The organism is Microbacterium sp. KUDC0406, from assembly GCF_021582875.1.
GTDB lineage: Bacteria > Actinomycetota > Actinomycetes > Actinomycetales > Microbacteriaceae > Microbacterium.
On the sequence record NZ_CP091138.1, the window covers coordinates 3,178,936 to 3,235,366 of the forward strand.

Annotated in this window: 51 protein-coding genes and 4 pseudogenes (2 of these 55 running past the window's edge); 20 read left to right on the plus strand and 35 right to left on the minus strand. The window is 70.1% G+C overall.

The annotated features are described in order from the left end of the window. Positions 1-728, minus strand: partial view of a molybdate ABC transporter substrate-binding protein gene (gene modA, locus L2X99_RS18705; protein WP_442923459.1) — the 5' portion only. 187 nt of this gene lie to the left of the window's left edge; the window shows 728 of its 915 coding nt (coding positions 1-728); the start codon lies at positions 726-728; its stop codon lies off the left edge, out of view. Continuing rightward, positions 725-1,132 (minus strand): TOBE domain-containing protein, encoded by a 408-nt coding sequence (locus L2X99_RS15675; protein WP_236125947.1) that lies wholly within the window; start codon positions 1,130-1,132, stop codon positions 725-727. The genes modA and L2X99_RS15675 overlap by 4 nt, the downstream gene beginning before the upstream one ends. A gap of 241 nt (positions 1,133-1,373) precedes the next feature. Between L2X99_RS15675 and L2X99_RS15680 the strand changes: the two genes are divergently transcribed. Next, positions 1,374-1,886, plus strand: coding sequence for a nucleoside deaminase (locus L2X99_RS15680; protein ID WP_236125946.1), 513 nt, complete (start codon positions 1,374-1,376; stop codon positions 1,884-1,886). Between the two features lie 76 nt (positions 1,887-1,962). Further along, positions 1,963-3,526, plus strand: a pseudogene (locus tag L2X99_RS15685) (NCS2 family permease). Between the two features lie 125 nt (positions 3,527-3,651). Here L2X99_RS15685 and xdhC read toward each other — a convergent pair. The 7 genes from xdhC to L2X99_RS15725 all read right to left on the minus strand — a co-directional run bounded on the left by xdhC (position 3,652) and on the right by L2X99_RS15725 (position 9,976). Next, positions 3,652-4,470: a xanthine dehydrogenase accessory protein XdhC gene (gene xdhC / locus L2X99_RS15690; protein WP_236125944.1), complete on the minus strand. Its 819-nt coding sequence runs from the start codon at positions 4,468-4,470 to the stop codon at positions 3,652-3,654. A gap of 39 nt (positions 4,471-4,509) precedes the next feature. Beyond that, positions 4,510-6,915, minus strand: a complete 2,406-nt coding sequence (xdhB, locus tag L2X99_RS15695; protein ID WP_236125943.1) for a xanthine dehydrogenase molybdopterin binding subunit — start codon at positions 6,913-6,915, stop codon at positions 4,510-4,512. Between the two features lie 43 nt (positions 6,916-6,958). Then, entirely contained in the window at positions 6,959-7,309 is a 351-nt protein-coding gene (locus tag L2X99_RS15700; RefSeq protein ID WP_236135373.1) for a hypothetical protein, read from the minus strand. Between the two features lie 79 nt (positions 7,310-7,388). After that, positions 7,389-7,790, minus strand: a complete 402-nt coding sequence (locus L2X99_RS15710; protein ID WP_236135936.1) for an FAD binding domain-containing protein — start codon at positions 7,788-7,790, stop codon at positions 7,389-7,391. Positions 7,791-7,978: 188 nt separating this feature from the next. Continuing rightward, on the minus strand, positions 7,979-8,470 hold the full coding sequence (locus L2X99_RS15715) for a 2Fe-2S iron-sulfur cluster-binding protein (protein ID WP_236135374.1): 492 nt from the start codon (positions 8,468-8,470) through the stop codon (positions 7,979-7,981). Between the two features lie 354 nt (positions 8,471-8,824). Next, positions 8,825-9,391 carry a TetR family transcriptional regulator C-terminal domain-containing protein gene (locus tag L2X99_RS15720; RefSeq protein ID WP_236125942.1) on the minus strand — a complete coding sequence of 189 codons (567 nt, stop codon included), beginning with the start codon at positions 9,389-9,391 and terminating at the stop codon, positions 8,825-8,827. A gap of 9 nt (positions 9,392-9,400) precedes the next feature. Continuing rightward, complete coding sequence (locus L2X99_RS15725; RefSeq protein WP_236125941.1) at positions 9,401-9,976, minus strand: hypothetical protein; 576 nt, start codon at positions 9,974-9,976, stop codon at positions 9,401-9,403. 138 nt (positions 9,977-10,114) lie between these two features. On the opposite strand from L2X99_RS15725, the gene L2X99_RS15730 reads away from it, so the two are divergent. From L2X99_RS15730 to L2X99_RS15740, 3 genes are all read left to right on the plus strand, one after another. Then, positions 10,115-12,268: an ATP-dependent Clp protease ATP-binding subunit gene (locus tag L2X99_RS15730; RefSeq protein ID WP_236125940.1), complete on the plus strand. Its 2,154-nt coding sequence runs from the start codon at positions 10,115-10,117 to the stop codon at positions 12,266-12,268. A gap of 238 nt (positions 12,269-12,506) precedes the next feature. Continuing rightward, positions 12,507-13,874 (plus strand): 8-oxoguanine deaminase, encoded by a 1,368-nt coding sequence (locus tag L2X99_RS15735; RefSeq protein ID WP_236125939.1) that lies wholly within the window; start codon positions 12,507-12,509, stop codon positions 13,872-13,874. 56 nt (positions 13,875-13,930) lie between these two features. Continuing rightward, entirely contained in the window at positions 13,931-15,397 is a 1,467-nt protein-coding gene (locus L2X99_RS15740) for a nucleobase:cation symporter-2 family protein (protein WP_236125938.1), read from the plus strand. A gap of 104 nt (positions 15,398-15,501) precedes the next feature. Here the strand turns inward: L2X99_RS15740 and L2X99_RS15745 are convergent, their stop codons facing one another. Continuing rightward, the gene (locus tag L2X99_RS15745; protein WP_236125937.1) at positions 15,502-16,884 is read right to left on the minus strand and encodes a glucose-6-phosphate dehydrogenase; all 1,383 of its coding nucleotides are present in this window, start codon (positions 16,882-16,884) and stop codon (positions 15,502-15,504) included. Positions 16,885-16,922: 38 nt separating this feature from the next. On the opposite strand from L2X99_RS15745, the gene L2X99_RS15750 reads away from it, so the two are divergent. Continuing rightward, complete coding sequence (locus L2X99_RS15750) at positions 16,923-18,710, plus strand: glycoside hydrolase family 15 protein (RefSeq protein WP_236135375.1); 1,788 nt, start codon at positions 16,923-16,925, stop codon at positions 18,708-18,710. 125 nt (positions 18,711-18,835) lie between these two features. Here L2X99_RS15750 and L2X99_RS15755 read toward each other — a convergent pair whose 3' ends face one another. The 6 genes and pseudogenes from L2X99_RS15755 to L2X99_RS15780 form a co-directional block, all read right to left on the minus strand. Further along, complete coding sequence (locus L2X99_RS15755; protein WP_236125936.1) at positions 18,836-20,353, minus strand: APC family permease; 1,518 nt, start codon at positions 20,351-20,353, stop codon at positions 18,836-18,838. Between the two features lie 57 nt (positions 20,354-20,410). After that, positions 20,411-21,001, minus strand: coding sequence for a nitroreductase family protein (locus L2X99_RS15760; RefSeq protein ID WP_236125935.1), 591 nt, complete (start codon positions 20,999-21,001; stop codon positions 20,411-20,413). A gap of 161 nt (positions 21,002-21,162) precedes the next feature. Continuing rightward, positions 21,163-22,254, minus strand: coding sequence for an ABC transporter permease (locus tag L2X99_RS15765; RefSeq protein WP_236125934.1), 1,092 nt, complete (start codon positions 22,252-22,254; stop codon positions 21,163-21,165). Beyond that, complete coding sequence (locus L2X99_RS15770; RefSeq protein ID WP_236135376.1) at positions 22,251-23,147, minus strand: ABC transporter ATP-binding protein; 897 nt, start codon at positions 23,145-23,147, stop codon at positions 22,251-22,253. The genes L2X99_RS15765 and L2X99_RS15770 overlap by 4 nt, the downstream gene beginning before the upstream one ends. A 111-nt stretch (positions 23,148-23,258) precedes the next feature. Beyond that, positions 23,259-23,943, minus strand: a pseudogene (locus L2X99_RS15775) (response regulator). Then, positions 23,940-25,187, minus strand: coding sequence for a sensor histidine kinase (locus L2X99_RS15780; RefSeq protein WP_236125931.1), 1,248 nt, complete (start codon positions 25,185-25,187; stop codon positions 23,940-23,942). Before L2X99_RS15780 ends, L2X99_RS15775 begins: the two are co-directional and overlap by 4 nt. A gap of 156 nt (positions 25,188-25,343) precedes the next feature. Between L2X99_RS15780 and L2X99_RS15785 the strand changes: the two genes are divergently transcribed. From L2X99_RS15785 to L2X99_RS15800, 4 genes and pseudogenes are all read left to right on the plus strand, one after another. Beyond that, positions 25,344-25,787, plus strand: a complete 444-nt coding sequence (locus L2X99_RS15785) for a VOC family protein (protein WP_236125930.1) — start codon at positions 25,344-25,346, stop codon at positions 25,785-25,787. Between the two features lies 1 nt (position 25,788). Beyond that, positions 25,789-26,478 (plus strand): winged helix-turn-helix transcriptional regulator, encoded by a 690-nt coding sequence (locus tag L2X99_RS15790; RefSeq protein ID WP_236125929.1) that lies wholly within the window; start codon positions 25,789-25,791, stop codon positions 26,476-26,478. Beyond that, entirely contained in the window at positions 26,475-27,098 is a 624-nt protein-coding gene (locus L2X99_RS15795; protein ID WP_236125928.1) for a dihydrofolate reductase family protein, read from the plus strand. Before L2X99_RS15790 ends, L2X99_RS15795 begins: the two co-directional genes overlap by 4 nt. A gap of 224 nt (positions 27,099-27,322) precedes the next feature. Then, positions 27,323-28,513: pseudogene (locus L2X99_RS15800) on the plus strand (MSCRAMM family protein); the annotation flags it as partial. Between the two features lie 1,111 nt (positions 28,514-29,624). Here L2X99_RS15800 and L2X99_RS15805 read toward each other — a convergent pair. The 5 genes from L2X99_RS15805 to L2X99_RS15825 form a co-directional block, all read right to left on the minus strand. Beyond that, complete coding sequence (locus L2X99_RS15805; protein WP_236125925.1) at positions 29,625-30,434, minus strand: Cof-type HAD-IIB family hydrolase; 810 nt, start codon at positions 30,432-30,434, stop codon at positions 29,625-29,627. A 45-nt stretch (positions 30,435-30,479) separates the two neighbouring features. Then, complete coding sequence (locus tag L2X99_RS15810) at positions 30,480-31,325, minus strand: exodeoxyribonuclease III (protein WP_236135377.1); 846 nt, start codon at positions 31,323-31,325, stop codon at positions 30,480-30,482. 145 nt (positions 31,326-31,470) lie between these two features. Beyond that, positions 31,471-33,666, minus strand: coding sequence for a malate synthase G (locus L2X99_RS15815; RefSeq protein WP_236125924.1), 2,196 nt, complete (start codon positions 33,664-33,666; stop codon positions 31,471-31,473). Then, on the minus strand, positions 33,663-34,094 hold the full coding sequence (locus tag L2X99_RS15820; RefSeq protein ID WP_236125923.1) for a GlcG/HbpS family heme-binding protein: 432 nt from the start codon (positions 34,092-34,094) through the stop codon (positions 33,663-33,665). The genes L2X99_RS15815 and L2X99_RS15820 overlap by 4 nt, the downstream gene beginning before the upstream one ends. Before the next feature lie 187 nt (positions 34,095-34,281). Further along, positions 34,282-34,818, minus strand: a complete 537-nt coding sequence (locus tag L2X99_RS15825) for a YbhB/YbcL family Raf kinase inhibitor-like protein (protein ID WP_236125922.1) — start codon at positions 34,816-34,818, stop codon at positions 34,282-34,284. Between the two features lie 60 nt (positions 34,819-34,878). Between L2X99_RS15825 and pyrE the strand changes: the two genes are divergently transcribed. Both pyrE and L2X99_RS15835 read left to right on the plus strand, forming a co-directional pair. Beyond that, complete coding sequence (pyrE, locus tag L2X99_RS15830) at positions 34,879-35,442, plus strand: orotate phosphoribosyltransferase (protein WP_236125921.1); 564 nt, start codon at positions 34,879-34,881, stop codon at positions 35,440-35,442. Continuing rightward, positions 35,439-36,344: an ROK family protein gene (locus tag L2X99_RS15835; RefSeq protein WP_236125920.1), complete on the plus strand. Its 906-nt coding sequence runs from the start codon at positions 35,439-35,441 to the stop codon at positions 36,342-36,344. The genes pyrE and L2X99_RS15835 overlap by 4 nt, the downstream gene beginning before the upstream one ends. A 6-nt stretch (positions 36,345-36,350) precedes the next feature. Here the strand turns inward: L2X99_RS15835 and L2X99_RS15840 are convergent, their stop codons facing one another. The 4 genes from L2X99_RS15840 to L2X99_RS15855 are packed head-to-tail and all read right to left on the minus strand — an operon-like array spanning position 36,351 to position 40,547. Further along, a complete protein-coding gene (locus L2X99_RS15840; protein WP_236125919.1) occupies positions 36,351-37,532 on the minus strand; it encodes a sugar ABC transporter permease in 1,182 nt (393 codons plus the stop codon). Next, the gene (locus L2X99_RS15845) at positions 37,529-38,293 is read right to left on the minus strand and encodes an ATP-binding cassette domain-containing protein (protein WP_236125918.1); all 765 of its coding nucleotides are present in this window, start codon (positions 38,291-38,293) and stop codon (positions 37,529-37,531) included. The genes L2X99_RS15840 and L2X99_RS15845 overlap by 4 nt, the downstream gene beginning before the upstream one ends. After that, positions 38,290-39,363, minus strand: coding sequence for a substrate-binding domain-containing protein (locus L2X99_RS15850; protein WP_236125917.1), 1,074 nt, complete (start codon positions 39,361-39,363; stop codon positions 38,290-38,292). Before L2X99_RS15850 ends, L2X99_RS15845 begins: the two co-directional genes overlap by 4 nt. 5 nt (positions 39,364-39,368) lie before the next feature. Then, positions 39,369-40,547, minus strand: a complete 1,179-nt coding sequence (locus L2X99_RS15855; RefSeq protein WP_236125916.1) for an ROK family transcriptional regulator — start codon at positions 40,545-40,547, stop codon at positions 39,369-39,371. 181 nt (positions 40,548-40,728) lie between these two features. Here L2X99_RS15855 and L2X99_RS15860 point away from each other — a divergent pair. From L2X99_RS15860 to L2X99_RS15870, 3 genes and pseudogenes are all read left to right on the plus strand, one after another. Next, positions 40,729-42,010 (plus strand): annotated as a pseudogene (locus tag L2X99_RS15860) (ABC transporter substrate-binding protein). Between the two features lie 66 nt (positions 42,011-42,076). After that, complete coding sequence (locus tag L2X99_RS15865) at positions 42,077-42,979, plus strand: carbohydrate ABC transporter permease (protein ID WP_236135378.1); 903 nt, start codon at positions 42,077-42,079, stop codon at positions 42,977-42,979. Continuing rightward, on the plus strand, positions 42,976-43,866 hold the full coding sequence (locus L2X99_RS15870) for a carbohydrate ABC transporter permease (RefSeq protein WP_442923460.1): 891 nt from the start codon (positions 42,976-42,978) through the stop codon (positions 43,864-43,866). The genes L2X99_RS15865 and L2X99_RS15870 overlap by 4 nt, the downstream gene beginning before the upstream one ends. On the opposite strand, the gene L2X99_RS15875 is transcribed toward L2X99_RS15870, so the two are convergent. The 6 genes from L2X99_RS15875 to L2X99_RS15900 are packed head-to-tail and all read right to left on the minus strand — an operon-like array spanning position 43,856 to position 47,793. Continuing rightward, on the minus strand, positions 43,856-44,620 hold the full coding sequence (locus L2X99_RS15875) for a YdeI/OmpD-associated family protein (RefSeq protein WP_236135379.1): 765 nt from the start codon (positions 44,618-44,620) through the stop codon (positions 43,856-43,858). The genes L2X99_RS15870 and L2X99_RS15875 overlap by 11 nt on opposite strands. Then, positions 44,620-45,402 carry an HAD-IIA family hydrolase gene (locus L2X99_RS15880; protein ID WP_236125912.1) on the minus strand — a complete coding sequence of 261 codons (783 nt, stop codon included), beginning with the start codon at positions 45,400-45,402 and terminating at the stop codon, positions 44,620-44,622. The genes L2X99_RS15875 and L2X99_RS15880 overlap by 1 nt, the downstream gene beginning before the upstream one ends. A gap of 26 nt (positions 45,403-45,428) precedes the next feature. Continuing rightward, positions 45,429-46,220, minus strand: coding sequence for an alpha/beta fold hydrolase (locus L2X99_RS15885; protein ID WP_236135380.1), 792 nt, complete (start codon positions 46,218-46,220; stop codon positions 45,429-45,431). A 21-nt stretch (positions 46,221-46,241) separates the two neighbouring features. Next, a complete protein-coding gene (locus L2X99_RS15890) occupies positions 46,242-46,874 on the minus strand; it encodes a metal-dependent transcriptional regulator (protein ID WP_236135381.1) in 633 nt (210 codons plus the stop codon). Next, on the minus strand, positions 46,874-47,185 hold the full coding sequence (locus L2X99_RS15895; protein ID WP_236125909.1) for a hypothetical protein: 312 nt from the start codon (positions 47,183-47,185) through the stop codon (positions 46,874-46,876). Before L2X99_RS15895 ends, L2X99_RS15890 begins: the two co-directional genes overlap by 1 nt. Before the next feature lie 32 nt (positions 47,186-47,217). Next, positions 47,218-47,793, minus strand: coding sequence for a hypothetical protein (locus tag L2X99_RS15900; protein ID WP_236125908.1), 576 nt, complete (start codon positions 47,791-47,793; stop codon positions 47,218-47,220). Positions 47,794-47,843: 50 nt separating this feature from the next. On the opposite strand from L2X99_RS15900, the gene L2X99_RS15905 reads away from it, so the two are divergent. Further along, on the plus strand, positions 47,844-49,250 hold the full coding sequence (locus L2X99_RS15905; protein ID WP_236125907.1) for a glycoside hydrolase family 5 protein: 1,407 nt from the start codon (positions 47,844-47,846) through the stop codon (positions 49,248-49,250). A gap of 46 nt (positions 49,251-49,296) precedes the next feature. On the opposite strand, the gene L2X99_RS15910 is transcribed toward L2X99_RS15905, so the two are convergent. After that, positions 49,297-50,565, minus strand: coding sequence for an Nramp family divalent metal transporter (locus tag L2X99_RS15910; RefSeq protein ID WP_236126800.1), 1,269 nt, complete (start codon positions 50,563-50,565; stop codon positions 49,297-49,299). Between the two features lie 87 nt (positions 50,566-50,652). Between L2X99_RS15910 and L2X99_RS15915 the strand changes: the two genes are divergently transcribed. Further along, complete coding sequence (locus L2X99_RS15915) at positions 50,653-51,294, plus strand: TrmH family RNA methyltransferase (protein WP_236125906.1); 642 nt, start codon at positions 50,653-50,655, stop codon at positions 51,292-51,294. Here the strand turns inward: L2X99_RS15915 and L2X99_RS15920 are convergent, their stop codons facing one another. Continuing rightward, entirely contained in the window at positions 51,295-51,486 is a 192-nt protein-coding gene (locus L2X99_RS15920; RefSeq protein ID WP_236125905.1) for a hypothetical protein, read from the minus strand. Between the two features lie 177 nt (positions 51,487-51,663). Between L2X99_RS15920 and L2X99_RS15925 the strand changes: the two genes are divergently transcribed. The 3 genes from L2X99_RS15925 to L2X99_RS15935 are packed head-to-tail and all read left to right on the plus strand — an operon-like array spanning position 51,664 to position 54,730. Continuing rightward, entirely contained in the window at positions 51,664-52,818 is a 1,155-nt protein-coding gene (locus L2X99_RS15925; RefSeq protein WP_236125904.1) for a sensor histidine kinase, read from the plus strand. Next, a complete protein-coding gene (locus L2X99_RS15930; RefSeq protein ID WP_236135382.1) occupies positions 52,815-53,561 on the plus strand; it encodes a response regulator transcription factor in 747 nt (248 codons plus the stop codon). Before L2X99_RS15925 ends, L2X99_RS15930 begins: the two co-directional genes overlap by 4 nt. Continuing rightward, positions 53,552-54,730 (plus strand): hypothetical protein, encoded by a 1,179-nt coding sequence (locus L2X99_RS15935; protein ID WP_236125902.1) that lies wholly within the window; start codon positions 53,552-53,554, stop codon positions 54,728-54,730. The genes L2X99_RS15930 and L2X99_RS15935 overlap by 10 nt, the downstream gene beginning before the upstream one ends. Positions 54,731-54,750: 20 nt before the next feature. On the opposite strand, the gene L2X99_RS15940 is transcribed toward L2X99_RS15935, so the two are convergent. Next, a complete protein-coding gene (locus L2X99_RS15940) occupies positions 54,751-56,070 on the minus strand; it encodes an MATE family efflux transporter (RefSeq protein WP_236125901.1) in 1,320 nt (439 codons plus the stop codon). 334 nt (positions 56,071-56,404) lie between these two features. Further along, positions 56,405-56,431, minus strand: partial view of an HNH endonuclease signature motif containing protein gene (locus L2X99_RS15945; protein WP_236125900.1) — the 3' portion only. 1,320 nt of this gene lie beyond the right edge of the window; 27 of the gene's 1,347 nt are visible here — the last part of the coding sequence; its start codon lies beyond the right edge, outside the window — the gene reads right to left on this strand; its stop codon occupies positions 56,405-56,407.

Consider the following 56,431-nt stretch of genomic DNA (forward strand, 5'->3'; position numbering starts at 1 on the left):
AGTCCACGAACGCAGCGGCCGCCTCGGGGTTCGGGGCATCCTTCAGCGCAGCGATCGGGTACACGTTCGTCGCGGCATCCGCCCCGTCGATCGGGGTGCCCTGCACCGCCGGAGCCGGCGGCCTTGACGTCGGTCACGTACACGAGCCCGGCATCCGCCTCGCCGCTGGAGACCTTGGTGAGCACGGCGGTGACGTTCTGCTCCTCGCTGGCCGGCGTGAGGGTCACGCCGGCGTTCTTCAGCAGCGTCTGAGAGGCAGTGCCGCAGGGCACCTCGGGTGCGCACAGCACGACCGTGAGGTCCTCCGCCGTCAGCGACGCCAGATCGGTGATCCCCTTCGGGTTGCCCGGCGCCGTCACGATCTGCATGACGTTGGCGGCGAAGTCCACCGGGTCGGCGGCGAGCCCGGCATCCGTGACCTTCGCCATGTTCTTCTCGTCCGCCGAGGCGAAGACGTCGGCCGGCGCCCCGCCGATCAGCTGGGTGGCGAGCACCGACGAGCCGTCGTAGCTGATCGGCTTGACGGTGACGTCGGGGTGCTCCGCGGAGAACTCCTTCGCGAGCTCGTCGAAGGCGCCGGAGAGGGATGCCGCGGCGTAGACCGTCAGGTCGCCGGAGAGCGCATCGGCCGACGAGGACGGCGCCGCGGGCGCCGGGCCGGAGCAGCCTGCGAGCAGCAGGACGGCGGTCACGGCGATGGCGAGGATGCCGCTTCGGCGGGTGTTCACGGGGTCTCCTTGCTGGTGGCTTCGATGATGACGGTGGTGGCCTTGACGATCGCGACGCCGCGATCCCCGACCTCGAGGTGCAGGTCGCGCGCCGCCTCGGATGACATCAGCGACACCACCCGGAACGGTCCGCACTGCAGTTCGACCTGGGCCATCAACCCCTCGATCTCGACGCGGGTGACCAGGCCGACGAACCGGTTGCGGGCGCTGAGCTGCCGATCGCCGTCTTCGCTCACCCCGGCGGCGAGTACCTGCGCGTGCGCGGCCAGTTCGTCGCCCGGCACGACCTGCCGCCCTGCGGCGTCGTGCGACACCGTGAGCAGCCCGTCGCGCACCCAACGCCTCACGGTGTCGTCGCTCACTCCGAGAAGTGTCGCCGCCTCAGCGATCCGAAAATGCGTCATGAGAGCGACTCTATCTCCGCAGATGCGGAAGCGCAAAGACGAATATCGCATCGCGGTATTCGCCTTTCAAAATCGCTGGACGAGAGCGGAAACAATTGTTATGCTCATCACGCCGTCGCGCTCACGAATTGCGCCCGGCGAGAAGCACAACCTAGCGGTTCGACGTATATCTCGTGGAACGATCCGATCCGGATCCGACCCGATAAGCCGTATCACTGCGACGACAGCAAGGGAGCTCTCCGTGCACAGCACCGCTATATCCGATTCCGCCACTCAGGCCACGCCGGCGGAATACCTCGCCGCCGCGGTCCGCATAGCCGTGGACAACGTCCGCAACGAGGGCGGCCCGTTCGGCGCCATAGTCGTCACGGCAGATGGACAGGTCTTCGAAGGCGTCAACCGGGTGACCGCCAACCTCGATCCCTCAGCGCACGCCGAGGTCACCGCGATACGCAACGCCTGCCAGGGGCTCGGCACCTTCGACCTCTCCGGAGCCACGCTCTACACGAGCTGCGAGCCCTGCCCGATGTGCCTCGCGACGTCGCTGTGGGCCCGGATCGACAAGGTCTACTTCGCCGCGAACCGCGACGACGCGGCAGACGCCGGCTTCGACGACGCGGTGTTCTACCGCTACTTCGAGGGCGACGACGCCGACCGCGAGATCATGCCGGTCGCCGACATCGCCCTGCCGGCGGAGGAGCGCGTCGCGCCTTTCACCGAGTGGAGCCTCACCACCACCCGCGTCGAGTACTGACGCGTCACCGCACCACCACAACCACCCGCGTCGAGTACTGACGCGTCATCGAAACGTACTGACCCTGGAGCCGAAGATGTCTTCACAACGCCCTGCTTCCGCACGCCCATCCGCCCCCGACACGTCATCGAACGCCGTAGCCGCAGGCGGCGCGACGGGCCTGTTCACCCGCAGCGATGAGGAGCTGCCGCCCCTCTCGACAGGGGCGACCACGACCGTCGAGGGGGAGCCGAAGAACGCCTTCGACCGCTTCTTCGAGATCACCCGCCGCGGCTCCACGCTGGGGCGTGAGATCCGCCGGTGGCATCGTCACCTTCGTGACGATGGCCTACATCGTGATCCTCAACCCGCTGATCCTCGGCGGCGTCGACGACGTCGCCGGGAACGCGCTCGACGCGGCGCAGATCGGCGCGGCGACCGGCCTCACCGCCGGCGTCATGACGATCCTGTTCGGCGTCATCGCCCGACTGCCGTTCGCGCTCGCCGCCGGCCTCGGCATCAACTCCTTCCTGGCCGTGTCCGTCGTCGGACAGGTCACCTGGCAGGAGGCCATGGGCCTGGTGGTGATCAACGGCATCCTGATCGTGATCTTCGGTGCCACCGGCATCCGGACCGCGATCTTCAAGGCCGTGCCGCAGGCGCTGAAGGCCGCGATCACGGTCGGCATCGGCCTGTTCATCGCGTTCATCGGCTTCGTGGACTCGGGCTTCGTGAACCGCACCGAGGCCGGGCCCCCGGTGCAGCTCGGCGCGGACGGCTCGATCACCTCGGTTCCGACCCTCATCTTCCTGCTCGGCCTGGTGCTCATCGGCATCCTCGTCGCGCGGAAGGTGCCCGGCGGCATCCTGATCGGCATCGTGGTGACCACAGTCGTGGCGCTGATCGCGCAGTCCGTGCTCAAGCTCGGTCCCTCCTTCGAGGACCCGAACGGCTGGCACATGACCATCCCCGAGCTGCCGGCCTCGTGGATCACCGTCCCCGACTTCGGCCTGATCGGTCAGTTCGACCTGTTCGGATCCTTCGGCCGCGTCGGCGTGCTGTCCGCGACGATGCTGGTGTTCACCCTGGTGTTCTCGAACTTCTTCGACGCGATGGGCACCATGACGGGCCTGGCCAAGAACGCCGGCCTGGCGTACAAGGACGGCACGTTCCCGCGCCTGCGTTCGGCCTTCGTCGTCGAGGGCTTCGGCGCGGTCGCCGGCGGCATGACCTCGACGTCGTCGAACACGGTCTACGTGGACAGCGCCTCGGGCATCGGTGAGGGAGCGCGCTCCGGTGTCGCCTCGCTCGTGGTCGGCGTGCTGTTCCTGCTGTCGATGTTCCTCACCCCGCTCACGCTGGTGGTGCCGATCGAGGTCGGCTCGGCGGCGCTGGTCGTCGTCGGCGCGATGATGATGGCGCAGATCCGCGAGATCAAGTTCGACAAGTTCGCCGTCGCGCTGCCGGCGTTCCTCACGATCGTCACGATGCCGCTGACCTACTCGATCGCCAACGGCATCGGCATCGGCTTCATCTCGTGGGCACTGGTGAACGCGTTCTCGGGCCGCGCCCGCAAGGTGCACTGGCTGATGTGGGTGGTGGCGGCGGGCTTCGCCCTGTACTTCGTCCGGGGCCCGATCGAGGCGCTGCTGGGGAATTAGCGGATATCACGTATGAGGCCCGCTCCCGAAAAAGGGGCGGGCCTTATTCGTGTCCACATTCTGCGGAAAGAAGAAATGCAGATATCCCGCAATGAATTCACCGCTGGATGAGCCGGAATGGGATTTCAGGCGGATGCCGCCGGCGCGGACTCCTCAATCAGCTGAAGAATTCTGGCGGCGACGCTGACAGCGATGACCGCCGGCTGCTTTCCTGACACCTCGGGAATGCCGATCGGCGTGGTGACCCGTTCCAGGTCCTCGGGCGAGTGTCCCGCCTCGTCGAGCTTCTTGCGGAACCGGGCCCACTTCGACGCCGAGCCGATCAGCCCGATCGTCGCAGGGGCATCCGATCGCAGCGCCTGATCGACGATGGCGAGGTCCTCGACGTGATCGTGCGTCATCACCAGCACATGCGACCCGGCCGGCAGCTGCGCGAGGGCGGCCTCAGGAACGGGGGAGTGGTGCACCTGCACGCGGGCGACTGCACCGCTGCGCACGGGCTCGAGGCGCGCGGCATCCAGCATCTCCGCGCGCGAGTCGACCAGGTGCAGGTCGATCTCGTGCCGGGACAGGATGCGGGCCAGCTCGACGCCGACGTGCCCCAGGCCGAAGACGGCGACCGAGGGCACGACGCGGACGGGTTCCAGCATGATGGTCACCTCTCCTCCGCAGCACTGCACGCCGTACTCGGTCGTCGCCTTGTCGCTCAGCGTGAGCGTGAGCAGTTCGGGCTCGGCGGAGCCGGCGGCCAGCATCGCGCGGGCTCGGTCGGCGGCGGTCGCCTCCAGGTTCCCGCCGCCGATCGTGCCGAACATCCGCTCCGGAGAGACGACCATCTTCGCGCCGCCGTTGCGTGGCGCGTGCCCGCGCACCATGGCGAGCGTGACGATGACCGCCGGGATGCGGTCCTCGCGCAGCTCGCGCAGGGCGTCCAGCCAGTCCATGATGGGCTTCCTCTTCCGGTCGGGTCGCAGTCTGTCCCGCTATGCGCGCGTCAGAGCGGGAGCAACTGCGACCTGAGCGTCGGTGGCCGTGGCCGAGTCGTCGTCGGATGCCGCGGACGCGGCGGCCTGCGCGGCCTCGACCGCCCAGAACACCGCCTCGGGGGTCGCCGGCGAGCCCAACTCGACCGAGTGGCCGACGGGACCGAAGGCTGCCACGGCGTCACGGATCGCCTCGCGGGCGCTGAACGCGAGCATGAACGGCGGCTCGCCGACGGCCTTCGAGCCGTATACGGCGCCCTCCTCCCTGGCGTTCTCGAACAGGCGCACGTGGAACTCCTCGGGCATCTCCGAGAAGCTGGGCAGCTTGTACGTCGATGCGGACTGGGTCTGCAGGCGGCCGCGGTTCGGGCCGGAGCTCTCGTCCCAGCGCAGCTCCTCCAGGGTGAGCCAGCCCACGCCCTGCACATAGGCGCCCTCGATCTGTCCGATGTCGAGCATCGGCGAGAGCGAGTCGCCCACGTCGTGCACGATGTCGACCCTGCGCACCCGGTAGGCACCGGTGAACTCGTCGACCTCCACCTCAGTGGCCGCCGCGCCGTACGCGAAGTACTTGAACGGGGAGCCCTGCATGATCTCCGGGTTCCAGTGCAGGCCCTCCGTGCGGTAGTACCCGGCCGCGAAGAGCTGCACCCGCTGGAAGTACGCCGCCTTGACGACCTCTGCCCAGGAGACGCGGTTCACCGGTGCGCCGAGAGCGGTCGCGAAGCCGCCGCCGAAGCGGACGTCCCGCTCGTCGACGCCGAGCATGCGTCCGGCGACCTTCGCGAGCCGCTCGCGGATCTGCTCGCACGCGTTCTTCACCGCGCCGCCGTTGAGGTCGGCGCCGGAGGATGCCGCCGTGGCGGAGGTGTTCGGCACCTTGTCGGTGCGGGTCGGGGCGAGGCGCACCTGGTGCAGCTCGACCCCGAGCGCGGTCGCCGCGACCTGCAGCATCTTCGTGTGCAGACCCTGGCCCATCTCGGTGCCGCCGTGATTGACGAGGATCGAGCCGTCCTTGTAGACGTGCACGAGGGCGCCCGCCTGGTTGAAGGCGGCGAAGTTGAACGAGATCCCGAACTTGATCGGCGTCATCGACAGGGCACGCTTCACGTGCGGGCTCGAGGCATTGAACGAGCGGATCTCGTCGCGGCGCGCTGCCACATCCGCCTCATCCGAGAGCTGGCCCCAGATGGTCTCCAGGCGGTCGGCGTCCTTGATGAGCTGGCCGTAGGGGGTGCTCTGGCCGGGCTTGTAGAAGTTGCGCCGGCGCAGTTCGAGCGGATCGATGCCGAGGGTCGGCGCGACCCGGCCCAGGATGTCCTCGATGAGGAAGACGCCCTGCGGGCCGCCGAAGCCGCGGTACGCGGTGTTGGAGGTCTTGTTCGTCTTCACGATCTGCCCGTAGGCGTGCACGTTCGGGATCCAGTAGGAGTTGTCCAGGTGGCAGAGCGCGCGGCCCAGCACCGGCTCCGACAGGTCGATCGACCATCCGCCGTCGCAGGTCAGTGTCGTGTCGAGGGCCTGCAGCAGGCCGTTCTCGTCGAAGCCGACCTTCCACGCGATGTGGAAGGGGTGCCGCTTGCCGGTCATCGTGATGTCCTGCGTGCGGTTCAGGCGCAGTCGCACCGGGCGTCCGGTGAGCTTCGCGCCCAGTGCCGCGATCGCGGCGAACCCGTGCGGCTGCATCTCCTTGCCGCCGAAGCCGCCGCCCATGCGCAGGCACTGCACGGTGATCTCGTTAGCCGGGATCCCGAGCACGTGCGACACCAGATCCTGCGTCTCGGTGGGGTGCTGGGTCGAGCACTGGATGAAGTACTGCCCCTCGGAGTCGCGGACGGCGAACGAGGCGTGCGTCTCGAGATAGAAGTGCTCCTGGCCGCCGAACTCGGTCACGCCCTCGAAGACGTGCGCGGATGCGGCGAGACCGGCGGCCGCGTCGCCGCGCTGCACGGTGCGCGGAGTGCCCTGGAAGGACTGCGCCTCGAGGGCATCCTGCACGGTGATCAGCGAGGGCAGCGGCTCGTACTCGACGGTGACGGCCGCCGCGCCGAGGCGTGCGGCCTCCTGCGTCTCGCCCAGCACCCACACCAGCGCATGGCCGTAGAACATGGCCTCGCTCGGGAACAGCGGCTCATCATTGCGGATGCCGGCGTCGTTCAGTCCTGGCACATCGTCGGCGGTCAGCACGCGGACGACGCCCGGCACGTCGTAGGCGCCGGAGACGTCGACCGTGACGCGCGCATGCGCGTTCGTCGACTGCACGGGCCAGGCGGTCAGCACGCCGGCGGTCTGCTCGGCGATGTCGTCGGTGTACATCGCCGCTCCCGTGACATGCAGGGCGGCGCTCTCGTGTGCGGCCCTGCGGCCGACGACGGGGTTCTCGGGGCGGTCGGCGAGAGTGCTCATGCCGACACCTCCTTCGACTGGATGACGGTCTGGCTGTAGAACTTCAGGAGTGCGGTGCCCAGCATGTGGGACCGGTAGTCGGAGCTGGCGCGGTGGTCGGACATCGGGGTTCCTCTCCCTGCAGCAGGGCCGATGCCGCCTTCACCGTGGTGAGGTCCCACGGTCGGCCGATGAGGGCCTGCTCGGTGGCGTAGGCGCGGATCGGCGTTGCGGCGACGCCGCCGAGTCCGATCCGTGCCGCGGTGACGACGCCGCCGTCGATGTCGAGGGCGAAGCCGATCGCGACCGACGAGATGTCGTCGAAGCGGCGCTTCGCGATCTTGTGGAAGGCGGTGGCCTGCGCGAGCGGTAGCGGGATGCGCACGGCGGTGATCAGTTCGTCCTTCGCGCGCACCGTCTGCCGGTAGCCGGTGAAGTACTCGGCGAGGTCGACCTCGCGCTCCGAAACCGCACCACCGCGCCGAGACTGGGTGCTACGCCCCCGTCTCGGCGCGGGCTTGCAGTCTCGAGAGTGGGGACGCGGATGCCAGTACGAGGCGCGCGCCGAGGGCCAGCAGCGCCGGCGGGGTGTCGCCGATCGGAGATCCGGTGCCGAGGTTGCCGCCGATGGTGCCGCGGTTGCGGATCAGGCGCGAGGCGAACTGCGGGAACAGCTTCGCCAGCAGGGGGATGCGTCCGTTCAGCCGGCGCTCCACCTCGGACAGCGGCAGGGCGGCGCCGATCTCGATGTACTCGGCGGTCTCGGTGAGGCCGCGCAGCTCGTCGAGCTGGTCGATCGCGACGACGAAGGGTGCGCGGCTGCCGCGGATGTTCACCTCGACGCCCCAGTCGGTGGATCCGGCGACGACGAGCGCGCTGGGCTCGTCATGCAGCACCTGCAGGGTCTCGGCGAGGGAAGAGGGGCGCAGGAAGCGGGCGCCGTCGATCAGGGCGTCGGTCGCGACGGGTGCGGGGGCGGGCGCCGCGAGGCGCTGCAGCAGCGGGTCGTCCGCCTCGGGGGAGCCCAGCGAGTAGGCGGCGTCCCGGATCGGGCGGTAGCCGGTGCAGCGGCACAGGTTGCCGCTCAGCGCGTGCAGGTCGAAGCCGTTCGGGCCGTGCTCGGCGTCGTGGACCGGGCAGTCGCCATCGCTGGGTCCCTGAGCCTGTCGAAGGGGGTGCGATCGGCGCGGTAGTACTCGCCGGCCATCGAGCAGGCGAAGCCGGGGGTGCAGTAGCCGCACTGCGAGCCGCCCGCCTCAGCGAGCTTCTCCTGCACCGGGTGCAGATCCTCGACGGTGCCGAGACCCTCGGCGGTGACGATCTCCTGGCCGTCCAGCGCGTAGACCGGCACGAGGCAGGCGTTCACCGGAGTCCAAGTGGTGCCGCCCGCGGCATCCGGAGTCGCGAGCAGCATCGCGCACGCGCCGCACTCGCCCTCGGCGCAGCCCTCCTTGCTTCCGGACAGGCCCGTGTCGCGCAGCCAGTCCAGCGCCGTCGCATGCGTCGCGACCCCGTCGAGAGGGCGGGGGCGCCCGTTGACGGTCACGGCGGGAACGGTGACAGCGATGTCAGTCATTCTGTGTCTCCTCAGGTCCTGCGCCGAAGCGCTCTGGCGGCACGTCCACACGTGCCATCTGGAGATCCCGAGGTCCCGCTCCGGCGGGCTGATCAGACGGCGCGCGCGGATGCGGTGAGTCTACGCCGCTTCGGCGCAGTGGGGGCGGCCTCGGAATCGTGGGGATTCCGGGCCTGCTCAGGCGCCGTGTGCGTACCAGTTGCCCCACGCGAAGGGGCGCTCGGAGGAGGGGGCTGCGGCATCGATGCGCGGCATGACTCTCCCTCTCTTCGTCGAGTTCCAGGATATGGAAGGTCAGTTCTGACCAATGGACATCGTAAGCGGAGGGATGCGCGCCGGTCAACCCTCCCGTGCTCAGTCGAGAAGGGCCGTCACGATCTCGTCGGTGCGGCGCAGCGCCATCGCGCGCGCACGTTCCGCCGGCATCCGTCCGGGTTCGTCGAGCACCGCAACGGCGAGACCGTCGCTCAGCGCGAGCAGCTCGGCTGCTGCGTCGTCGATCGCTGCCGCCGTCGCCTGCGGCGCGGCGGCGGCGAGCCGGCCGGCAAGACCGCGCTGGATGCCGGACCAGAGCTGCTCGTACCGGGCGCGCACCTCGTCGTCGGCGACGGCCTGCGCGGCGAAGGCCAGCCAGACTCTGCTGACCCTGCTCTCGCGGTCGGCCGGCACGAGCAGTGCCACGGTCTCGCGCAGGCGCTCGGCCGGATCATCCGCCACGACGGCGTGCCGGTGCGCGTCGTCGGCGACGCCGCCGATACGGTCCATCGCGGCCAGCAGCATGGCGCTCTTGGTGGGGAACCAGTGCTGCACGGTGCCGATCGCGACGCCTGCTCTGGCGGCGACCGCGCGGACGCTGAGGCCGCCCATGCCGTCGTCGGCGATCACGTCGACGACGTGATCGAGCAGGCTCTCGCGGGACATCCTCCGATGCTACCGACGGAGCTCGTGCGCGCTCTGCACGCGCCTGGCGATGGCACCGGCCCAGCGGACCGCGTCGTCGAGCGGCTCCGGCCCGTCGTCGCGGCCGCTGATCACGGCGATGCCGAGCAGCAGCACGCCGAATCCGAGAAGCCCGAACTGCGCCAGGTCGACGGCCGTGATGGCGACGAACCGTGCGAAGCCACCGTCGCCCAGATCGAGGTGCACGAACCGCATCGCGCCGCCCACCGCCGCCGCGACGACGCCTCCGATCGCGAGCGGGATGCGGGGGACCGTGCGTCCTCCTCCGATGAGCGCGGCGACCAGCAGCAGCAGGATGCCGGCGACGACCAGCGCGAATCGCACCAGGCTCGCGCCCTCGAGTCGCTCGAGTCCCTCCGTCATGTCGGACACCCCGATCCAGCTCACTCGCGATCCGATCAGCTCCGCGACCGAGCCGCACCCGGCGAGGGCGGCGCCAATCATGCCGAGCCAGGCCGGGCCCGCGGCTCGCCGCCGGTGCAAGAACAGCAGCACCAGTGCGGCGAACGGCGCCAGCATCCCGACCAGTTCGATCAGTTTCGACATCCACGCCTCCATACGAGTGTATGAGAGTAAGCATACAGGTGTATGACGAACTGTCAACGGTTGATATGCGGGACGGCGCGCGTTAAACTTGAGTCGTCTTAACTCAACTTTGATAAGGAGTCTCCTCAGGAGGAACGAATGACCAACCCCAGTCAGCAGCAAGAAGAGCAGCAGAGCGCGCTCGAGCAGTTCGGCATCAACCTCACCGATCGCGCCCGGCAGGGCAAGCTCGACCCCGTCATCGGACGTGACGGTGAGATCCGTCGCGTGAGCCAGGTGCTCACCCGTCGCACCAAGAACAACCCGGTGCTCATCGGAGAGCCCGGCGTCGGCAAGACCGCCGTCGTCGAGGGCCTCGCCCAGCGCATCGTCGCGGGCGACGTCGCCGAGTCACTCAAGGACAAGGAGCTGATCAGCCTCGACATCTCCGCCCTCGTCGCCGGCGCCATGTACCGCGGCCAGTTCGAGGAGCGCCTGAAGAGCGTGCTCAAGGAGATCACCGAGTCCGACGGCAAGGTCATCACCTTCATCGACGAGCTGCACGTGCTGATGGGCGCCGGCGGCGGCGAGGGGTCGGTCGCGGCCTCCAACATGCTCAAGCCCATGCTCGCCCGCGGCGAGCTGCGCATGATCGGCGCCACCACGCTCAACGAGTACCGCGAGTTCATCGAGAAGGATGCCGCTCTCGAGCGGCGCTTCCAGCAGGTGTACGTCGGCGAGCCGAGTGTCGAGGACACCATCGCGATCCTGCGCGGACTGAAGGGCCGCTACGAGGCGCACCACGGCGTGACGATCGCCGACAGCGCGCTCGTCGCCGCCGCGGCGCTCTCGAACCGCTACCTGCCCAGCCGCCAGCTGCCCGACAAGGCCATCGACCTCATCGACGAGGCCATGTCGCGGCTGAAGATGGAGATCGACTCCTCCCCGGTCGAGATCGACGAGCTCAAGCGCCAGGTCGATCGGATGAAGCTCGAGGAGCTCGCCCTGAAGAAGGAGAAGGACGACGCCTCCAAAGAGCGCCTGGCCACGCTGCGCGAGCAGCTCGGCGACCTCGAGAAGGAGCTCGCCGTGCTGCAGGAGCGCTGGTCGCGAGAGCGTCAGGGCCTGAACCGCGTGGGCGAGCTGAAGAAGCAGCTCGACGACGCGGTGACCCAGCGTGACCTCGCCATGCGCAACGCCGACTACACCAAGGCGTCCAAGCTCGAGTACGAGACCATCAAGCGCCTGGAACGCGACATCGCCGAGGCCGAGGCGGCCGAGCAGGCCGTGTCGAGCGAGGGCCGCATGGTCAACGAGCAGGTCACCGACGAGGACATCGCCGGCGTGATCGCCGCGTGGACCGGCATCCCGGTCGGCCGGCTGATGCAGGGCGAGAGCGAGAAGCTGCTGCACCTCGAGAACGAGCTGGGCCGACGGCTGATCGGGCAGAAGGACGCCGTTCGCGCGGTCTCCGACGCCGTGCGCCGCTCGCGCGCCGGCATCAGCGATCCGGGTCGCCCCACCGGATCGTTCCTGTTCCTCGGCCCCACCGGCGTCGGAAAGACCGAGCTGGCCAAGGCGCTCGCCGAGTTCCTCTTCGATGACGAGCACGCCATGGTGCGCATCGACATGTCGGAGTACGGCGAGAAGCACTCCGTCTCGCGACTGGTCGGCGCCCCTCCCGGGTACGTCGGCTACGAGCAGGGCGGCCAGCTCACCGAGGCCGTGCGGCGGCGCCCGTACAGCGTGGTGCTGCTCGACGAGGTCGAGAAGGCGCATCCCGAGGTTTTCGACGTGCTGCTGCAGGTGCTCGACGACGGCCGGCTCACAGACGGCCAGGGCCGCACGGTGGACTTCTCCAACGTCATCCTGATCCTCACGTCGAACATCGGATCCCCCATCCTCATCGACCCGACGCTGCCCGACGAGGTCAAGCGCGAGCAGGTGATGGCGCTGGTGCGGCAGTCGTTCCGCCCCGAGTTCCTGAACCGCCTCGACGACATCGTGATGTTCCAGGCTCTCAGTGAGGACGATCTCGCGCAGATCGTGTCGCTGTCCGTCGACCAGCTGCAGAAGCGGCTGCATGAGCGTCGCCTCTCGCTCGCCGTCACGCCGGATGCCCGGTCGTGGCTGGCCGAGCGAGGTTACGACCCGGTGTTCGGCGCCCGGCCGCTGCGTCGCCTCATCCAGACCGAGGTGCAGAACCGCCTCGCCACCGCACTGCTGTCGGGCAACGTGCACGACGGTGACACGGTGCGGGTGGATGTCGCGGCCGACGGATCGGGCCTGGTGCTCACCAGCGCCGCGGCCTGAAACTCTCGTCGTCGAGACCCCGCCTGGACAACGTGACTCAGGCGGGGTCTCGGCATGCCGTCTCGCATCATGGAAATTCTCATCCGGATTTCGGAAAAAGTCTTGACCTGACGCCGAGCATCGGCCATCATCGGAGATGCCTTCAGAGCCGAAGGACCTGGATCAGCAGACAGGCGAACTGAGCTGGCTCGACAAGGAGCCGCGCCTGGCTCCGCCGATCCGACGATGGAGCCACCGCATGTCCGCACCGCAGCACACCACCTGGCTGAAGAACCCGCTCGGGATCCACACCGGCGACACCGCAGACGCCCGCGGAGGCGTCGTCATCGCCGGTGACCGCGTGCTCGAGAGCGTCCCGTTCGGGGGCGAGCCGTCGCAGCCGGTCGACGAGACCTTCGACGCCTCCCGGCACGTGATCATCCCCGGTCTGATCAACACGCACCACCACTTCTACCAGACCCTCACCAGGGCCTGGCGGCCCGTCGTCAGCGCAGAGCTGTTCCCCTGGCTGAAGGGGCTGTACGCAGTCTGGGCCGGGCTGACCCCGCGTGATCTCGAGCTCGCGACCACCGCCGCGCTCGCCGAGCTGCTGCTCTCCGGATGCACGACCGCCGCCGACCACCACTACCTGTTCCCGAACGGGCTGGAGGAGGGAATCGACGTCCAGGTCGACGTCGTGCGCCGGCTCGGCATGCGGGCCACGCTGACCCGCGGCTCGATGTCTCTGGGTGAGAAGGACGGCGGGCTGCCGCCGCAGAGCACCGTGCAGGACGCCGACACGATCCTCGCCGACAGTGAGCGGCTCATCGAGGCCTACCACGAGCGCGGTGACGGTGCCCGCGTGCAGATCGGCCTGGCCCCCTGCTCGCCGTTCTCGGTCACCACGGGGGTGATGCGCGACACCGCCGCCCTCGCGGAGCAGCTGGACGTCCGGCTGCACACCCACCTCGCCGAGACGCTCGACGAGGAGGACTTCTGCCGGGAGATGTTCGGCCTGCGCACGGTCGACTACCTGGAGAGCGTCGGCTGGCTCTCGGACCGCACCTGGCTCGCGCACGGCATCCACTTCGACGATGCGGAGATCGCTCGCCTCGGTGCGGCCGGCACCGCGGTGTCGCACTGCGCCACCTCGAACATGCGCCTGGCATCCGGCATCGCCAGGGCCGTCGAGCTCGAGCAGGCCGGCGCCCCGGTGGGACTCGGGGTCGACGGGTCAGCCTCCAACGACGGATCGAACATGATCCAGGAGGTGCGCCAGGCGCTCTACCTGCAGCGGCTGCGCTACGGCGCGGCATCCGTCACACCGGAACGCGCGCTGGACTGGGCCACCGCGGGCTCGGCCCGCGCTCTCGGTCGTCCCGACCTCGGAGTGCTCGCCCCGGGCCGGCAGGCCGATCTGGCCATGTTCACGCTCGATGAGCTGCGGTTCTCGGGCAGCCACGATCCGGTCGCCGCGCTGCTGCTCTGCGGCGCGGAGCGAGCCGACCGTGTCATGATCGGCGGCACCTGGCGCGTGCTCGACGGGCAGATCGTCGGGCTGGATGTGCCGCAGCTGATCGCCCACCACAGCGAGGCGGCCCGGAGCCTTCTCGCCCGCCACTCTTGACCACCCCGAATCCACCACACAACGAAACCACCCACACACGACGAAGAGGTCGAAGAATGTCGAAGAGGACGAAGACGGTCGCCGCGCGACCGGAGGACGAGCGCCTGCCGATCGGGCCGACCATCGGCTACGGCATCCAGCACGTGCTGACGATGTACGGCGGCATCATCGCCCCGCCGCTGATCATCGGGCAGATAGCGGGCCTGTCGCAGGGCGAGATCGGCGTGCTCATCGCCGCGTGCCTGTTCATGGGCGGCCTCGCCACGATCCTGCAGACCGTGGGAATCCCGTTCTTCGGATCTCAGCTGCCCCTGGTGCAGGGCGTCTCGTTCGCCGGCGTGGCGACGATGGGCGCCATCGTCACGAGCGGCGGCGGACTGCCGGCGGTGTTCGGATCGGTGATCGCCGCGTCGGTGATCGGCCTGCTGATCGCTCCGGTGTTCGCCACCGTCATCCGGTTCTTCCCGCCGGTGGTGACCGGCACCGTGATCGCCACCATCGGTCTCACGCTGCTGCCCGTCGCGGCCGGCTGGATCATCGGCTCCGGAGAGGATGCCGCCGAGGGTGCCTCCGCGGACAATCTGCTGCTCGCGGGCATCACCCTCGTGATCGTTCTGGTGCTCAGCAAGGTCCCGGTGGGGGCCGTCTCACGGCTCGCGATCCTGCTCTCGATCGTGCTCGGCACGATCGTGGCGGTCATCCTGGGCAAGGCCGACTTCAGCACGGTCGGCGAGGGCCCGATCTTCGCATTCCCGCAGGTGTTCGGGTTCGGCCTGCCGACCTTCGAGCTCGCGGCGATCATCTCGATGTTCATCGTGATCCTGGTGACGCTGACCGAGACCACGGCGGACATCCTCGCCGTGGGCGAGATCGTGGGCACCAAGGTGGACTCGAAGCGCATCGCCGCCGGCCTGCGCGCCGACATGCTCTCCAGCGCGGTCTCGCCGATCTTCGGCACCTTCACGCAGTCCGCGTTCGCGCAGAATGTCGGCCTGGTCGCGATCACCGGCGTGAAGAGCCGCTTCGTGGTCACCGCGGGCGGTGGCGTGCTCGTCATCCTCGGCCTGCTGCCGGTGCTCGGCCGCGTCGTGGGCGCCATCCCGTCGCCGGTGCTCGGCGGTGCCGGCCTGGTGCTGTTCGGCTCGGTCGCGGCATCCGGCATCCGCACCCTCGCGAAGGTCGACTACCGGGGCAACATGAATCTCGTCATCGTCGCCACATCGATCGCGGTGGGCATGCTGCCGATCGCCGTCCCGACGATCTACGAACAGATGCCGGCCTGGTTCGTGACGATCTTCCACTCCGGCATCAGCTCGGCCGCGGTGACCGCGATCCTGCTCAACCTGCTGTTCAACCACCTCGGCGCACGCCCGGGGAAGGATGCCTCGGTGCTGGCCGCCGCACCCACGCGGACCATCCCGGTCGCGTATCTGGAGGCCTTCGAGGACGGCGACTCGATCGTCGACGGCCGGATCGTCGACCGCGACGGCAACGACGTCGCGCTGGACCGACCGGAGCACTGAGATCCCCGCGAGACTGCCGGTTCTGCATGAGACACACGTTCCAGGCGTGGGTCTCGTGCAGAACTCGGTGTCTACGCGGATGTCGAGGGCGAAGCGCGGAATGCTCAGGACCCGGCGGGCCTGGAGGTCGCCCAGTCCTCCGGTCCGTGCGAGCCGGCCGGGTAGTCCTCCAGCGGCACGTCGTCGCGGTTCCAGGCGTCGCGGACCGGCTGGATGATGCGCCAGCACTGCTCTGCGGCATCCGCCCGCACCGACAGTGCGACGTCGCCGTCGAGGATGTCGCTGATGACCTCGGTGTAGGCCAGCAGCGTGCCCTTGCCGAGCTTCGTGGACAGCACGTCACGGTGCAGCGCGAACGGATCGTCGCCGCCGTTCACGTTGAGCTCGAGGTCGATCCGGTCGGGGCCGAGCACGAAGCGCAGCACGCCGCCGTCGTCGGGCTTGCCCGTGAGTCCCTCGGGGATGTGCCGCACCGGACGGAACGTCACCACGATCTCCGCGTGCCGATCCGCCAGTGCCTTGCCGCTGCGCAGCGTGAACGGCACGCCCGCCCAGCGCGCGGTGCGCACCTCGCAGGTGATCTCCGCGAGCGTCTCGGTGCCGAGGTCGGGGTCGACGCCGTCCTCGTCCACGTAGGCCGGCACCTCGCGATCGCCGATCGAGCCGGCCGTGTACCTGCCGCGCCGCGACGAGCGCACCGGGTTGTCGTCCCAGATCACCGTCGCGCGCAGCGCCGCCGCCATCGCGTCACGCAGGTCGATCTCGTCCAGGTCGGCGGGCTGCTCCATCGCGAGGATCGCGAGCACCTGCAGCAGGTGGCTCTGGATCATGTCGACCATCGCGCCGGCTCTGTCGTAGTAGCGCGCCCTGTTCTCCAGGGCCAGCGATTCGTCGTACCGGATGAGCACCGACTGCACGTGGTCGGCAGACCACACCGGCTCGACGAGCCGGTTCGCGAACCGCACCCCGATCACGTTCAGCAGCGTCGATCGGCCCAGGAAGTGGTCCACGCGGAAGATGCGCTTCTCGGGCACCAGCTGCTGCAGCAGCGTGTTCAGCTCGCGGGCGCTCTTCTGGTCGCTGCCGAACGGCTTCTCCAGCGCGAGCACCGTGTTCTCGGGCAGCTTCACGTCGCGCAGCACCTCGCACGCGGCGACGGCCACGGCCGGCGGCAGCGCGAAGTAGATGACCAGTGGCCCTTCGATGCCCTCGATCAGCCCCGCGAGGGCATCCCGATCGGTGACATCCGCCTTGGTGTACGTCGTGCCGGCGATCCGCGCGACCTGGTCCGCGGCATCCGATGACGCGAACGCCGTGTGCACCGTCTCCTGCCAGCGCTTCGCGCTCCAGTCATCCGACCCGGCACCGTGCAGCGTGAGGGTGCGGCCCGGCTCGCGGCGCAGCAGCTGGCCGATCGCGGGCAGCAGCAGCCGCGAGGTGAGATCGCCGGAGGCGCCGAGGATGAGCAGCGTTGTGTCCCTGGACATGCCTTCACGATAGGCCGCGCGGGTGGAAGACTGCGAGCATGTCTGTGCCGATCGAGGATTACGCGCTGCTGAGCGACTGCCGGACGGCGGCGCTGGTCTCGCGCGAGGGCAGCATCGACTGGTTCTGCCCGTCGCGGCTGGACGGCGGGTCGGTCTTCGGAGCCCTGCTGGGCGACGCGGAGCAGGGGCACTGGTCTCTGCGGCCCGCCGATCCCGACGCCGTGGCGACGCGTGCCTACGACGACGACACGTTCACCCTCGTGACGAGGTGGGAGACGGCGGACGGCGTCGCCGAGGTGCGGGACTGGATGCCGGTCGTCGAGGACCCGACCGACCGCACCGACATCATCCGCGAGATCGTCGGCGTGCGGGGGTGGGTGGTGTTCCGGCAGGAGCTGCGGATGCGGTTCGACTACGCCAGGGCGATCCCCTGGGTGCGTCAGACCGGCACCGCCGCGGCGCCGGAGATGATCGCCGCGGCGGGTCCGGACGCGCTCGTGCTGCGCGGCGCACCGCTGCGATCCGACGGGCGCCGGCACACCGGAGAGGTGGATGTCGGCGAAGGGGAGCGCGCCGCGCTGACGCTGACCTGGTTCCGCTCCTACCGCCCGGCGCCCGAAGCGCTCGACCTGGCGGATGCTGCGGACGAGACCCGGAGGTGGTGGCACGAGTGGGCCGGCGGGATCGAGCATGCCGGTCCGCACTACGACGCCGTGCAGCGGTCGCTGCTGCTGCTGCGCGCCCTCACCAACCGCGACACCGGAGGCATCGCCGCTGCTGCGACCACATCCCTGCCCGAGCAGTTCGGCGGGGCGCGCAACTGGGACTACCGCTACGTGTGGCTGCGCGACGCCGCGCTGACCCTCGAGGCGCTCATCGACCACGGCTTCACCGACGAGGCCGCGCACTGGCGGGACTGGCTGCTGCGAGCGGTCGCCGGCGACCCCGCCGACGTGCAGATCATGTACGGCATGGCGGGCGAGCGCGATCTCGTCGAGCGCACCCTCGCGTCGCTGCCCGGCTACGCGGGTTCGGCCCCCGTGCGCATCGGCAACGGCGCCTCGCTGCAGTATCAGGCCGATGTGGTCGGTGAGGTGCTCGTCACCCTCGCCGCGGCGCGCAGAGCCGGCCTCGCCGCACCGCGGGAGTCATGGAGCCTGGAGACCGCGCTCCTCGAGCACACCCTGACGCAGCTCGATCGTGCGGACAACGGGCTCTGGGAGATCCGCGGGGAACCGCGCTACTTCACCCACTCCAGAGTGATGCTGTGGGCGGCGTTCGATCGCGGGGTGCGCGCGATCGAGGAGCACGGCATGCCAGGACCGGTGGATCGATGGCGGGATGCCCGTGACCGTCTGCGGACGGAGATCGATGAGCGCGGTGTCCGCAACGGATGCTTCGTGCAGCACGACGGCACGGACGAGGTGGATGCCTCGCTGCTGCTGCTTCCTCAGGTCGGCTACTGCCCGCCGGACGACGCCCGGATGCTCGCCACGGTCGCCCGCATCGAGCAGACCCTGATGCGCGACGGACTGCTGATGCGCTACCGCACCGGCACCGGGGTGGACGGACTCGCCGGTGGCGAGCATCCGTTCCTGGCGTGCTCGTTCTGGCTCGTGGAGCAGTACGCGGCGACCGGCCGCCTCGAGGAGGCGCACGCGCTCATGGACCGGCTGTGCGCGTTCCGCAACGACGTCGGTCTGCTCTCGGAGGAGTACGACGTGGCCGGGCGGCGCCAGGTCGGCAACACCCCGCAGGCGTTCTCGCACCTCGCGCTGGTGCGCGCGGCCGATGCGCTCGCCACGGCCGCGCAGCGGGAGCGCTGACGCTCCTCCGGCTCCGGTCTCAACGGATGCGGGTCTACGGCCGGCCCTGACCCGCAACGAGTGAGACCGGAGCTTCCGAAGGGTGAACCTCCTGCTGCTCCGGTCTCAGCGGTTGCGGGTGTTTCTCAGAAGCGCTGGTCGCCGATCGTGCGCGGGCCCGCTGCGGCATCCGCCTCGAGCTGCCTGCCCAGCAGCGAATGCCGGCGCGAGTACCCGAAGTAGATCACGAAGCCGATCAGCAGCCAGATCACGAATCGCAGCCACGTCTCGGTCGACAGGTTCAGCATCAGCCAGAAGCAGGCCAGCGCCGAGATCCACGGCAGCCACGGTGACAGCGGCACGGTGAACGGGCGCTGCAGATCGGGGCGCGTCCTGCGCAGGATCGGCACGCCGACGCTGACCAGCACGAACGCCGACAGAGTGCCGATGTTGATCATGTCGCCGAGCACCTGCACGTCGGTGAAGCCGGCGATCAGGGCGATGATCACGCCCACGACGATCTGGATGCGGATCGGCGTGCCGCGCTTGGCGTCGGTGACGCTCAGCGATCGCGGCAGCAGTCCGTCGCGGCTCATCGCGAACACGATGCGGGCCAGGCCCAGCAGCAGCACCATGACCACCGTCGTGAGGCCGACCAGACTGCCGATCGAGATGATCTTCGCCGCCCAGGTCGCTCCGACGATCTCGAAGGCGCTCGCGAGCGAAGGCTCATCGAGCGCCGCCAGCTCGGTGTACGACACCATTCCGGTGATCGTGATCGCGACCAGCACGTACAGCACGGTCACGATGCCGAGACCGAGCAGGATGCCACGGGGCACCGTGCGCTTGGGGTCCTTCGCCTCCTCGGCGCTGGTCGCGACGACGTCGAAGCCGATGAAGGCGAAGAACACCAGCGCGGCGCCGGAGAGGATGCCGAAGACGCCGTACACCTGCGGTGATGCGCCGGTGAGCAGCGAGAAGAACGACTGCGTCCAGGCGCTGTCCGCGGCGGGCCCGGGCTGTGCCGGCGGCACGAACGGAGTGAAGTTGGCGGGGTTGATGAAGAACAGCCCGACGACGATCACGAACAGCACGATCGCCACCTTGATCGTGGTGAACACGGCGTTCACGCGGCTGGACAGCCGGGTGCCGAGGGCGAGCAGCAGGGTGAAGATCGCGACGATCACCACCGGTCCCCACTCGAACTCGAGCGGACCGATCGGGATGGTCATCGGGATGTTCAGGTCGAACAGCGACACCGTGTCGCCGAGGTACACGCCCCAGTACTTCGCGATCACGGCCGCGGCCATGAGCATCTCGAGGATGAGGTCCCAGCCGATGATCCATGCCAGGAACTCGCCGAGGGTGGAGTAGGTGAAGGTGTAGGCGGAGCCGGCGACCGGGATCGACGACGCGAACTCGGCGTAGCAGAGGATGGCCAGACCGCAGACGACGGCGGCGATGATGAACGACACGATCACCGCGGGACCGGCGTGGTGCGCCGACGCCTCGGCGCCGACCGAGAAGATGCCCGCGCCGACGGCGACGGCGACGCCCATGACCGCGAGGTCCCAGGTGTTCAGCGCCCGTTTCAGCGAGCGCTTCTCGTCATGCGTCTCGGCGATGGACTGCTCGACGGTCTTGATCCTGCGCGTACTGCTCATCCCGGTAGCGTACGCGGGGGCGTGCCGGGGCGACAGCCGCCCGGGTGACAGTCCGGGTCAGGCGCTCAGCAGCACCGTCTCGTCCAGCGAGCGGCGCACGCGCGGGGCGACCTCGCGCTCCTGCAGCGGCTCGGGCAGAGTGCCGGCGTCGCCGAGCTCGCCGAGTGCGATGACCGTGGTCGGGGCGAAACGCTCCTCGAGGTCGGCGAACTCGCGGATCTGCTCCGCGACGAAGCCGCTCATCTGGTGCACGACGAGCCCGTCGTGGTGGGCCTGCACCGAGAGGTGCGCGACGGCCTGGCCGAGGTCGTACACGGCGTGCGTCATCGGAGTCCCCTGCGCGTCCGCGGTCTCGGCGACGGCGACGATCAGCACTGCCGCGTTGCCGGCCCAGACCTGGTTGAAGCCCATCAGTGCGGCGTGGATCTGGTCGTGCAGAGCGGACCCGCGGCGGGCGACGATGAAGCGCCAGGGCTGGGTGTTGTTGGCCGACGGCGTCCAGCGCGCCGCCTCCAGGGCGGAGGCCAGCTTGGCCTCGTCGATCGGGGCCTGCGCATCGAACGCGCGGGGGCTCCAGCGTCCGGCCAGGACGTCCAGGACGTCGTGCTCGGTGGGAGCGGTGCGGGAGACGGTGGCGGTGGTGGTCATGCGGGGTCCTTCAGGCGTTCAAGCTCCGTCGGTACCCCGTCGTCCGCGCTCAGCACACTCTAACTCATGCGACTGAATGGATATTCCGCGCAAACGGATGCCCCGGAGCCCTTCGACAGGCTCAGGGGCCGTGGGGCCACTGAGCCTGTCGACGTGTCGCGTCAGCCGCGCAGCGCCTCGCCGAGCTTCACCCGCGCGCCCATCCGCAGCAGCGAGTTCTCGTAGATCTTTGCGCCGACCAGGATCGCCCCGATGCAGGTCGCGATGAGGATCACCAGGCTCAGCAGCGGCTCCCACCACTGCGCCTCGCCGACGAACAGCCGCACCGGCATCGCCACCGGGGCGGAGAAGGGCACGTACGACAGGATCGTCATCACGACGGGGTTGTCGTTGAAGAAGATCACCAGGAAGTACGGCGCCATGACCAGCATGATCAGCGGCATGGTCGTGGAGCCGATGTCCTCCTGCCGCGAGACCATCGAGGCGGCGGCGGCGTAGAGCGACGCGAGCAGGATGAATCCGAACAGGAAGAACACCGCGAACCACAGGATCGGTGCGCCGATGCCGCCGAGCAGCTGATTCTGCCCGGTGATGATCAGGCCGACCACCGCGATCGCCGCGAGCAGCAGGATCTGCGCCATCGCGAGCACGGTGTTGCCGATCACCTTGCCGGCCAGTAGAGCCCGGGTCGGGATGGCAGAGATCAGCAGCTCGACGACGCGGGTGGACTTCTCCTCGACGACGCTCTGCGCGATCGTGCCGCCGAAGGTGGATGCCGCCATCAGGAAGATCACGCCGAACCCGATCGCCACCAGGTACCGGACCAGCGGGTTGGTGTCGGCGGGCTCCAGGATCACGACCTGCGGGGCCTTCGAGAGGCCGGCGACGATCGACTGCGGAACATCCTGCTTGGCGAGCACGACGAAGCCGAAGCCGTCGTCCTCGCCGGGCACGACCGCGGCCTTCACCTCGTCGCTCGTGACGAGCTTCTCGGCCGCGGCACGGTCGGCCACCTCGACGACCTTCACGTTCGGCAGCGCCGAGACGACCGCCGAGGTCTGCGAGGTCGCGGCGATCTGGTCGGGCGCCGGCGACTTGCTCGTGAAGCCGCCGATCAGCACCCCGGCGAGCGCGATCAGCAGCAGGATGCCGGTCGAGATCATGAACGCCTTGCTGCGCAGTTTCGACGCGATCTCGCGCTCGGCGACGAGCCAGACGGCGGATGCGGCGGATGCCGGTGAGGGAGTGCTCACTGGATGACCTCCTTGAAGATCTGGGCGAGAGAGGGATGCTGCGGCGCGAAGCTCGTGACCGGGCCGCGCTCGACGGCGGTGCGCAGCACGCGCTGCGCGGTGTCCGGGTGGTCGACGTCGAACACGGCGTCGCCGCCCTCGAAGTCGATGACGGTCACGCCGGACTCGGTGCGCAGCCATCCGGCATCCGCGCTGGTCGAGAGCTCGTAGCGCGGGGCGGAGTGCGCCGCGCGCAGCTGGTCGCGGCAGCCGGCGGCACGGATCGTGCCCCCGGCGATGATGACGAGGTCGTCGCAGAGCCGCTCGACGACGTCGAGCTGGTGCGACGAGAACAGGATCGCGGCGCCCTGCGCCGCGCGGGTCTGCAGGACGCCCGCGACCACGTCGACCGCGAGAGGATCCAGGCCCGAGAACGGCTCGTCGAGGATCAGCACCTCGGGGTCGTGCACGAGGGCCGCGGCGATCTGCGCGCGCTGCTGGTTGCCCAGCGAGAGCGACTCGATCAGGTCGTTCAGGCGCTCGCCCAGGCCCAGTTCAGTCAGCAGCGCCGTTGCTCTGGTCGTGGCATCCGCCTTGTCGAAGCCGTGCAGCCGGGCGAGGTAGACGACCTGCTCGAGCACCTTCATCTTGGGGTAGAGCCCGCGCTCCTCCGGCATGTAGCCGAACCGGCGGCGGTCGGCCGTGCCGACCGGAGTGCCGCCGAGCGAGACCGTGCCGCCGTCCGAGGCGAGCACGCCGAGGATGATGCGCATGGTCGTGGTCTTGCCGGCGCCGTTGCCGCCGACGAAGCCGGTGAGGCGCCCGGGGGCGACGTCGAAGCCGATGTCGTCGAGCACGCGTCGCGAGCCGTAGCTCTTGGTGATGCCCTCGAGGTGGAGCGTTCCTGTGGTCACTTCGGCTCAGTCCCTTCGCTCAGTACGTCGCATGCCCCCCACGCTATTGACGACGCACGGCGTCGGGCATCCCCCGCAGGGGGATCGTGCGGTGTCCCCTGCGGGAGGACTTCACGCCAGCCCGTGCCGATGCGCCAGCACGACCGCCTGCACCCGATCCCGCGCACCGAGCTTCTGCAGGATGCGCGAGACGTGCGTCTTCACAGTCGCCTCGCCGATGTACAGCTCGGATGCGATCTCGCCGTTGCTGCGTGCGTCGGCCATCAGCGCCAGCACCTCGCTCTCGCGCTCGGTGAGCGGTTCAGCGAGGATGCTCGTGTCGGGCCCTTCGACAGGCTCAGGGGTCGAGCCCTGGGGTGCTGAGCCTGTCGAAGCGCGGGCGAACCGCGTCAGTACGCGCCTGGTCACCTCCGGCGCGAGCATCCCGTCGCCGGCGGCGAGGGCGCGCACGGCGGTGAGCAGCTCCTCCGGTCCGGCGTTCTTCAGCAGGAAGCCGCTCGCGCCGGCGTCCAGTGCGTCGAAGAGGTAGTCGTCGCGGTCGAAGGTCGTCACGATCGCGACGGCGGATGCCACGGCGGGGTCGGCGACGATGCGCCGTGTCGCCTCCAGCCCGTCCATGTCGGGCATCTGCACGTCCATCGTGATCACGTCGGGCTGCAGGGCGGATGCCGCCGGTCACGGCCTCGGTTCCCGTCGCGGCCTCTCCCACCACCTCGATGTCGGGCTGAGTGCCGAGGATGGTGCGGAACCCCGCGCGCAGCATCGCGTGATCGTCGACCAGCAGCACCCGGATCATCGGGCTCCCTCCAGGACGTGCAGCGGAACGGACGCCCGCACCCGGAAGCCGCCCTGCGGGCGAGGTGTGAGCTCGATCGTGCCGCCCGAGGCGTGAGCGCGCTCCCGCATGCCGAGCTGGCCGAGGCCCGGGCGGAGAGCGGCGATCACTCGCCCGGTGTTCACGACCTCGAGCTCGACGGCATCCGGCTCGTATCGCACCCGCACATCGGCGGTGGCCCCGGCGCCGGCGTGCCGGCGCGCGTTCGTGAGCGCCTCCTGGGCGATGCGGTACAGGTTCACCGCCACCATGCCCGGCACCGGAGCAGGATCGCCGACAACGGTGTACGCGGTAGGCAGTCCGGCATCCGCCGACGATGAGACGAGCTGTGCGATGTCGTCCAGCGTGTGGGTGGACGCGGGTTCGTCGGACTCTCCGCCGGGCGCGCGCAGCGTCTCGAGCAGCTGCCGGAAGTCGCCGATCGCCGCGCGGGACGCCTCCTCGATGCCGCCCAGCAGGTGCTTCGCCTGCTGCGGGTCCTGATCGATGACCAGCCGGGCGGCTCCGGCCTGCACGCCCATCACCGAGATGTGGTGGGCGACCACGTCGTGCAGCTCGCGGGCGATGCGCACCCGGTCCAGGGCCACGGCCTGCGCGGCGGACACCTCGCGCTCGGCCTCGAGCTCCGCCGTGCGGCGCGCCAGCGTGTCGCGCTCCTGCGCGGCGAGCCAGGAGCGCTCGCCGAAGTAGTAGGCGCCGCCGAAGTACAGCACGTTGATGAGCAGGTTCAGCATCATCATCGCCACGTACGACGAGAACAGGCCGGCCGCGACGTCCGCCTTCTCGGCCTCCTGGATGGCGTCGCGGTACATCACGATGATCAGCCAGACGAACATGCCGAGGATGATGCCGACCCGCACGAACAGGGCGCGTCGCCGGTCGTTCATCCACGCGCCCACCGTGTACAGCCCGATGAACATCGCGATGTTGCCGACGTACATCTCAGGGATGCGCAGCGTGACGGCGATGAAGTAGGCCAGCGAGACGACGATCGCGACTGCGGCAGGGCGCCGGCGCCGCAGGGCGAGCGGCGCGGTGACGATCAGCACGTAGGGGAGCGCGGTCCACGGCTCGGCCTGGGCGTCTCCGTAGATCCCGGCGATCGTGCTCAGTGCCGCGCTCAGGATGCCGCCGACGAAGAGCACGCCCGCGAGCAGCAGATCGCCGCGCAGCTCGCGCTCGGAGGGGGTTCGGGTGAACGACATGCTCACCACGCTAGAGGGACGCCGCCGGTGCCGGCATCCCTCCAGCGGGGGATGCGCATGAGTGACTTGCTATTGACAAGCGTGGTTGTTTTTTGCAAGCTTGCTTTCGACGGGCTCAGCAATCGCTGGCCGACCGTCATCGACAGAGGAGTCATCATGACCAAGGTCTTCGTCAACCTGCCCACCACCGACCTGGAGCGCGCCAAGGCGTTCTACACGGCGCTGGGCTGCACCATCAGCCCCGAGTTCACCGACGAGAACGCCGCCTGCATTGTGTGGAGCGACGACATCTACTTCATGGTGCTCAGGCGCGAGTTCTTCGCGACGTTCACGGACAAGCCCATCGCAGACCCGAACGAGGTCGCTCAGGTCTCGGTCGCCTTCAGCCGAGACTCCCGAGAAGAGGTCGACGAGATCCTCGCCAGGGGTCTGGCCGCCGGCGGTGCCGAGCCCAAGCCCGCGCAGGACTACGGCTTCATGTACTCTCGCGACCTCGACGACCCCGACGGCAACTCGCTGGGCTTCCTCTACATGGAGCCCGCCGCCGTCGAGCAGGGTCCCGACGCGTACCTGGCCTCGCAGGCCGACGCGCCGGCCTGACGTGGCGGCACGCAGCTACGGCCAGTACTGCGGTGTGACGACGGCCGTCGAGCTGGTCGGGGAGCGGTGGGCTCTGCTCATCATCCGCGACCTGCTCGTCGGCCCCCGGCGCTACACCGATCTGAAGCAGGGACTGCCGCGCATTCCCACCAACATCCTGTCGACCCGGCTGAAGGAGCTGCAGGAGGGCGGCGTCGTGCGCCGCGTGCCGCTGCTGAACTGCGGCCTGGTCTACGAGCTGACCCCCTACGGGCGGGCGCTGGAGCCGATCGTGCTCGCCCTTGCGCGGTGGGGCTTCCAGGCCATGGGCGACCCGGACGAGGGCGACGTGGTCACCGCCGACTCGCTCACCGTGGCGCTGCGCACCGCGGTCGCGCACGATGCGGGCGACCTCGATGTCGAACTGCATGTCGGCGAGGTCGCGCTGCGCGTGCAGGTCTCCGACGGTGAGCTCGGCATCGCGCAGCTCGCCCCGCCGGCTCCGCCCGTGGGCGGCCGGCTCCCCGACGGAGAGGCCGACGCGGTGATCGTCGCAGGCCCCGGCATCCGTCGTCTCATCGCGGGGGAGGTGACCGCCGCCGAGGCGATCGCCCAGAATCTCGTCGCCGTGGTGCGCGGCGACGAGCGGATGCTGGAGGAGTTCGCATCCGCCTTCCACATCGCACCGATACCGAGGCGAGTTCTCTCATGACCGGACGCATCATCATCGACCTGTTCACCACGCTCGACGGCGTCGCCCAGGCGCCCGGCGGGCCCGAGGAGGACGAATCGGGCGCCTTCCCGTTCGGCGGCTGGCAGGCCGGCTATCCGAGCGAGGCCGTCATGCGCAGCGTGAGCGCGGGGATGCAGACCCTCGACGCGCTGCTGCTGGGCCGGCGCACCTACGACATCTTCGCCGGGTACTGGCCGCTGCACACCACCGGACCGGAGGGGTTCATCGGGCAGCTGTTCGACCGGGTGCCGAAGTACGTCGCCTCGCGGGATGCCGGCATCGAGCTCGACTGGCAGGGATCGACGCGCGTCGGCGACGACCTGGCATCCGAGATCGCGGCCATGCGCGAGAAGCACCTCGACGTGCACGTGATCGGCAGCATCGACTTCGTGCAGACGCTGCTCGCCGAGCAGCTCTACGACGAGCTGCAGCTCTGGGTGTACCCGGTGGTGCTCGGGCAGGGCAAGAAGGTGTTCCCCGACGGCGCGGCGCCCGCGAACATGCAGCTGCTGAGCGCCGAATCCGGAGACGGCGGTGCCCTGCTGCTGCGCTACGCGCCGCTGCCGGGTGAGGTGCGCACCGGTGTGATGGGGGCGTGAGCCCACCCGACCTGTGTGAGTGCGACGGCGGGTCGCGCTCCGATGCTTCCTCTCGGGCCTCCTGACGTATAGATTCATCCCGATGCGTCGTGGGCCGCGACGGAGACGTTGGTTGGTGCGCACGGCGGAGTCGCCGTGCGCTTTCGCTCGGAGGAGTGCGGATGGCGCGATCGCGCTCGCACGCAGGGATGCGTGCGGTTGCAGCCGGAATGACGGCATTGGTGATGGTTCTGGCGGGTGCCGGGGCGGCGAGCGCGGAGGAAGCCCCACCGCCCGTCGTGCAGGAGACGACGACGGATGCCGTCGCGGCGGATGCTGCGACGACGGGCGCGTCGGAGGAGGGGACTCCGGATGCAGAGGTGACGGATCCCGCGGCAGCGGCGGAGGACGCCGCCGAAGACGAGACGGCGGCGCCCTCGGGTCAGGACGAGTCGGCGGAAGCCGCAGGGCCGGCCGATCCTGCGGAGCCGGCTCCGCAGGAAGTGCCCGCGCCCGCTGAACCCGCGGCGCCCGCACCGGAGAAGCGCGCGGTCGCACGGCAGGCGGACGATGAGCCGGAGCAGCCCGCCGGAACGGCCCGGATCAGCGGCACCGTGACCAGCGATGCCGACGGCGCGCCGATCGAGGGTGTCTGGGCGCTCGCCTACGACGTGAGCGACTGGACGTACTTCTCCGCCTACACCGGACCCGATGGTGCGTATGAGATCGAGGGCCTGCCGGAGGGCGACTACCACGTCCAGTTCGACAGCGGCGGAACCGGCTTCGTCCCGGAGTACTGGGAGGACGCCCCCGACGCGTGGGACGCGCAGACGATCGGTCTCGCGGAAGGCCAGAACCTGCAGGGCATCGATGCCGGGCTCGCCATGGGCGGCACGATCAGCGGCACGGTCACGAGCGCGGCCGGTTCGCCGCTGCAGTTCGCGTGGATCACTGCGTCTGGCCAGAACGGCGGGTACGGTTCCGCGTCCACCGACGAGAACGGCGAGTACACGATGACCGGCCTGCCGGGGGACTCGTATCGGATCATGTTCGACTCGCCGCCGGATGAGGGCTATGTCACCGAGTACTGGGAGGACGCGGCGGATGTCGAGACCGCGACGTCGGTCGAGCTCGCACCGGGCGGTGCGATTACGGGGATCGATGCGCAGCTGGACGAGGGCGGCGTGATCGAGGGCACGGTGACTCGGGAGAGCGACGGCTCACCGGTGTCCGACGTCGACGTCATCGTGGCCGGTGAGGACGGCTTCGTGAGCGGCACGGCACGGACGGATGCCGAGGGCAGGTACCGGATCGATTCGCTGCGCAGCGGTGTCTACACCGTCACGTTCTCGCCCGACGCCGATCCGACGCTCGTCTACGAGCTGTGGGACGGCGCGCGAAACGTGGATGACGCCACCCCGGTGACGGTCACGCAGGGCGAGACCGTCACCGGCATCGACGCGTCGCTGCAGCAGGCCGCCATGATCAGCGGAATGGTGACGCGCGCCGACGGCGGGGATCTGACCGCGGTGTCGGTGAACGCCTACGGAGACGACGGCGAGTCCTACAGCGGATCGGTGCAGGCGGACGGCTCGTACACGCTCTCCGTCACGGAGGGGACGTACATCGTGGAGTTCAGGGCGAACGACGGATCTCTCACCACCGAGTACTGGCAGAACGTGCTCGACTACGCGCTGGCGACGCCGGTCGCGGTGGGATCGGGCGAGGAGGTCACGGGCATCGACGCGGAGCTGGAGTCGACATCGGTCGTCACCGGACGGGTGACGCTGGGTTCGCACACGGATGTCTCGCATGACCTGTACGTCGAGGCGTTCGACGGCGAGCAGTGGGTCGCGATGTCCTGGGTCGGTGAGGACGGCGTCTTCCGGCTGTTCCTCCCTGCGGGGACGTACGCGCTGCGGGCGTCGGCCGTGTTCTACGACGGCCGGACCACGGTCGCTCCGCAGTACTTCGACCACGTTGCGACGCTCGACGAGGCGACGCCGATCATGGTCGGCGCGGGCGAGGAGCACGACGGTGTCGACTTCGCGCTGGGTGAGAGCACGCCCCCGGCGCCTGCGCCGGCGTTGACGCTCTCGGCGTCGTCGGTCGCTCCCGGCTCCGACGGTGACGGTGCACGGTGCGCACTTCACGCCCGGCCAGAAGGTGACGTTCGAGCTGCACTCGACGCCCGTCGAGCTGGGCACGGCGACCGTCGCCGACGACGGCACCCTCAGCGCGTCCTTCGCCATCCCCGCGGACACGGCGGCCGGGATGCACCGGCTCGTCGCGACCGATCCGGACGGGGCGCTGCTCGCGGCAGCGCCGCTGACCGTCACTCCGGCTGCTGCGCCGGACGGCGGTTCCGGCGCGAGAGATGCGTCAGGCGAAGGCGGACTCGCAACGACGGGCGGCGGCCTCCCGGCGTCCGCAGCGCTCCTCGCGCTGATGCTGCTGGCCGCCGGTGGCGTGCTCGTCCGCAGGAAGAGCGTCTCGACCCGCTGACCCCGCTCCGTTCCGGCCTCTCCCCGAGGGGCCGGAACGGAGTCAGTCCGCCAGCATCCGCTCGATCACCGCGGCGACGCCGTCGTCGGCGTTCGACGGGGCGTGCTCGTCCGCGGCATCCCGCACGGCCGGCTCGGCGTTCGCCATCGCGACGCCGCGGCCGGCCCAGCGCAGCAGCTCGAGGTCGTTCAAGGCATCGCCGAAGGCGATCACCTCCGACCGGTCGATGCCCAGGTGCGTGCACAGCTGTGCGACGCCGGTCGCCTTGGTGACGCCCTCGGCCATGACCTCGACGAAGGGAGCACCCGACAGCGTGGCCTCGAACCCCGTCAGACCCAGGCGCTGCAGGGCGGCGAAGATCTCCGGGATCGGCATCGACGGATGCCGGATCACGAGCTTCAGGCTCGGCGAGCCGAGCACGGCGTCGAGCGGCACGCCACCCATGGTCGCCGGGTCGCGCTTGTGGTCGCTGAGGTGGGCGAGGTCGGCGTAGCCGTGTTGGGCCACGAAGCTCTCACCGGCGTCGCGCACGCTCGCGAAGACGAGGTCGGGGATGACGGCGCCGAGCGCCTCGGCGAGCTGCTGCTGCACGAGGACCGGGATCTCCTCGGCGAACAGGTGCTCGCCCGTGGTCAGGTGCACGCCGTAGGCGCCGTTGCCGCACAGCGCCCAGTCGTCGAACCCCGCGCCGGCGGCGACCATCCGCAGGCCGATCGGCTGCCGCGCGGTCACGGGCACCGTGCGGATGCCCGCCGCTCGTGCAGCATCCAGTGCCGTCCTGGTACGAGGCGAGACCGTGCCGGCCTCGTTCAGCAGGGTGCCGTCGAGGTCGGTCGCGATCAGCCGGATCATCTGGGTCCCTGAGCTTTGCCTGCGGGTCTGAGCCTTGCCTGCGGGTCAGGCGAAGATCATCGGCATGTCGTCGTCGTCATCCGTGCCGCCGAGGTCGAGGTCGACGACCACGGGGACGTGGTCGCTGGGCTGCTCGCCCTTGCGCTCGTTGCGGTGGATGGTCGCGCCCGTGACGGCGTCGGCGAACGGCTTCGAGCCGAGGATGAAGTCGATGCGGACGCCCTCGTTGCGGGGGAATTTCAGGCGCTGGTAGTCCCAGTAGGTGAACCCCTCCGGGATCAGCGGGCGCACCACGTCGCTGACGCCCGCGGACTCGAGCGCGAAGAACGCCGCGCGCTCCTCGGGGGAGACGTGCGTGGACCGGCCGATGACGATGTCGGGGTCGCCGTTGTCCTCGTCGAACGGGATGATGTTGAAGTCGCCGACCAGGGCGAGCGGGAGGTCGGGGTTCGCCGCCGTCTCGGCCGCGGTCGCCTCGCGCAGTGCGTTCAGCCAGTGCAGCTTGTACGCCAGGTGCGGGTCGCCGAGGGCGCGGCCGTTGGGCACGTACAGGCTCCACACCCGCACCCCGCCGACCGTCGCGCCCAGCGCGCGGGCCTCGAGCGGAGCATCCGGGCCCTCGTGGCCCTTCGCGAAGCCCGGCATCCCGGCGAAGTGCGTCTCGACGTCGGTGATCGGCTCGCGGCTGACGATCGCGACGCCGTTCCACTGGTTCAGGCCGTGCGCCTCGACGTGGTAGCCGGCGTCTTCGAACGGCCCGTACGGGAACTGCTCGGGCCTGCACTTGATCTCCTGCAGGGCGAGCACGTCGATGTCCTCGCGCACCACGAAATCGACGGCGCGGCTCACGCGGGTGCGGATCGAGTTGATGTTCCAGGTGGCCAGACGCATGGTTCCAGCCTATTGGTGGGGTCGGACGTCACCCGCCGCACAGCGAGGGTTGGTCGTTGAGCGAGCGAAGCGAGACGAAACGCCCCCACGGATGTGAAGGCGTTTCGTCTCGCTCCTTCGTCGCTCGCTCGACGACCGGAAGGCGTCAGGCCTGCTCCGCCTTCTTCTCGCGGCGCAGTCCGTGCAGCAGCGGCTCGGTGTAGCCGCTGGGCTGCGCGGCGCCCTCCACGATCAGGCGGCGGGCCGCGGTGTACGCGATCCCGGGCTTCTCGCCTTCGGTGAAGGCCAGCTTCTCGTAGTTCGGGTCGCCGGCGTTCTGCTCGTCGACCACCACGGCGAGGCGGCGCAGGCTGTCGTCGATCTGCTCCTCGGTGATCACGCCGTGGGTCAGCCAGTTGGCCAGCAGCTGGCTGGAGATGCGCAGCGTGGCGCGGTCCTCCATCAGGCCGACGTCGTGGATGTCGGGCACCTTCGAGACGCCGATGCCCTGGTCGACCCAGCGCACCACGTATCCCAGGATCGACTGCACGTTGTTGTCGATCTCGATGGCGACCACCTCATCGGTCAGATCGCCGTCAGCGGCGAGCGGCGGCACCAGCAGTGCGTCCAGCGCCTCCTCGACGACCGGCGGCAGGGTCGCGCGCACGGCGAACGGGTCGACCTGGTGGTAGTGCAGCGCGTGCAGCGTGCCGGCCGTCGGTGACGGCACCCACGCCGTCGAGGCGCCCGAGAGCGGGTGCGCGATCTTCTTCTCGAGCATGTCGTGCATGAGGTCGGGCTCGGCCCACATGCCCTTGCCGATCTGCGCGCGGCCGTCGAGGCCGGATGCCAGGCCGATGGCGACGTTGCGGTCCTCGTAGGCCTTCATGAACGGCTGCTGCTTGATCGCGGCCTTCGGCAGGAACGGCCCGGCGTGCAGCGAGGTGTGGATCTCGTCGCCGGTGCGGTCCAGGAAGCCGGTGTTGATGAATACGACGCGGTCGGCTGCGGCGGCGATCGAGGCGGCGAGGTTCGCCGAGGTGCGGCGCTCTTCGTCCATGATGCCGATCTTCATGGTCTTCGGCGGCAGGCCGAGCAGCTCCTCGACGCGGCCGAACAGCTCGGCGGCGAACGCGACCTCGTCGGGCCCGTGCATCTTCGGCTTCACGATGTACATCGAACCGGTGCGCGAGTTGGATCCCCGGTTCGGGCCCTCGAGCTCGGGCAGCGAGCCGAGCGCGGTCATGATCGCGTCGACGATGCCCTCGAACACCTCGTCGCCGTTGCGGTCCAGCACGGCGGGGGTGCGCATCAGGTGGCCCACGTTGCGGACGAACAGCACGGCGCGGCCGGGCAGGGTGATCTCCCCGCCGTCGCCACCAGCGGAAGCGGCGGATGTCGGTGTCCGGTAGGTGCGGTCTGCGGCCGGCACGCGGGTGAAGGTGCGGCCGTTCTTCGTCACCGATTCGGCGATCGTGCCGTCCATGAATCCGCGCCAGTTGCGGTAGCCGAGCGCCTTGTCCTCGCCGTCGACGGCGGCCACCGAGTCCTCCAGGTCGAGGATGGTGGTGATCGCGGACTCGAGGATGATGTCCTGCACGCCCGCGGCATCCGTCGTGCCGATCCGTCCGGCGCGGTCGATGACGATCTCGGCGTGCAGGCCGTTGTGCACCAGGAGGATGCCGGTGGGGGCATCCGTCTCGCCGGTGAAGCCGACGAACGCGGCGGGGGTCGCGAGACGGCGGTCGCCGCCCTCGGTCTGCACGATCAGGCCGTCGGCGTCGACGCGGTAGCCCGTGGCATCCGTGTGCGACCCCTCGGTCAGCGGGGCGATCTCATCGAGGAACCGCCGTCCGCGCGCGACGACGGCGGCGGCGCGGGTGTAGTTGAACTCCCTGCCGGGGGCGAGCTCGCCGGTCTGGTCGATGGCATCGGTGCCGTACAGCGCGTCGTACAGCGAACCCCAGCGTGCGTTCGCGGCGTTGATCGCGAATCGCGCGTTCAGCAGCGGCACGACCAGCTGGGGGCCGGCCATCGTGGCGATCTCGGGGTCGACGTTCTCGGTGGTGACCGAGACGGCGGACGGGACCGGCACCAGATAGCCGATCTCGGTCAGCAGCGCGCGGTAGGCGTCCCTGTCGGGCAGGCCCGGGTTCGCGCGGTGGAACTCGTCGATGCGCTTCTGCAGCTCGTCGCGCGTCGCGAGCAGTTCGGCGTTGCGGGGGACGAGGTCGTGCACGATCGCACTCGCTCCGGCCCAGAACGCGTCGACGTCGCGACCGGAGTCGGCGAGCGACGCCTCGGCGAACTCGACGATCGGCGCGGCGACCGAGAGGTCTGCGCGGGTGAGATGCGAGGTCATAGTTCCATTCCTTCTGTACGGGCGCCGAGGCGCGTGAGGGTCTCGATGGCGATCGCGGCGTCCACGGACGGCGGACCGCCGGCGATGCCGAGGCCGCCGACGTGCTGGTCGCCGAAGTAGATCGGCACGCCGCCGTCGATCGCGGTCAGCGCGCCGCCGGTGCCGAGCGGCAGAGCGGTCGCGAGCGCTTCGGGGATCTGCGCCGTGCGGCGCCGCACGGATGCCGCGGTCGCGGCCTTCCGGCGGCTGGTCTCGGCGCTGTGCGGGGTGGCGTCGTCGGCCATGCCGTACGCGATGAGCGTCATGGCGGGGTCGGCGACCGCGGCGACGACGCGCACATCGTGCTCGGCGCCGACCTCCATGGCGATGGCGATCGCCCGCGCCGCGGTCTCATAGGTGATCGTGGTGATCTGGCGGTGGGTAGACATCGGTATCCCCTCATTTCCTTGACCGTCAAGAATTCACATGGCGAAACCTAAGTATCGTATGATGGAAGTATATGTCTTGATGTCGAGAAATGTCCAGCGACTCCCGTGCTCCGTGAGACTGCAAGCCCGCGCCGAGACGGGGGCACTACGCCCCCGTCTCGGCGCGGGCATGCAGTTTCGGGGGAGGTCAGCGCTCCGCGGGGTCCGCCGTGCCGATCAGCACCCCGCGGGCCAGGCAGTGGAAGTGCCTGTTGAACCCCAGGTATGCGGGCGTCTCGTCGCCGTCCAGGTCGATCGCGTCGATGTCGAGCGCGTCCACCACGAAGAAGTAGCGGTGCACGCCGGTTCCGGGCGGGGGCGCGGCTCCGATGTAGCGCTGCAGCCTGGCCTCGTTCGGCAGCACGACGGCACCGGCCGGCAGCGATGCGGCATCCCCGTCGCCCGCCGGCAGTGAGGTGAGATCGGCGGGCAGATTCGCGACGGCCCAGTGCCAGAAGCCCGACCCGGTCGGGGCATCCGGGTCGAGGCACGAGATCGCGATACTCTTCGTGCCGGCCGGCGGCTGCGACCACTGCAGCGCAGGATGCCGGTCCTCGCCGCCCCTGCTCGACGACCAGGCCCAGACGGGCACGGGTCCCCCGGCCTCGAAGTCGGGGCTGGTCAGCTCGAGCGGCGCGACCGGGCGCAGCTCGGCGAGGGCGGCATACGGATCGTAAGAGAACATGGACGACCTCCTCCGATGCCACGATAGGCGGCCGTGCCTGTGCTGAATAGACTGGATCCCGTGACCGACCTCGCCGCAGACCGCCAGACCCTGCTCGATCTGATCAAGGGAGAGGCGGTGTTCCACGGCGACTTCACGCTCTCCAGCGGCAAGAAGGCCACCTACTACGTCGACATGCGCAAGCTCACACTCGACCACCGTGCGGCCCCCGCGATCGGCCGCATCATGCTCGACCTCATCAAGGACACCGAGGTGGTCGCCGTGGGCGGGCTGACGCTCGGCGCCGACCCGATCGCGAACGCCGTCATGCACGCGTCGGTGGAGGGAGCCGAGCGCCCGCTGGACGCGTTCGTGGTGCGCAAGGAGCCCAAGGACCACGGCCGAGGCCGCCAGGTCGAGGGTGCCGACGTCAAGGGCAAGCGCGTCGTCGTGCTCGAGGACACCTCGACCACCGGCCAGTCCGCGCTGAAGGCCGTCGAGGTGCTGCGCCGCGAGGGCGCCGAGGTCGTGGCCGTCGCCGTGATCGTCGACCGCAAGACCGGTGCGCAGGCCGCGATCGAGGCCGAGGGCCTGCAGTGGCTCGCCGCGTTCGACCTCGACGACCTGGGCCTGGCGCCCCAGTGACCCGCACCGCGCTCGCCGTCGACATCGGCGGCACCAAACTCGAGGCCGCGCTCGTCCGCGAGGACGGTGCGCTGATCCCGGCGAGCCGCGTCCGCCGGCCCACGGGTCGCGACGCGGATGGCGCCACGCTGGGCACAGCCATCCGCGAGGCGGTCACCGCGGCGCTCGCCGCCCTGCCGACGGACGACGACCTGGTCGGCGCCGGCATCGGCAGCGCCGGACCCGTCGACCGGTCCGCCGGCGTGATCTCCCCGGTGAACATGCCTCTCGCCCACGGCTTCGACGTCGTCTCCGCTGTTCGCAGTGCGGCATCCGCGGCACTCGGACGCGACCTGCATCCGGTGCTCGGGCACGATGGCGGCGCGCTCGCGCTCGCCGAATCCTGGCTCGGCGCCACACAGGGTGCGAAGGCCTCGCTGTCGATCGTCGTGTCGACGGGCGTCGGCGGCGGCTTCGTGCTGAGCGGCGAGTATGCACCGGGTGCCACCGGCAACGCCGGCCACCTCGGACAGGTGCGCCGTGAAGGCGGTCTGACGCTCGAGGAGATCGCCTCGGGTCCGGCATCCGCCGCCTGGGCGCGCACGCAGGGCTGGACCGGCGAGACCGGCGAGGACCTGGCGCGCGACGCCGCGGCCGGCGACACGATCGCGCGCGCCGCGATCGTGCGCTCGGCGAAGGCCGTCGGCGAGGCCCTTGCCGACGCCGCGACCCTCATCGACCTCGACGTCGTGGCGATCGGCGGCGGGTTCTCGCACGTCTCGCACGACTACGTCGACCTCGTCCAGCACGCGCTCACGGCATCGGCCGCGCACCCCTACTCCCGCCGCACCCGTGTCGTGCGGTCCGCTCTCGCCGGCGAAGGCCCGCTCATCGGCGCCGCCGCCTTCGTGCTGCGCGGTTGAGGCCCCTCAGACGTTCTGCGGGGCGGCGGAGCGTGCGCGGCGCCGGCTGAGCACGGTGTCGATCGTGACTGCGAGCACCAGCACCGCGCCGGTGACGATGTTGCGGGTCGCGGCGTCCAGATCGAGCAGCGTCAGGCCGTTCGCGATGGACTGGATGACGAGGATGCCGAAGAACGCCGACCAGGCGCTGCCCCTGCCGCCGTACAGGCTCGCTCCGCCGACGACCGCCGCGGCGATCGCCATCAGGAACAGCTCACCGCCGCCCGTGCTCTGATTCGCCGCGGCCAGGCGGCCCGCGGCGAGCACGCCGCCGAGCGCCGCGAACGTCGAGCAGGAGACGAACGCGCTGATGAGGATGCGCTGCACGGGGACGCCCGCCAGACGGGCGGCCTCGCTGTTGCCGCCGATGGCACGGATGCCCCGGCCCCAGCGGGTGCGCCGCAGCAGCACGTCGACGCCCCACACCAGCGCGACGAAGAGCACGACGCTCCAGCCCACCCCGCGGTCATGGGAGAGCGCGGCGACCGGGATGGCCAGCGACGCGCCCACGGCGAGCGTCCACAGCATGATCGCGAGCAGCGGCTCGGCGTGCAGTCCCGCGGTCAGGCGCCGACGACGGGTGAGCAGCCGGACGCCGGCGACACCGGCCGTGATGATCGCGGTGAGCGTCCAGGCCAACCAGGTCGGCACGAACGCGGTCTGGCTGAATTCGACCAGCCAGGAGTCGTATCGCAGGTTCACCGAGCCGGCGGAGCCGAGCACCTTCCACTGCACACCGGCGACGACGAGCAGGCCGGCCAGCGTCAGCACGAATCCGGGCAGACCCGCTCTGGCGATGAGCACGCCGTAGACGACGCCGATGACGCCACCTGCGACCAGCGCGACCAGCACCGACACAACGAGCGGCCAGCCCAGGTTCATCGACGTCACCGCGACGAGGGCCGCGGCCAGTCCGCTCACGGATCCGACCGACAGATCGATCTGGCCGACCAGCAGCACGATCACCACGCCGAGCGCGATGATCCCGGTCGACACCGACTGCAGCGACAGGTTGACCAGATTCTCCGGCGACCAGAACGACGGCGAGGCCGCGCCGAGCAGGACCCAGATCGCCAGCAGCGCGACGATGATCGGAACCAGCGGGCGCTCGCCGTTCTTGACGCGCTGCCACGAGTCCGCGACGCTCACAGGCCCGCCTCCCTGCTCGCGCCGCTCGGACGCACGGCGGTGGCGCCCGTGATGGCGCCGAGGAGCTCCTCGGCGGTGACCTCGGCGGTGTCGTACTCGGCGACGAGGTGCCCGAGGCGCAGCACGACCACCCTGTCGGCGACCGCGAGAACGTCGGTGATCGAGTGGCTGGCGAGCACCACGGCGTGTCCGCGGGCGCGCAGGCGTCCGATCAGGGTGAGGATCTGCGCCGTCTGCCGTACGCCCAGTCCGTTGGTCGGCTCGTCGAGCAGGATGACGCGGGGCTCGCCGAGCAGGGTTCGTGCGATCGCCACGCTGCGGCGCTGGCCGCCGGAGAGCGCCTGCACGGGGACCCGGACGTCGGGGATGCGCGCCGCCAGGCTGTCCAGCACGACCCGGGCGTCGTGCTCCATCCGCACCTCGTCCAGGACGAAACCTCCCACCTCCTCGTGCCCGAGGTAGAGGTTCTCCACCACGTCGAGGTTGCCGCACAGCGCGAGGGACTGCGGCGAGGCGACGATGCCGAGCCGACGGGCGTCGGCGGGCGAGCGGAACCGCGTGGACGCCCCGTCCACGCGCACCGTGCCGGAGTCCGGCGCGACGGCGCCGGAGGCGACGGCCATCAGCGTCGACTTGCCCGCACCGTTGTCGCCCACCACCGCGAGGACCTCTCCTGCGTTGATGCCGAGGTCGACGTCGATCAGGGCGTGTGCGGCGCCGAAGCTCTTCGACACGCGGTCGAGAGACAGGACGGCTGTCATGGGGTCTCCTTGTCGATGAGGCCGTTCTCGATGCAGGCATCCCGGTAGGCGGGAGTGCAGACGTCGTCGAGCGCATGGACGCGCCCGCGGATGATCACCCGCTCGATGTCGCCGCGGAAGACGCTGGTCGGCGCGAGCAGGAAGCTCGGCACGCCGTCGACCTTCGCCACGGCGACGGGGTGCTCTCCGCGCAGCAGTCGCACGGCGACCTCGGCCGCGATGCGCGCCTGACTCTCGGTCGATTTCGCGACCGTCATCAGCTGATCGCCGTCGAGGATGCGCTGCACCGCCGACAGTTCGGCGTCCTGACCCGACACCGGCGGGACAGGGGCGATGCCGGCCGCCTTGACCGACGCGATCGATCCGCCGGCGAGTCCGTCGTTGGCGGCGATGATGCCGTCGACGTCGCCCGGATGCCGGGTGAGCTGCCCGGTCACCCAGTCCTGGGCGCGGGTGGCGCTCCACGCCGGCGACTCGAACTCGCCCAGTACGCGGGCTTCGCTCTTGTCGAGAACGCTGTGGATGCCGGTGCGCAGATCGGCCGCGTTCGGGTCGGTGGCGGAGCCGTTCACCACGAGGATGCCGGGGGACTCGACCCCCTGGTCGGCCAGCCGGTCCAGCACCGCGAGCGCCTGCATGCGACCGATCAGTTCGGAGTCGAACGACACGTAGGCGGTGACGTCCGGGCTCGCGATGAACCGGTCGTAGGCCACCACGAGCGCGCCCTCGCGGGCTGCGGCGGCGACGATCGCCTCGGCGGCGACGGCATCGACCGCGTCGATCACGAGCACTCGAGCGCCGCGTGCGAGCATCGCCTCGGCCTGCTCCTGCTGCCGGGCGGCGCTGCCACCGGCGTTCGCGTACAGCAGGGTGCAGGTCGGGCACCGCTGGCCGGCGATCTCCTCGAAGGTGGGCCGGTCGGACGTCTCGTAGCGCGTCACCTCGGCGTCGGGCAGGAGCAGCGCGATCGTCCCCTCGGACTCCGAGGCCGGCGCCTCCTCAGAACGACAGGCGCTCGCGGTGAGCACCGTGAGCACGATGGCGAGTGCCGCAGCGCCGCGCAGCAGCATCCGTTTCACGAGGGCACCCCCAGTACGCCGAGCTCACGCGCGCGGTCGAGGGCGGCGGCGATCGCGCCGCGCAGCTCGGCGTCCCCGCCGAAGGCGGATGCGACCACTTCGGGTGCGCCGACGGTGGATCTCAAGGTGTGCCGCTCGACGGCATCGCGGAGCGGATCGAGCAGCACGCCTCCGGCGTCCGCGAGGCGGCCGCCGACGACGACGACCTCCGGGTCGAAGAGGTTGCACAGCGTCGCCACGGCCGTACCGAGGGTGCGCCCGGTGTCGGCGATCGCCCGCCGGCATCCGGCGTCGCCGTCGATCGCGCGCACGACGACGTCGTCGAGGGTGAGGTGGCCGTGGCTGTCGCGCAGCATGTTCAGCATCGGCGCGGAGCCGGCGACGGTCTCCAGGCATCCGCGGTTGCCGCATCGGCACACCGGGCCCTGCTCGTCGACGACGACGTGACCGATCTCGCCGGCGGCGCCGCGGCGCCCGGCGAGCACGCGGCCGCCGACGACGAGGCCGGCGCCGATCGAGTGGGAGGCATGGACGTAGGCGACCGGATCCCTGCCGGCGGCGGCGCCGAACCTCGCCTCGGCGAGTGCGCCGAGGTTCACGTCGTTGTCGACGACCACGGGGACGCGCAGCGCGGCGGAGAGCGGCTCGGCGACGGCGGCGCCGTCCCAGCCGCGCAGCAGCGACTGGGAGGACACCGCACCGTCGTGCACCGGGGCCGGGACGCCGATCGCGACGGCGAGCAGTTCGTCGTCGGAGGCGCCGACCGACTCGATCAGCTCCTGGATGAGCATCGCGGCGCGCTGCAGGGTCATGTCGGCTCGGTGGTCGGCGGCGAGCGGGAGCGTCTCGGTCGCCAGCGGCTGCATCGACGCATCGGCGAGGGTGACCTGCATGGTGCGTGCGCCGACGTCGATGCCCGCGACGAGGCCGATCGAGCGCGCGAGGGTGACCAGGCGGGCGCGCCGGCCGGAGCGTATCGACGGGCTGGTGTCGAGCACTCCGCTCTCGCTGAGCTCCGTGACGATGTTGGACACGCTCGCCGCCGAGAGCCCCGTGATGCCGGCGAGTTCGACCTGCGTCAGCGCCCCGTGCTGCTGCACGGCGCTGACGACGCGGGCGCGGTTCGCCTCGCGGAGCGAGGTCTGCGACCCCGGCGTCGACTGCGTCTGCTGCACGAGTCTCAGCGTAACCGCGTTCCTGGTTGAGTTCAGGAGATAACGCAAAGGTCACGGAAGGCCGGATCTTGAGTTCACGTCTTGACATCAAGAATTGAACTCTGCTGAGATGAGGATCGCAGCGCACCCCGAGCGCTCCTCACGAACAGTCGTGAGACATTCGGCAATGAAGGCGGAAATCATGCGCAAGAAGACTCTGTTGGCGCTCGGCGCGGGGGCGGCTGTCCTCGCACTCGGGCTCACCTCGTGCAGCAGCGGCGACACGGGTGACAAGGGCGACGGCGGCGACGCGGGCGGCGAGGTGGAGGTCTTCACCTGGTGGGCCGCCGGCTCCGAGAAGGCCGGTCTCGACGCTCTCGTCGACGTGTTCAACGAGCAGCACCCCGACGTGAAGTTCGTCAACGGCGCCGTCGCCGGCGGCGCGGGCTCCGACGGCGAAGGATCTGCTGCAGTCGCGGCTGCAGGCGGGCGACCCGCCGGACACGTTCCAGGCGCACGCCGGTGCCGAGCTGCAGGACTACATCGATGCGGGCCAGGTCGAGGACGTCTCCGACCTGTACGACGAGTTCGGCCTGAACGACGCGTTCCCGAAGGACCTGGTCGACCGCCTCACCGTCGACGGCGCGATCTACTCGATCCCGTCGAACATCCACCGCGCCAACGTCGTGTGGGCGAACCCCTCCGTGCTGAAGGACGCCGGCCTCGACCCCGCCGCCGAGTACGCGAACCTCGACGAGTGGTTCACGGCGCTCGACGCCGTGAAGGCCAAGGGCAAGACCGCCCTGTCGGTCGCCACCACCTGGACCCAGGTGCAGCTGCTCGAGACCGTGCTGCTGTCCGACCTCGGCGCCGACGGCTACAACGGCCTGTGGGACGGCAAGACCGACTGGACGAGCTCGGAGGTGACCGACGCCCTGAAGGACTTCGAGAAGCTCATGAGCTACACCAACACCGACCGTGACGGTCTGGACTGGCCGGACGCCACCCAGCAGGTCATCGACGGTGACGCCGGCTTCAACGTGATGGGCGACTGGGCCGAGGCGGCGTTCGCCGAGGCCGGCAAGAAGTCTCCCGCCGACTACATCTACTTCCCGGTCCCCGGGACCGACGGTGTCTTCGACTTCCTCGCCGACTCGTTCACGCTGACCGTGGGCGCGCCCAACGCCGACGGCGCGAAGGCGTGGCTGGAGACGGTCGGATCGGTCGAGGGCCAGGAGGCGTTCAACAAGGCGAAGGGCTCGATCCCGGCCCGCACCGACGCCGACACGAGCGACTTCAGCGAATACCAGAAGACCGCGATCGACTCGTTCGCCAAGGACACGATCGTCTCGTCGCTCGCGCACGGCGCGGCCGTGCCGGTGGCCACGCTGAACAAGATCTCGGACGCCACCAGCAAGTTCACCACCGGAGCATCCGACCTCGCCGGATTCCAGTCGGAACTCGCGGCGGCCTTCAAGGGCTGACCCACTGAGACCGCCCGGGGCGCACGCCCCGGGCGGTCTTCCTTGACCATCCCTGCAAGGAGCACCATGCGCAAACGTCTCAAGACCGCGGGCCCGCCGCTGCTGCTGCTCGCCCCCTCGCTGATCCTGATGGCGATCTTCGTCTACGGCCTGCTGGCGGCGAACTTCCAGACCTCCATCACCGACAACCACACCGCCGCCCAGGCCACCGGGCGCAAGCCCACGAACGTGGTGTGGTTCGAGAACTACTTCGACCTGCTCGGCAGCGACAGCTTCCAGCACTCGCTGCTGAACCTGCTGCTGTTCACCGTTGTCTTCCTCGCCGGCACGATGATCATCGGCTTCGGGTGGGCGTGGCTGATGGACCGGCCCGCCAAGGGCGAGGGCTTCTTCCGAGCGATCTACCTCTTCCCGATGGCCGTCTCGTTCATCGCCTCCGGTGTCGTCTGGCGCTGGCTGCTGAACTCGAACGAGGGCGAGAAGGCCAGCGGCCTGAACCGCCTGTTCCAGATGATCGGCCTGGACTTCCTGCAGAACCCGTGGTGGAACAACATCACGTTCGGCATCATCGCGATCGCGCTCCCCGCGATCTGGCAGCTGTCCGGATACGTGATGGCGCTGTTCCTGGCCGGGTTCCGCGGCATCCCCGACGAGCTCCGCGAAGCGGCCCGCATGGACGGCGCGAGCGAGTGGCAGCTGTACCGCATGGTGCTGTTCCCGCAGCTGTCGCCGGTGGCGCTGTCGGCGCTGATCATCATCGGCCACATGTCGCTGAAGTCCTTCGACCTGATCATGTCGATCTCCAAGCCGGCGAACTACCAGACCAAGGTGCCCGCGGTCGACATGTACGTGTTCAAGTCGAGCTTCGACTACGCGAACTCGGCTGCCGTCGGCGCCATCCTGCTGGTGCTCGTCGCCGTGATCGTCATCCCCTACCTCATCTGGACCAGCCGTCAGGAGAAGCGATGAGTGCCGCGACGACGACCCTTCTGGATTCGGGCCCGACGCAGGCTCCGGCCGTCCGCCCCGCCAAGTCGCGGTTCAGCGTCGGCCGCACCGTGAAGTACGCGGTCATGATCCTCTTCGTGCTCATCGTGCTCACGCCGGTGTACGTGCTGCTCGTGACCAGCTTCAAGGGACCGGGCGACGCCTCGCCGGCTCGCGCCTGGAACCTGCCCGAGGTCTGGGTGCTGGACAACTGGATCGGCGCATGGACGGCGCTGGCGCCGGCGATCGGCCGCTCGTTCCTCATCGTCATCCCCGCCGCGATCATCTCGGCGTTCCTCGGATCGATGAATGGCTTCGTCCTGTCGCTGTGGCGGTTCCGCGGCGCGAACCTGGTGTTCACGCTGATCCTGTTCGGCATGTTCATCCCGTACCAGGCGGTGATGATCCCGCTGCTGCAGATCACGATCTCCGCCGGCATCCCCAGCGGAGTGCCGTCGCTGATCCTGCTGCACGTCATCTACGGCATCCCGATCACGACGCTCATCTTCCGCAACTACTACCTGACGGTGCCGAACGAGCTCGTCGAGGCGGGTCGTGTGGACGGCGCCGGGATGCTGCGGACCTACTGGTCGATCATCCTGCCGATCTCGATCCCCAGCTTCGTGGTGGTGCTGATCTGGCAGTTCACGAACGCGTGGAACGACTACCTGTTCGCCGTGTTCTTCTCGTCGAGCCAGAACGGGCCGGTCACCCTGGCGCTGAACAACCTCGCCAACGGCGCACTGCTGCAGGACTACGGCATCTCGATGGCCGGCGCGCTGCTGGCATCCCTGCCGCCGTTGATCGTGTACATCCTGCTCGGCAAGTACTTCGTGGGCGGCCTGATGTCGGGCTCGGTCAAGGGGTAGTGCCGCGATGCCCCGCGAGCCGCGTCACCGACGCGGTCCGCGGGGCTTTTCGTCGTCGTCCCACGGGCCCTCGTACCAGGCGCCGCGGTCGTCGCGCTTCGGCTTGCGCAGCAGCTGCACGGCCACCACCGTGAGCGTCGTCAGCCCGATGCCGATCAGCACCAGGAACAGCAGATCCTGCTGGTTCACGGACGCCTCCCTCCGCGGCATCCGCCACGATCTTCGCGATCCGGTTCGCCCGGGTCTCGGCGCGCTTGGCCATCGCGATCTGCGTGAGTCCCAGCTTGCGCGCGGATGCCGGGAACGCGTCCCAGCCGGCGCGCGCCGCGGGCGCGGCATCCAGCGCCGCCGTCAGGTCGGCGGGCTCGATACCGGCCTCGGGGCCGTCGAGCACCTCCCAGGCGCCGTTCGCCCTGGCGATCTCGATCGCCCGGATGCCGGCCGGTGCCAGCATCCCCGCCGCCTCGAGCTCGGCGACGCGCGCCTTGTTCGTCGCGGCCCACCCGCTGCCCTGGCGGCGCGGCGAGAACCATTGGCCTCCGGTCCCGTCGTCGAAGGTGCGTACCGGGCCGTCGATCCATCCGAAGCACAGAGCCTGCCGGACGGCGCTCTCATAGTCGACGCCGGTCGCAGAGCGGCCGCGCACGTTCAGCAGCCAGACGCCGCTGGTGCGGGCATGGTTCCGCTCCAGCCACGCGCGCCAGGTCGCGGCATCCGCCGCCACGACGCGCTCGCCGTCGTCGAGCGCACCCATCAGCGATCCTCCGGCAGCAGGTCGGCGACCGAGGCGACGACCTCGTCGGGGCGGAACGGGTACTTCTCGATCTCGGCGCGGTCGCTGATGCCGGTGAGCACCAGCACGGTGTGCAGTCCGGCCTCGATCCCGGCGACGATGTCGGTGTCCATCCGGTCGCCGATCATGCCGGTCTTCTCGGAGTGGGCGCCGATCTTGTTCAGCGCCGAGCGGAACATCATCGGATTCGGCTTGCCCACGACGTAGGGCTCCCGGCCAGTCGCCTTGGTGATGAGCGCGGCGATCGCGCCGGTCGCCGGCAGCGGACCCTCGGCGCTCGGCCCTGTCGCATCCGGGTTCGTGACGATGAACCGCGCGCCGGCGGCGATCAGCCGGATGGCTTTCGTGATGGCCTCGAAGGAGTAGTTACGGGTCTCACCGACCACCACGAAGTCGGGGTCGGTCTCGGTCATGACGAACCCGGCGTCGTGCAGGGCGGTGAGGATGCCCGCCTCGCCGATCACGAACGCCGAGCCGCCAGGCACCTGCTGGCTGAGGAAGTCGGCGGTGGCCAGCGCCGAGGTCCAGATGCGGTGCTCCGGCACGTGCAGGCCGCTCGCCCGAAGCCGTGCGGAGAGATCGCGCGCGGTGAAGATCGAGTTGTTCGTCAGCACCAGATAGGGGATGCCCGCTGCCTCCCACCCGGCGAGCAGGTCGGATGCGCCGGGGATGGCGTCGTTCTCGTGCACGAGTACGCCGTCCATGTCGGTGAGCCAGCATTCGATCTCGGTGCGTTCCGCCATGAGGCAAGCCTAGGGCGGCCCGACCGTCAGGGGTGTGCGGCGAAGAACTCCGCGACGCGGTCGGGCCAGCTGCGGATCGTCGCGATGTCGCCTGCGACCTCGAGCTCGGCGCGCGGCATCAGCTCGGCGAGCCGTTCAGCTGTCGAGAGCGGATGCCCCGGGTCGGTCGCCCACGGCAGCAGCAGCGCGGGCACCTCGATGCGCGCGACCTCGGCCGGATCGGGCAGGTCGCTCACGCCCGCGCCGCGGAACACCGACGGGAGCACCGCCATGTCGATGCTCGGCGGGCCGGGGGTCCACGTCTCGGCGAAGATCTCCGGCGCCGGGGCGGCCGCCGAGGCCGTGACGAAGTCCTCGAGCGTCATCGTCTCGGCGGCAGCCGCGGTCATCTCGTACATCCGCTGCTGCACTCCCCGGGTCTCCCAGGCCGTCGGCGGCGCCGTGAGGGCGACGGAGCGGAAGCGCTCCGGGCGGCGGGTGAGCGCGTGCAGGATCGTCGCGGTGCCCATCGACGAACCGATCGCATGCACCGGCTCGTCCGGCGAGACCGCCTCGGCGAGGGCGAGCAGGTCGGTCGCGAGGCTGTCCCAGCGGTAGTCGTCCGGCACCTCGCGGCCCGCGGTCTCGCCGTGTCCGCGGGCGTCGTAGGCCACGACCCGGAAGCCCTTCTTCGCGAGTCCGTCCCACGGGGTGAGCCCCTGCTCGCGGTCGGCGGCGCGGCTCATCGTCAGACCGTGCGCGACGAGGACGACCGGACCTTCGCCGTGAGCGTCGAAGGCCAGCTGGGCGGTGCCGACGTCGAAGAAGCGCGTTCCCATGCGCACAGCCTATGGGTGGGCTCAGGCCGTCAGCCAGATCACGCCCGCCGAGCCCTCGGGCAGCGCCACGGCGCGCCCGTCCCGCTCGACGCCGGCGGCCGTCACGACGAGCTCGGATGCCACGTCGATGTCGAGCGCCTCCAGCGCCCGCAGCAGTTCCGGATCGCGGTCGTCGACGCGCAGCACGCGGCCGGCGTGACCGGGCGCGGCATCCGCCAGCAGCACGAACGGCTCGCGGGTGACATGCCCGGCGGCATCAGGGATCGCGTCGCCATGGGGATCGAACCGCGGGCGGCCGAGCCGTTCGTCGATGCCCTCCAGCAGGCGGTCGCTGATGGTGTGCTCGAGCACCTCGGCCTCGTCGTGCACCTCGTCCCAGGCGTAGCCGAACTCGCGCACCAGCCAGGTCTCGATGAGGCGGTGCCGGCGCAGCATCTCGAGGGCGCGGCGCTCGCCGGCATCCGTCAGTCGCACCGCGCCGTAGGGCACGTGCGAGACGAGACCGGCGGATGCCAGCTTCTTGACCATCTCGGTCACGCTGGAGGGCGCGATGCCGAGCTTCGCCGCGAGCTGCGACGGGGTGATCGGGGCATCCTGCCACTCGGTGTGCGAGTACACCGTCTTCAGGTAGTCGTCCGCGGCCGGGGAGGCCATCAGCCCTGCCCACCCAGGCGCATGATCTCGCCGAACGCCACCTGGCCGGCGAAGAAGCAGATCGCGAAGCCGGCCAGCGCGGCCAGCAGTGATAGGCGACCGTCGTAGTCCTCGACGCCCTGAGTGCCGATACGGCGTGCGCGGAACGCGAGGATCAGCGTGATCACGCCGAGCGCCAGCTGAACCCACGGGCCGCCGAACGGCAGCAGCACGGGGAAGAACAGCAGCGAAACACCCAGCGCCGCCGTGCCGAGCGAGATCCAGGTGCACAGCCGCATCGCGCGCCGCGCGTCGGTGTCGTCTCGGGCCATGACCTCCAGCCTACCGGCGGGGACTGGGCGACTCAGGCCCGGAACAGGGCGTCGACCTCGGCGGGCGCGTATGTCTCGACCGGCTTCGGGCCGGCGAGCAGCATCGCGACCAGTCCGACGACGACGCCGGCGACCAGGCCGGTCAGCGCCGAGACCAGCACGTTCGCGAGAAGCTGGCCGGCGTAGGTTCCGAGATCGGAGTGCAGCAGGAAGCTCTGCGCGATGCCGCGTACGAGATTGCCGGCGACCATGGCGAGGATCGTGGTCCACAGGCCGCGGCCGAAGGCGCGCCAGCGCCCCGGATGCGGATGCTTCCGTCCGGCTGCGCGCAGCTGCACCCACGCGGTGAGCAGCATGACCGCGACCCCGACCAGGTCGATCAGCCACACCGTGACGGTCGTCTCACCGAGCGGCCAGACCCGCAGCGGCGGCCACAGCGCGGGCAGCCCCGCGGCGGGCGGGAACAGCAGCGCCGAGACCCAGGTGGCCACCCATCCCGACACGTGCCATACGCCGGCGAGCACCGCCAGCACGAGCAGCGAGCCGAGCACGGTCCAGGAGACCCGGTCGAATCGCGGGTGGGACTGAGTGTCGGGCGCCGATGCCATGCGTTGATGCTAGCTTGCGAGAAGGCGACGGGGCCGGAAGGAGACACGGGATGCGGAATCCGAGTCGGTGGGCGCTGGCCGGAGCCCTCGTGCTCCTCATCGCGGGCGGTGCCGTCGCGGCATCCCTCCGGGTCGCGCCCGAGGCATCGACGCGGTTCATCCAGGACGCGGACGGCCGCAGCATCGTCGCGCACGGTTTCAACACGGCCTCCAGCGCGAAGAGCACGCCCGATGGACTGCCGCTGTTCACCGAGGACGACCTGGCCCGTGAGCAGACCGACATGGGCACGGACTTCGTGCGCTTCCTCATCTCGTGGCGGGCGGTCGAACCCGAGAAGGGCGTGATCGACCAGGGCTACCTCGACGCCGTCGAGGAGCGCGTGCAGTGGTACGCCGACCGCGGCTACGACGTCATGCTCGACATGCACCAGGACCTGTGGGGGTCGGCCATCACTCCCGGCGGCGACTGGGGCAACGGGGCGCCGGCCTGGGCGACGTTCACCGACGGGCTGCCGGTGAACACCGGCGACATGTGGGAGCTGGTCTATCTCGAGCCCGGCACGATCCGCGCCTTCGACCACTTCTGGAACACCACCGGCGAGCATCCGGAACTCGCCGAGCACTACGCGGACGCCTGGCGGGCGGTCGCGGAGCGCTTCGCCGGCAACGACACCGTGGTCGCCTACGACCTGATGAACGAGCCGTACGGCGGCACGCTGCAGGGCGTGGCGTTCGAGTCCGGCCCGCTCACCACCCTGTACCAGCGCGCCACGGATGCGATCCGGGAAGCCGATCCGGACACCTGGGTGTGCGTCGAGCCGCAGGCGTTCGGGTTCAACTGGGGTCTGCCCAGTGCCCTCGGGCCGATCGACGACCCGCGCGACGGCGATCCGCGCGTCGCGTTCTGCCCGCACCTGTACCCACTGCCGATGGATCTCGGCGACGGGTTCGCCGGCGACACGAGGGGGCTCGTCCAGGGGACGGTCGCGCAGTGGCGTTCGAATGTGCTGCGCACCGCGGAGATGCTCGGCCAGGGCGAGGGGGCGGTGCCCGTGATCCTCGGCGAGTTCGGCCTCGACACCACTCGCGAGGGCGCCGAGCAGTACGTGAAGCTCGTCTACGAGACGGCGGATGCTGCGGGGATGGGCGTCGTGTACTGGTCGCGCGACGACGGCAGCTGGGGCCCGTACGAGTCCGACGGCACCGCGCGCAACCTCGTCTCCTGGCTGAACCGGCCGTACCCGCGCGAGGTGGACGGGCTGGTCTCGTGGACGTCCTCCGACGACGGGGTGACGTTCGAGGTGCGGAAGAGCGGAGCGGCGACGGTCTATCTGCCGCCCGCCGCGTTCACCGCGCAGCCGGCGGTCTCCGGTGCCGAGGTGGCCTCGTGGGATGCGGCATCCGGCATCCTCACGCTCGACGTGGCCGGTGACGAGACAGTGACCGTCGCCCGCTGACCGCACGCGGGCGGCAGCCGGTTCAGTCGGCGGATGTCGGTCGCGCTCACGCGCCGGTGGCGAGCAGCACCAGCAGGGCGGCGTTCAGGGTGATCAGCAGCACCGAGCACACGATGCCCAGCACCGTCGTCAGCCGCCGGTTCGCGTAGCCGCCGAGCGTCCGCCGCTGAGCGGTCAGGGAGACCAGCGGGATGAGCGCGAACGGGATGCCGAACGACAGCACGACCTGGCTCAACACGAGGGCGAGCGTGGGATCGAAGCCGATGGCCAGGATGAACAGCGCCGGGATCAGGGTGACCAGGCGCCGCGCGAGCAGCGGCACCCGCACCGACAGCAGCCCGTGCATGATCTCCGCTCCCGCGTACGCCCCGACCGAGGTGGATGCCAGTCCGGAGGCGAGCAGACCGACGGCGAACAGGGTGCCGATCACGGCGCCGAGGTTCTCGCTGATCGCTGCGTAGGCACCCTCGAGGGAATCGGTGCCCTCGACGCCGGCGAGGTTGGCCGCGGCGAGCAGCAGGATCGCGAGGTTCACCGAGCCGGCGATGACCATCGCGACGGTGACGTCCCAGCGGGTCGCGGTGATGAGCGTACGTATGGAAGGGCCGGTCCGGGTCCCTGAGCCTGTCGAAGGGCGCCCGAAGCGGTCGCGGGCGAGAGCGCTGTGCGCGTAGATCGCGTGCGGCATGATCGTCGCGCCCAGGATCGACGCTGCGAGCAGCACCGATCCGCTGTCGGTGAAGCGCGGGATCATGCCGCTCGCGACGCCGGACGGATCGGGCGGAGCGACGAACAGACCGGCCACGAAGCCGATCACGATCAGCGACATGAGCCCGATGATGACGAACTCGAAGTGCCGGGGGCCGCGCCGGGACTGCACCAGGAGCAGTCCCATCGACACGGCACCGGTGATGATGCCGCCGAGCAGCAGCGGGATGTCGAAGAGCAGGTACAGGGCGACCGCGCCGCCGAGCACCTCGGCGATGTCGGTCGCCATCGCGACCAGTTCGGCCTGCAGCCAGTATGCACGGCGTGCCCAGCGACTGCGGATGCGCTCGCCGAGCACCTCGGGCAGGCTCTGCCCTGTGACGACGCCGAGTTTGGCGGACAGGTACTGGATCAGCCAGGCCATCACGTTGCCGACCAGCACGACCCACACGAGCAGATAGCCGTAGCGCGCGCCGGCGGTCATGTTGCTGGCGACGTTTCCGGGATCGAGGTAGGCGACGCCGGCGACCAGCGCCGGTCCGAGCAGCCACATCCCGCGCAGCGGCGATCGCCGCGCGCCGCGCACGGGTGCGAGAGGTGTGGTCATCGCAGTTTTAGGCATACCGAAATCCTACTCATTTTTCGGTACACCTAAAAGTCTGATGCGGGAATGCCCGCGGTTACGCTGGTCGGGATGGATGAGCAGACTCCCGACGCCTCGACGGGCTCGGTGACCCAGCCTGGGTACGGCGTCGGACCGTGGCCCGGCGAGTGGCCGCAGGACGAGCAGTACGACCCCGAGCTGCTCGAGCTGGGCGACACCCGCAACGTCATCGACCGGTACCGGTACTGGCGGATGGAGGCGATCGTCGCCGACCTCGACACGAAGCGGCATCCGTTCCACGTCGCGATCGAAAACTGGCAGCACGACATGAACATCGGCTCGATCGTGCGCAGCGCGAACGCGTTCCTCGCCGACACCGTGCACATCATCGGCCGGCGTCGCTGGAACCGCCGCGGCGCGATGGTCACCGACCGGTACCAGCACGTCGTGCATCACGAGGACGTCGCGACGTTCGCGGCGTGGGCGGCGGATGCCGGCATCCCGGTCATCGCCGTCGACAACGTCGGCGAGGCCGTGCCGGTGGACCGGGCGGACCTGCCCGAGCGGTGCGTGCTGCTCTTCGGGCAGGAGGGTCCTGGGCTGTCGGAGGAGGCGCTCGCCGCGGCATCCGGCCACATCGAGATCACCCAGTACGGCTCGACCCGGTCGATCAACGCGAGCGCCGCCGCGGCCGTCGTGATGTACGAGTGGTGCCGCCGGCACGCGGACTGATCAGTCGCGCTGGATGCCGAAGGTGTGGCGCATCAGGGCGTACACGTCGGAGTCGAGGCGATCAAGACGACGGTGCACGCCCTGGATCTCGGTCCGGATGATCCGCACGAACATCGTCGACATGAGTGTGATCATGCCGAAGAGACCTGCAGCGAAGACGCCGATCAGCGTCCACACCTGAGGTTCGGTCATCGTCAGCACCCTTTCATCATGACTTGTTCCGATCGAGGATGCCAGGCTCGGTGAGACGCAGGCACGGCGCGCACCGCGACGGTGGACAACCCCTCAGCAGTCGCGATTGTGCAGGACGACTCGCGGCTCACCCGTCCGGGTGATGTCGTGAAACGGAGCCCATGTCAGCATGGGGGCATGACGGGCACGACCGCTTCGACGCCGCGCGCGTCCGTGCGGCTCGACCTGCTCGTGCCGGGGCTGCTCACGCTGATCCTGCTTCCGGTGTCGCTGGTCGCCCTCGCCCAGCAGCCGACCGCGCTCAGCCTGCCGTTCGCGATCGCCGCGGGCGCGCTGTTCGTGGCCCTGCACGCGGTGTCGTTCCTCGCGTCCCGGTATGCGATCGCGGCCTTCGCTGCGGCCAGCGTGATCATGCTGCTGCTCGCCCTGTTCCCGGTGGCGGCGGGTGTGACCACCGCGCTGTACCCCTCTGCGCTCGCCTACCTGGTCTGCGTCCATCAGGTCGCTGTGCGGGGCGAGTGGCGGTACGCGCTGCTCGCGATGGGCACTGCCGTCGTCGGCTCGGCTGTCGTGGCGCTCATGGCACCCGAGCTGGTCGATCCGATCTGGAGGCTGGGCGCCTTCCTCGGGCTCGTCGCCGCGAATGCCGCGGCATGGGCGTTCGGCCTGCTGCAGCGCCTGCGCCGCGTGCAGGCGGCGGAGCAGCAGGAAGCGCGGGTGCGCGCGGCGCTTGCCGACGAGCGGGCGCGCATCAGTGCCGAGCTGCACGACGTGGTCGCGCACTCGCTGACGGTGATGATCGCGCAGGCCGAGGTCGCCCGCGGATTCCTGCGCGAACAGCCCGAGGTCGGCGAACGCGCCCTGGACGTGGTGCTGGACAGCGGGCGCGATGCGCTGCGCGGGATGCGAGGAATCGTGCGGGATGACGCGCCGCTGCAGCCCGCGGAGGGTCTCGAATCGCTGGGCGATGTCATCGGTGGCGCCCGAAGCCCCGAGACCCGCGTCGACCTGACCGAGGACGGCGCCCGCCGACCGCTCGCGGCTCCCGTGCTGCTCGCACTTCTTCGCGTGGTGCGCGAGGGGCTGACCAACGCGATCCGGCACACCCTTCCGCCCCGCAGCGTGCGAGTGCGCCTGGAGTGGGGGTCCGAACTGACGGTCGTGATCGACGACGACGGCGGATCCGGGGCATCCGGCTCCCGGCTCGGCACGGGCACCGGGCTCGCCGGGCTCGCCGAGCGCGTGCGCCTGGTGGGCGGCACGCTCGAGTCGAACCGGTCCGGGGGCGGCTGGCGGCTGCGCGCCGTGCTGCCGGTGGAGGAGGCCCGATGACGGTGCGGGTGCTGCTCGCCGATGATCAGGAACTGCTGCGCGAGGCGGTCGCGATGATGCTCGGCAGAGATGAGCGCATCGAGATCGTCGGGTCGGTCGGCTCCGGCGACGAGGCGATCTCGTTCGTGCAAGCGCGCGCCGTCGACGTGGTGCTGATGGACGTGCGGATGCCGGGGACCGACGGCATCGCCGCGACCGCTGAAGTGCGGCGCATCCGGCCCGGCATCCGGGTGCTGGTGCTGACCACGTTCGACCTCGACGAGTACGTGTTCGGCGCGATCCGCGCCGGAGCGAGCGGGTTCCTCACCAAGGACGCCACTCCGCAGGCCGTCGCCGACGCGGTGGTCGCGGTGGCGGCGGGAGAGGCGGCGATGGGGGATGCCGCGATCGCGGCCATGGTGGGATTCGTGCGCCAGGGCGCGGCGACCGGTGACGCGGATGCCGCGCTGACCGCACTGAGCCCTCGGGAGCAGGACGTGCTGCGGCTGCTGGCCTCCGGCGCCGGCAACGATGTGATCGCGCAGCGGCTGTTCGTGTCGCAGAACACGGTGAAGACGCACGTGAAGGCGGTGCTCGCCAAACTCGGTCTGCCCGACCGGCTGCACGTGGTCATCTGGGCGTATGAGAACGGCATCCTGCGACCCGGCGGCGCGCAGGGGAGTCACCCGCAGGGTGAGGGCGATCGCCCCTGCGGGCGACGCGGAGGCGCCACGGCGATTCCTACCGTGAGGGGATGGAACTGAGAACGAGAACGATCCTCTCTCTGCTGGCGGCGCTCTCGGCCGCCGTGATCACCGCGCTGTCGCTGCTGCGCCTCACCGTGCCCGCGGTCGCCGACTGGTACGCCGGGATGCCACCAGGGCTGCTCGACCGCGTCGTGGACGGCGGCGCCGCCGCACTCATCGGGCTGCTCACCGGGGTGGCGGGCGTGGTGGTCTCGATCGTGCTCCTGGCCCGCGCCCGCGGTGCCGAGTCGCCGGCCGCGCTCGGCGTGATGTCGGTGGTGGTGACCGTCGCGGTGCTGCTGCTCTCGCCAGGCGGGATCATCCCGGTCGCCGGGTACACGTTCGCGTTGACGGCGCTCGGCATCGTCATCGCGGGTGCTCTGCTGCTGGCGATCCGGCATCCGCTGGTCGGGATCGTCGTGATCGGTGCACTCGTCGCGGTGGGCGTGGTCGCGGCGATCACCCTCGACGGAGCGCCGCTGCCGGCGATGCTGGTCACGTCGCTCGGCGAACAGCTGCCCAGGATCGCGGTGACGCTCGCGCATCTCGCGCTGGCCGCCACGATCGTGCTGGGGGCGATCGGCGACGGACGCGACGGACGCGGGCGCGTCGCACGGTGGGTGCTGGCGCATCGCACTGCGATCACTGTGGTCGCCGCCTGCTGCGCACTGCCGTATGCGTTCGTCCGGGCGACCTGGCTGACCCCGTGGCCGCTGTTCGGCGGCGACCGCGGCGAGTTCACTGCGCACCCGGACATGCTCATCACCGGCTTGATGCTCGGCTTCGGGATGCTGATGGCGGGCGTGCTCACGCTCGGTCTGGTGCGGCCGTGGGGCGAGCGGTTCCCGCGCTGGTTCGCCGGGCTGGGTGGACGGCCGGTGCCGGTCGGGCTGCCCGTGATCGCCGCGATGACGGTGTCGGTGCTGTTCATCGCCGGTGGGGCGGAGTTCATCGTGCAGATCGCGGAAGGGCAGTTCACCCTCGCTCCGGAGGCCGTCTTGGAGTTCCTGGTGGTGTTCCCGTTCTGGCTCTGGGGTCCGACGCTGGGGCTGGCGGCCTGGGGCTATGCGATGCACCGCGCCGGTCGCGGGGCGGTGGTCGACGCCGAGGCGGATGTCGCGCCGGATGCCGGATTCTGCTCGCACGGGCTGCACGAGCTCGAACTGAGGGAGAGCCGCGAGGCGTGAGGTGCCCGCATGCTCTCGGGTCAGGCGGGCATCCTCATCCAGGCGTCCGTCCTGACCCGCCAGCCGAGTGTGCCGAGGCGGGCGAGCAGATAGACACCGAAGAAGGCGATTGCGAGCCAGACGAGGCCCGCGGTGCCGGAGACCCCGGTGGCGGCGATGATCCAGAGCGCGGGCAGGAAAGGCACGAGGTTCAGCACGCCGACGACCGCGAGGTACCTCGCGTCATTCGCGCCCATCAGCACTCCGTCGAGCACGAAGACCACGCCGGCGACGGGCTGGGCGACCGCCAGCACGATGAGGGCGGGCTGGATGAGGGTCGCGAGGGCGGCGTCGCCGGTGAACAGCAGCCCGAGCACGCCGGACAGCGCGGCGACGATCGCGCCGACGATGGCGCCGAACCAGGCGCCCCAGGCGACGGTGCGGCGCAGCACGTGGTGCACCTCGCGGTCGTCGCCGGCGCCGAGTGACTTGCCGATCAGCGCCTGCGCGGCGATCGCGAGGGCGTCGAGGGCGAACGCGGCGGTGGAGAACATGGTGAAGACGATCTGCCAGCCGGCGAGCTCGTCGGTGCCGATACCTGTGGCGACGCCGACGGTCGCGAGCAGGGCGACGCGCAGGCTGACGGTGCGCAGGAAGAGCCAGCCGCCGGAGCGGGCGGTGCCTCGGATGCCGTCGCGCTGCGCGCGCAGCGAGGCGCCGTGCCGGCGGGCGAGGCGCTGCACGACGAGAGCGTAGGCGCCGACCATGCCCCACTGGGCGAGCACGGTTCCGAATGCCGAGCCGGCGATGCCCCAGCCGAACCCGTAGATGAACAGCCAGTTCAGCAGGGCGTTCGCGGCGAAGCCGAGACCGGCGATCCAGAGCGGGGTGACGGTGTTCTGCATGCCGCGCAGCAGGCCGGTGGCGGCGAACACGATGAGCATCGCGGGCAGCCCCCACATCGAGATGGAGAGGTAGATGCGGGCTTCGGATGCCACGGCTTCGGAAGCTCCGAACAGGGAGACGAGCCAGGGTGAGGCGAGCGCGCCGACCACGGCGAGCACCGCGCCGAGGCCGAGCGCGAGCCACATGCCGTCGATGCCGGCCGAGACGGCGTCGCCGGGCCGGCCGGCGCCGAAGCGGCGCGCGACCGCGGGGGTGGTGGAGTAGGCGAGGAACACCATCAGGCCGACGACGGTCTGCAGCACGGCGCTGGCGATGCCGAGGCCGGCGAGCGGCACGGTGCCGAGGTGGCCGACGAGCGCCGCGTCGACGATGAGGAACAGCGGTTCGGCGACGAGCGCCCCGAGTGCGGGGACGGCGAGCCGCAGGATCTCGCGGTTCAGGGGCGGGGACGGCACGGGTTCGAGCCTATTGGAGTACGGGGACGGTACTTCCTTTCGCCTGGGGGATCGGGAGCCCGGAGAGACCGCAGGTCGGGGGAGCGGGGATGCTGATCTCTCAGGACGCGGGGACCTGAGAAGCCGGGTGCAGGGCGCCTGCGCGCCGGGCTCTGGGTCAGGATCCGGGGGTGTTGTCGGGCTGCGGCGCGTTCGCGCTGAGCCGGGGGCGGAGGGCGATTGGGTGCCCGGGGTGCCTGCGAGCCGTGCCCTGGGTCAGGATCCGAGGGCGTCCGCAGTCACGCCCCGCCCCCCGCGAGAGCCGGGGAGGCCCGCGCTCCGGGTCCGACGTGGATCACGCCGCGATCGCGTATCGAGCACG

Excerpts from the sequence above, each read along its gene's own strand:
- L2X99_RS15850 (WP_236125917.1), bottom strand. The coding sequence starts at position 39,363 with ATGCTGCTGCGCGGCGCTGCGGCACTCGCCATCGTGCTCACGGTGCTC.
- L2X99_RS15825 (WP_236125922.1), bottom strand. The coding sequence starts at position 34,818 with ATGTTCTCTTACGATCCGTATGCCGCCCTCGCCGAGCTGCGCCCGGTC.
- L2X99_RS15820 (WP_236125923.1), bottom strand. The coding sequence starts at position 34,094 with ATGTCTACCCACCGCCAGATCACCACGATCACCTATGAGACCGCGGCG.
- L2X99_RS15740 (WP_236125938.1), top strand. The coding sequence starts at position 13,931 with ATGTCGAAGAGGACGAAGACGGTCGCCGCGCGACCGGAGGACGAGCGC.
- L2X99_RS15715 (WP_236135374.1), bottom strand. The coding sequence starts at position 8,470 with ATGACTGACATCGCTGTCACCGTTCCCGCCGTGACCGTCAACGGGCGC.
- L2X99_RS15935 (WP_236125902.1), top strand. The coding sequence starts at position 53,552 with ATGGAACTGAGAACGAGAACGATCCTCTCTCTGCTGGCGGCGCTCTCG.
- L2X99_RS15675 (WP_236125947.1), bottom strand. The coding sequence starts at position 1,132 with ATGACGCATTTTCGGATCGCTGAGGCGGCGACACTTCTCGGAGTGAGC.
- L2X99_RS15865 (WP_236135378.1), top strand. The coding sequence starts at position 42,077 with ATGCGCAAACGTCTCAAGACCGCGGGCCCGCCGCTGCTGCTGCTCGCC.
- L2X99_RS15900 (WP_236125908.1), bottom strand. The coding sequence starts at position 47,793 with ATGGCATCGGCGCCCGACACTCAGTCCCACCCGCGATTCGACCGGGTC.
- L2X99_RS15815 (WP_236125924.1), bottom strand. The coding sequence starts at position 33,666 with ATGACCTCGCATCTCACCCGCGCAGACCTCTCGGTCGCCGCGCCGATC.
- L2X99_RS15890 (WP_236135381.1), bottom strand. The coding sequence starts at position 46,874 with ATGGCCTCCCCGGCCGCGGACGACTACCTGAAGACGGTGTACTCGCAC.
- L2X99_RS15925 (WP_236125904.1), top strand. The coding sequence starts at position 51,664 with ATGACGGGCACGACCGCTTCGACGCCGCGCGCGTCCGTGCGGCTCGAC.
- L2X99_RS15885 (WP_236135380.1), bottom strand. The coding sequence starts at position 46,220 with ATGGGAACGCGCTTCTTCGACGTCGGCACCGCCCAGCTGGCCTTCGAC.
- L2X99_RS15905 (WP_236125907.1), top strand. The coding sequence starts at position 47,844 with ATGCGGAATCCGAGTCGGTGGGCGCTGGCCGGAGCCCTCGTGCTCCTC.
- xdhB (WP_236125943.1), bottom strand. The coding sequence starts at position 6,915 with ATGAGCACTCTCGCCGACCGCCCCGAGAACCCCGTCGTCGGCCGCAGG.
- L2X99_RS15725 (WP_236125941.1), bottom strand. The coding sequence starts at position 9,976 with ATGTCGAAACTGATCGAACTGGTCGGGATGCTGGCGCCGTTCGCCGCA.
- L2X99_RS15810 (WP_236135377.1), bottom strand. The coding sequence starts at position 31,325 with ATGCGTCTGGCCACCTGGAACATCAACTCGATCCGCACCCGCGTGAGC.
- L2X99_RS15930 (WP_236135382.1), top strand. The coding sequence starts at position 52,815 with ATGACGGTGCGGGTGCTGCTCGCCGATGATCAGGAACTGCTGCGCGAG.
- L2X99_RS15745 (WP_236125937.1), bottom strand. The coding sequence starts at position 16,884 with ATGTCCAGGGACACAACGCTGCTCATCCTCGGCGCCTCCGGCGATCTC.
- L2X99_RS15735 (WP_236125939.1), top strand. The coding sequence starts at position 12,507 with ATGTCCGCACCGCAGCACACCACCTGGCTGAAGAACCCGCTCGGGATC.
- L2X99_RS15760 (WP_236125935.1), bottom strand. The coding sequence starts at position 21,001 with ATGACCACCACCGCCACCGTCTCCCGCACCGCTCCCACCGAGCACGAC.
- L2X99_RS15785 (WP_236125930.1), top strand. The coding sequence starts at position 25,344 with ATGACCAAGGTCTTCGTCAACCTGCCCACCACCGACCTGGAGCGCGCC.
- L2X99_RS15875 (WP_236135379.1), bottom strand. The coding sequence starts at position 44,620 with ATGGGTGCGCTCGACGACGGCGAGCGCGTCGTGGCGGCGGATGCCGCG.
- L2X99_RS15920 (WP_236125905.1), bottom strand. The coding sequence starts at position 51,486 with ATGACCGAACCTCAGGTGTGGACGCTGATCGGCGTCTTCGCTGCAGGT.
- L2X99_RS15795 (WP_236125928.1), top strand. The coding sequence starts at position 26,475 with ATGACCGGACGCATCATCATCGACCTGTTCACCACGCTCGACGGCGTC.
- L2X99_RS15910 (WP_236126800.1), bottom strand. The coding sequence starts at position 50,565 with ATGACCACACCTCTCGCACCCGTGCGCGGCGCGCGGCGATCGCCGCTG.
- L2X99_RS15750 (WP_236135375.1), top strand. The coding sequence starts at position 16,923 with ATGTCTGTGCCGATCGAGGATTACGCGCTGCTGAGCGACTGCCGGACG.
- L2X99_RS15880 (WP_236125912.1), bottom strand. The coding sequence starts at position 45,402 with ATGGCGGAACGCACCGAGATCGAATGCTGGCTCACCGACATGGACGGC.
- L2X99_RS15845 (WP_236125918.1), bottom strand. The coding sequence starts at position 38,293 with ATGACAGCCGTCCTGTCTCTCGACCGCGTGTCGAAGAGCTTCGGCGCC.
- L2X99_RS15870 (WP_442923460.1), top strand. The coding sequence starts at position 42,976 with ATGAGTGCCGCGACGACGACCCTTCTGGATTCGGGCCCGACGCAGGCT.
- L2X99_RS15895 (WP_236125909.1), bottom strand. The coding sequence starts at position 47,185 with ATGGCCCGAGACGACACCGACGCGCGGCGCGCGATGCGGCTGTGCACC.
- xdhC (WP_236125944.1), bottom strand. The coding sequence starts at position 4,470 with ATGGACTGGCTGGACGCCCTGCGCGAGCTGCGCGAGGACCGCATCCCG.
- L2X99_RS15720 (WP_236125942.1), bottom strand. The coding sequence starts at position 9,391 with ATGTCCCGCGAGAGCCTGCTCGATCACGTCGTCGACGTGATCGCCGAC.
- L2X99_RS15755 (WP_236125936.1), bottom strand. The coding sequence starts at position 20,353 with ATGAGCAGTACGCGCAGGATCAAGACCGTCGAGCAGTCCATCGCCGAG.
- L2X99_RS15730 (WP_236125940.1), top strand. The coding sequence starts at position 10,115 with ATGACCAACCCCAGTCAGCAGCAAGAAGAGCAGCAGAGCGCGCTCGAG.
- L2X99_RS15915 (WP_236125906.1), top strand. The coding sequence starts at position 50,653 with ATGGATGAGCAGACTCCCGACGCCTCGACGGGCTCGGTGACCCAGCCT.
- L2X99_RS15780 (WP_236125931.1), bottom strand. The coding sequence starts at position 25,187 with ATGTCGTTCACCCGAACCCCCTCCGAGCGCGAGCTGCGCGGCGATCTG.
- L2X99_RS15805 (WP_236125925.1), bottom strand. The coding sequence starts at position 30,434 with ATGATCCGGCTGATCGCGACCGACCTCGACGGCACCCTGCTGAACGAG.